The sequence below is a fragment of the Carboxydocella sp. ULO1 genome (assembly GCF_002049255.1).
Classification (GTDB): Bacteria; Bacillota.
In genome coordinates, this window is the sequence record NZ_BDLQ01000022.1 from 59939 (window position 1) to 117609 (window position 57671).

At 51.1% G+C, this 57671-nt stretch carries 54 protein-coding genes, 3 tRNA genes and 1 other RNA gene (1 of these 58 cut by a window edge); 1 reads left to right on the plus strand and 57 read right to left on the minus strand.

From position 1 onward, the window contains the following. From ULO1_RS05045 to ULO1_RS05085, 10 genes are all read right to left on the minus strand, one after another. Window positions 1-1116: histidine kinase dimerization/phospho-acceptor domain-containing protein (locus ULO1_RS05045; protein ID WP_200806935.1), on the minus strand; the 1116-nt coding region annotated here is incomplete at its 3' end. Continuing rightward, window positions 1116-1814 (minus strand): DUF5714 domain-containing protein, encoded by a 699-nt coding sequence (locus tag ULO1_RS05050; RefSeq protein WP_079933093.1) that lies wholly within the window; start codon window positions 1812-1814, stop codon window positions 1116-1118. The genes ULO1_RS05045 and ULO1_RS05050, both read right to left, overlap by 1 nt. Before the next feature lie 158 nt (window positions 1815-1972). Continuing rightward, window positions 1973-2653: a redox-sensing transcriptional repressor Rex gene (locus ULO1_RS05055; RefSeq protein ID WP_078665099.1), complete on the minus strand. Its 681-nt coding sequence runs from the start codon at window positions 2651-2653 to the stop codon at window positions 1973-1975. Window positions 2654-2779: 126 nt separating this feature from the next. Next, the gene (locus tag ULO1_RS05060) at window positions 2780-3067 is read right to left on the minus strand and encodes a hypothetical protein (RefSeq protein WP_079933094.1); all 288 of its coding nucleotides are present in this window, start codon (window positions 3065-3067) and stop codon (window positions 2780-2782) included. 13 nt (window positions 3068-3080) lie between these two features. Continuing rightward, on the minus strand, window positions 3081-3275 hold the full coding sequence (locus ULO1_RS05065) for a 4Fe-4S dicluster domain-containing protein (RefSeq protein ID WP_159071839.1): 195 nt from the start codon (window positions 3273-3275) through the stop codon (window positions 3081-3083). Window positions 3276-3355: 80 nt separating this feature from the next. Further along, window positions 3356-4126 (minus strand): helix-turn-helix domain-containing protein, encoded by a 771-nt coding sequence (locus tag ULO1_RS05070; protein ID WP_078665102.1) that lies wholly within the window; start codon window positions 4124-4126, stop codon window positions 3356-3358. 110 nt (window positions 4127-4236) lie between these two features. Beyond that, complete coding sequence (gene trxB / locus ULO1_RS05075) at window positions 4237-5526, minus strand: thioredoxin-disulfide reductase (RefSeq protein ID WP_079933096.1); 1290 nt, start codon at window positions 5524-5526, stop codon at window positions 4237-4239. Window positions 5527-5635: 109 nt separating this feature from the next. Further along, window positions 5636-5791 carry a hypothetical protein gene (locus tag ULO1_RS14685; protein ID WP_159071838.1) on the minus strand — a complete coding sequence of 52 codons (156 nt, stop codon included), beginning with the start codon at window positions 5789-5791 and terminating at the stop codon, window positions 5636-5638. A 22-nt stretch (window positions 5792-5813) separates the two neighbouring features. Beyond that, on the minus strand, window positions 5814-7166 hold the full coding sequence (locus tag ULO1_RS05080) for a radical SAM/SPASM domain-containing protein (RefSeq protein ID WP_079933097.1): 1353 nt from the start codon (window positions 7164-7166) through the stop codon (window positions 5814-5816). A gap of 185 nt (window positions 7167-7351) precedes the next feature. Beyond that, a complete protein-coding gene (locus tag ULO1_RS05085; RefSeq protein ID WP_078665105.1) occupies window positions 7352-7987 on the minus strand; it encodes a methyltransferase domain-containing protein in 636 nt (211 codons plus the stop codon). Window positions 7988-8107: 120 nt separating this feature from the next. Between ULO1_RS05085 and ULO1_RS05090 the strand changes: the two genes are divergently transcribed. After that, window positions 8108-8614: a hypothetical protein gene (locus tag ULO1_RS05090; RefSeq protein ID WP_079933098.1), complete on the plus strand. Its 507-nt coding sequence runs from the start codon at window positions 8108-8110 to the stop codon at window positions 8612-8614. A gap of 2 nt (window positions 8615-8616) precedes the next feature. On the opposite strand, the gene ULO1_RS05095 is transcribed toward ULO1_RS05090, so the two are convergent. The 47 genes from ULO1_RS05095 to xseA all read right to left on the minus strand — a co-directional run. Further along, complete coding sequence (locus tag ULO1_RS05095; RefSeq protein ID WP_079933099.1) at window positions 8617-9135, minus strand: YhcN/YlaJ family sporulation lipoprotein; 519 nt, start codon at window positions 9133-9135, stop codon at window positions 8617-8619. Window positions 9136-9690: 555 nt separating this feature from the next. After that, window positions 9691-10704, minus strand: a complete 1014-nt coding sequence (locus ULO1_RS05100) for an alpha-hydroxy-acid oxidizing protein (protein WP_079933100.1) — start codon at window positions 10702-10704, stop codon at window positions 9691-9693. A gap of 24 nt (window positions 10705-10728) precedes the next feature. After that, window positions 10729-11439 (minus strand): FadR/GntR family transcriptional regulator, encoded by a 711-nt coding sequence (locus ULO1_RS05105; protein ID WP_078665109.1) that lies wholly within the window; start codon window positions 11437-11439, stop codon window positions 10729-10731. An 80-nt stretch (window positions 11440-11519) separates the two neighbouring features. Continuing rightward, the gene (gene ldhH / locus ULO1_RS05110; protein ID WP_079933101.1) at window positions 11520-13655 is read right to left on the minus strand and encodes an L-lactate dehydrogenase (quinone) large subunit LdhH; all 2136 of its coding nucleotides are present in this window, start codon (window positions 13653-13655) and stop codon (window positions 11520-11522) included. Further along, the gene (locus ULO1_RS05115; RefSeq protein WP_078665111.1) at window positions 13655-14206 is read right to left on the minus strand and encodes a lactate utilization protein; all 552 of its coding nucleotides are present in this window, start codon (window positions 14204-14206) and stop codon (window positions 13655-13657) included. Before ULO1_RS05115 ends, ldhH begins: the two co-directional genes overlap by 1 nt. 2 nt (window positions 14207-14208) lie before the next feature. After that, window positions 14209-15507, minus strand: a complete 1299-nt coding sequence (locus ULO1_RS05120; RefSeq protein WP_079933102.1) for a (Fe-S)-binding protein — start codon at window positions 15505-15507, stop codon at window positions 14209-14211. Window positions 15508-15512: 5 nt separating this feature from the next. After that, window positions 15513-16907, minus strand: coding sequence for an FAD-binding oxidoreductase (locus ULO1_RS05125; RefSeq protein ID WP_079933103.1), 1395 nt, complete (start codon window positions 16905-16907; stop codon window positions 15513-15515). A gap of 90 nt (window positions 16908-16997) precedes the next feature. Beyond that, window positions 16998-18752 (minus strand): L-lactate permease, encoded by a 1755-nt coding sequence (locus tag ULO1_RS05130; RefSeq protein ID WP_078665114.1) that lies wholly within the window; start codon window positions 18750-18752, stop codon window positions 16998-17000. 273 nt (window positions 18753-19025) lie between these two features. Beyond that, window positions 19026-19430, minus strand: coding sequence for a hemerythrin domain-containing protein (locus ULO1_RS05135; protein WP_078665115.1), 405 nt, complete (start codon window positions 19428-19430; stop codon window positions 19026-19028). Between the two features lie 146 nt (window positions 19431-19576). Next, on the minus strand, window positions 19577-21301 hold the full coding sequence (acsA, locus tag ULO1_RS05140) for an acetate--CoA ligase (protein WP_079933104.1): 1725 nt from the start codon (window positions 21299-21301) through the stop codon (window positions 19577-19579). A 346-nt stretch (window positions 21302-21647) separates the two neighbouring features. Beyond that, window positions 21648-25208, minus strand: coding sequence for a chromosome segregation protein SMC (gene smc / locus ULO1_RS05150; RefSeq protein ID WP_159446830.1), 3561 nt, complete (start codon window positions 25206-25208; stop codon window positions 21648-21650). Further along, window positions 25177-26223 carry an elongator complex protein 3 gene (locus ULO1_RS05155; protein ID WP_079933106.1) on the minus strand — a complete coding sequence of 349 codons (1047 nt, stop codon included), beginning with the start codon at window positions 26221-26223 and terminating at the stop codon, window positions 25177-25179. The genes smc and ULO1_RS05155 overlap by 32 nt, the downstream gene beginning before the upstream one ends. Beyond that, a complete protein-coding gene (gene rnc, locus ULO1_RS05160; RefSeq protein ID WP_078665120.1) occupies window positions 26224-26952 on the minus strand; it encodes a ribonuclease III in 729 nt (242 codons plus the stop codon). A 5-nt stretch (window positions 26953-26957) separates the two neighbouring features. After that, on the minus strand, window positions 26958-28199 hold the full coding sequence (gene fabF, locus ULO1_RS05165) for a beta-ketoacyl-ACP synthase II (RefSeq protein WP_078665121.1): 1242 nt from the start codon (window positions 28197-28199) through the stop codon (window positions 26958-26960). Further along, window positions 28196-29161 (minus strand): nitronate monooxygenase family protein, encoded by a 966-nt coding sequence (locus ULO1_RS05170; protein WP_078665122.1) that lies wholly within the window; start codon window positions 29159-29161, stop codon window positions 28196-28198. Before ULO1_RS05170 ends, fabF begins: the two co-directional genes overlap by 4 nt. A 71-nt stretch (window positions 29162-29232) precedes the next feature. Next, the gene (locus ULO1_RS05175) at window positions 29233-29466 is read right to left on the minus strand and encodes an acyl carrier protein (protein WP_107754271.1); all 234 of its coding nucleotides are present in this window, start codon (window positions 29464-29466) and stop codon (window positions 29233-29235) included. Window positions 29467-29491: 25 nt separating this feature from the next. Further along, on the minus strand, window positions 29492-30235 hold the full coding sequence (gene fabG / locus ULO1_RS05180; RefSeq protein ID WP_079933107.1) for a 3-oxoacyl-[acyl-carrier-protein] reductase: 744 nt from the start codon (window positions 30233-30235) through the stop codon (window positions 29492-29494). A 1-nt stretch (window position 30236) separates the two neighbouring features. Further along, window positions 30237-31175 (minus strand): ACP S-malonyltransferase, encoded by a 939-nt coding sequence (gene fabD / locus ULO1_RS05185; RefSeq protein WP_079933108.1) that lies wholly within the window; start codon window positions 31173-31175, stop codon window positions 30237-30239. Continuing rightward, window positions 31172-32119 carry an enoyl-[acyl-carrier-protein] reductase FabK gene (gene fabK / locus ULO1_RS05190; protein WP_078665126.1) on the minus strand — a complete coding sequence of 316 codons (948 nt, stop codon included), beginning with the start codon at window positions 32117-32119 and terminating at the stop codon, window positions 31172-31174. Before fabK ends, fabD begins: the two co-directional genes overlap by 4 nt. A gap of 21 nt (window positions 32120-32140) precedes the next feature. Beyond that, the gene (locus ULO1_RS05195) at window positions 32141-33136 is read right to left on the minus strand and encodes a beta-ketoacyl-ACP synthase III (protein WP_078665127.1); all 996 of its coding nucleotides are present in this window, start codon (window positions 33134-33136) and stop codon (window positions 32141-32143) included. Further along, the gene (plsX, locus tag ULO1_RS05200) at window positions 33123-34127 is read right to left on the minus strand and encodes a phosphate acyltransferase PlsX (RefSeq protein WP_079906440.1); all 1005 of its coding nucleotides are present in this window, start codon (window positions 34125-34127) and stop codon (window positions 33123-33125) included. Before plsX ends, ULO1_RS05195 begins: the two co-directional genes overlap by 14 nt. Continuing rightward, window positions 34111-34692 carry a transcription factor FapR gene (fapR, locus tag ULO1_RS05205; protein ID WP_079906439.1) on the minus strand — a complete coding sequence of 194 codons (582 nt, stop codon included), beginning with the start codon at window positions 34690-34692 and terminating at the stop codon, window positions 34111-34113. The genes plsX and fapR overlap by 17 nt, the downstream gene beginning before the upstream one ends. A gap of 126 nt (window positions 34693-34818) precedes the next feature. Beyond that, an RNA gene (gene rnpB, locus ULO1_RS05210) (RNase P RNA component class A) lies at window positions 34819-35205 on the minus strand. Between the two features lie 52 nt (window positions 35206-35257). After that, on the minus strand, window positions 35258-36904 hold the full coding sequence (locus ULO1_RS05215) for a nucleoside kinase (protein WP_079933109.1): 1647 nt from the start codon (window positions 36902-36904) through the stop codon (window positions 35258-35260). A gap of 30 nt (window positions 36905-36934) precedes the next feature. Next, a complete protein-coding gene (locus tag ULO1_RS05220; protein WP_078665131.1) occupies window positions 36935-37348 on the minus strand; it encodes a ribonuclease HI family protein in 414 nt (137 codons plus the stop codon). An 11-nt stretch (window positions 37349-37359) separates the two neighbouring features. Next, window positions 37360-38475, minus strand: coding sequence for a Nif3-like dinuclear metal center hexameric protein (locus tag ULO1_RS05225; RefSeq protein WP_079933110.1), 1116 nt, complete (start codon window positions 38473-38475; stop codon window positions 37360-37362). Beyond that, a complete protein-coding gene (locus ULO1_RS05230) occupies window positions 38442-39167 on the minus strand; it encodes a class I SAM-dependent methyltransferase (protein ID WP_079906435.1) in 726 nt (241 codons plus the stop codon). Before ULO1_RS05230 ends, ULO1_RS05225 begins: the two co-directional genes overlap by 34 nt. Before the next feature lie 4 nt (window positions 39168-39171). Further along, window positions 39172-39777 (minus strand): DedA family protein, encoded by a 606-nt coding sequence (locus ULO1_RS05235; protein ID WP_242946601.1) that lies wholly within the window; start codon window positions 39775-39777, stop codon window positions 39172-39174. A gap of 56 nt (window positions 39778-39833) precedes the next feature. Beyond that, on the minus strand, window positions 39834-40472 hold the full coding sequence (locus tag ULO1_RS05240; protein WP_159446831.1) for an HAD family hydrolase: 639 nt from the start codon (window positions 40470-40472) through the stop codon (window positions 39834-39836). A gap of 61 nt (window positions 40473-40533) precedes the next feature. After that, window positions 40534-40610 (minus strand) — tRNA-Val (locus tag ULO1_RS05245). A gap of 16 nt (window positions 40611-40626) precedes the next feature. Continuing rightward, window positions 40627-40702, minus strand: a tRNA-Ile gene (locus ULO1_RS05250). A gap of 5 nt (window positions 40703-40707) precedes the next feature. Next, window positions 40708-40782 (minus strand) — tRNA-Asn (locus ULO1_RS05255). A 65-nt stretch (window positions 40783-40847) separates the two neighbouring features. Then, entirely contained in the window at window positions 40848-41957 is a 1110-nt protein-coding gene (rpoD, locus tag ULO1_RS05260) for an RNA polymerase sigma factor RpoD (protein WP_375804187.1), read from the minus strand. 35 nt (window positions 41958-41992) lie between these two features. Continuing rightward, a complete protein-coding gene (gene dnaG / locus ULO1_RS05265) occupies window positions 41993-43768 on the minus strand; it encodes a DNA primase (RefSeq protein ID WP_159071835.1) in 1776 nt (591 codons plus the stop codon). A gap of 150 nt (window positions 43769-43918) precedes the next feature. After that, on the minus strand, window positions 43919-44953 hold the full coding sequence (locus ULO1_RS05270) for a deoxyguanosinetriphosphate triphosphohydrolase (RefSeq protein WP_078665137.1): 1035 nt from the start codon (window positions 44951-44953) through the stop codon (window positions 43919-43921). Between the two features lie 17 nt (window positions 44954-44970). Next, on the minus strand, window positions 44971-45570 hold the full coding sequence (locus ULO1_RS05275) for a flavodoxin family protein (RefSeq protein WP_079933112.1): 600 nt from the start codon (window positions 45568-45570) through the stop codon (window positions 44971-44973). Between the two features lie 45 nt (window positions 45571-45615). After that, window positions 45616-46173 (minus strand): RNA 2',3'-cyclic phosphodiesterase, encoded by a 558-nt coding sequence (gene thpR / locus ULO1_RS05280; RefSeq protein ID WP_159446541.1) that lies wholly within the window; start codon window positions 46171-46173, stop codon window positions 45616-45618. A gap of 74 nt (window positions 46174-46247) precedes the next feature. Further along, complete coding sequence (gene corA, locus ULO1_RS05285; RefSeq protein ID WP_078665140.1) at window positions 46248-47219, minus strand: magnesium/cobalt transporter CorA; 972 nt, start codon at window positions 47217-47219, stop codon at window positions 46248-46250. Window positions 47220-47450: 231 nt separating this feature from the next. Next, the gene (gene ppdK / locus ULO1_RS05290) at window positions 47451-50105 is read right to left on the minus strand and encodes a pyruvate, phosphate dikinase (protein WP_079933113.1); all 2655 of its coding nucleotides are present in this window, start codon (window positions 50103-50105) and stop codon (window positions 47451-47453) included. Continuing rightward, window positions 50098-50937, minus strand: coding sequence for a pyruvate, water dikinase regulatory protein (locus ULO1_RS05295; protein ID WP_078665142.1), 840 nt, complete (start codon window positions 50935-50937; stop codon window positions 50098-50100). The genes ppdK and ULO1_RS05295 overlap by 8 nt, the downstream gene beginning before the upstream one ends. Beyond that, window positions 50912-51577, minus strand: coding sequence for a helix-turn-helix transcriptional regulator (locus tag ULO1_RS05300; protein ID WP_078665165.1), 666 nt, complete (start codon window positions 51575-51577; stop codon window positions 50912-50914). Before ULO1_RS05300 ends, ULO1_RS05295 begins: the two co-directional genes overlap by 26 nt. 110 nt (window positions 51578-51687) lie before the next feature. Next, window positions 51688-52497, minus strand: a complete 810-nt coding sequence (locus ULO1_RS05305) for a TlyA family RNA methyltransferase (RefSeq protein WP_078665143.1) — start codon at window positions 52495-52497, stop codon at window positions 51688-51690. A gap of 14 nt (window positions 52498-52511) precedes the next feature. After that, on the minus strand, window positions 52512-54422 hold the full coding sequence (gene dxs, locus ULO1_RS05310) for a 1-deoxy-D-xylulose-5-phosphate synthase (protein WP_078665144.1): 1911 nt from the start codon (window positions 54420-54422) through the stop codon (window positions 52512-52514). Then, a complete protein-coding gene (locus tag ULO1_RS05315; RefSeq protein ID WP_078665145.1) occupies window positions 54403-55026 on the minus strand; it encodes a hypothetical protein in 624 nt (207 codons plus the stop codon). Before ULO1_RS05315 ends, dxs begins: the two co-directional genes overlap by 20 nt. 808 nt (window positions 55027-55834) lie before the next feature. Then, window positions 55835-56734 carry a polyprenyl synthetase family protein gene (locus tag ULO1_RS05320; RefSeq protein WP_078665146.1) on the minus strand — a complete coding sequence of 300 codons (900 nt, stop codon included), beginning with the start codon at window positions 56732-56734 and terminating at the stop codon, window positions 55835-55837. Between the two features lie 9 nt (window positions 56735-56743). After that, a complete protein-coding gene (gene xseB, locus ULO1_RS05325) occupies window positions 56744-56971 on the minus strand; it encodes an exodeoxyribonuclease VII small subunit (RefSeq protein ID WP_078665147.1) in 228 nt (75 codons plus the stop codon). Next, a protein-coding gene (gene xseA / locus ULO1_RS05330; protein ID WP_079906427.1) for an exodeoxyribonuclease VII large subunit crosses the window boundary here: on the minus strand, window positions 56964-57671 show its 3' portion. It continues 510 nt past the right edge of the window; 708 of the gene's 1218 nt are visible here — the last part of the coding sequence; the start codon falls outside the window, past its right edge; its stop codon occupies window positions 56964-56966. Before xseA ends, xseB begins: the two co-directional genes overlap by 8 nt.

A 57671-nucleotide genomic window follows, 5' to 3' on the forward strand; every position in this document is an offset into this window, starting at 1 on the left:
TTTACGGGATAAAGCAAGGCCCAGCCCGTAACCGCCGGGTTTGTCCGATTCCATTAGTCCTTCCATTTGCAGTACTTTTTCGCCGAAACCCGGTCCGCGGTCAAAAATGTCTACCCACAACCAGTCTTTTTCTTCTCTAAATTTTACCACCAGCGCTTCCTCTTTTCTTCCCATGACCTGCCAGGCGTTCTGCAGCAGATTTAACAGGACATGACGCAAGGCTTCGCCGTTTGCTAATACCCTGGCCTCTTGCTTGTCCATTTCCACAATCAGGCGTTCCGGCCCGTACTTCCATGCCAGTTCCTCGAATATTTCCTTTATATAAATAGGCTCAACCGGCAAAATTCCGCTCCTGGTATAGGTCAGTAAAATAGCGGCAAACTCCTCAAGACGCCCGCTTTCTTCAACAATGCTCTGTAAATATTCCCTTTTTTCCGGATCAGACTCATCCATTAACAGCAGTTGTCCCAATCCTTTGACCGCAGCCACGGGATTTCGCACTTCATGGGCAATACCCGCCATGAGCAAACCAATTTCAGCCAGTTTTTCTTTTTTTATATCCTCTTTTTCTTTTTGCAACAAATTCCAGGACATCAACACAAACCCCAGACTAATCCCCAGGCTGGCAATTAGCTGCCAGTAGGACACCCTGCGCAGGCTTTGGGCTGTAATAGGTTCAAACACAATCTGCAACCCTTTTACCCGCGGTCTGTGTTCGCCACTGTTTCCTTCCCCCTCGCCGTCAATCCCGGGCAAGTGAACAGGAACCCAGACCACAAGCCCCTGTTCACCTGGTTCCACATGGGGCAATTTCTCTAACTTTAATGGCCTGGGGTCAATACTGCCTGCTCGTGCCAGCGCCTTTAACTCCCGGTTATATACGACCAATCCGGCTATTTCCCGCTGGCCAACAATACTTAACAACACCTCATCGAGTTTAACTGGGCCGGATTGACGCAAGCGGTTTTCCACTTGCCAGGCCACTCCGGCTCCCCGTTCCAAATAAATAGACCGAATATGTTCCTCAGTTTGTGCAAATTGGCGCAAACCGAAGAAAAATAAAGTGGCAGCCATAATGGCGACCACCAGCAATAAATAACGTTGAACTTTCGTCATCATTTATCCCCCCAAAAGGGACACTGCCGTCCCAGACACTGGCGATTGCGGGAAAAATAACGACATTTCCAGTCAGCAGCCGCGGGCAGTTCCACCTGCAAAAAGCGGGCAATGGCTTCCCTCCCGGCTGCCAGGGCCAGCATGGTACAGCGTTTGCAACAACGGGGGCCGCCGGTATCCGCCATTTTCTCTAAAGCCATAGCAGTTGCCCGGTTCGCCCAGGACCACTCTTCCCTTTTCAACGGTGTCGCTCCTGTCAGCACGGAGACAGCAATGCCCACACCGACCCCGGCTCCACAAGCGCCAAAGTAGCCGCAATGTCCACCTGGTACCCTGCTACCCCGTTTGATAGCCTCTTTCACCAGGGCCTCCTTTTCCTCCAGGCCCAGTAAATTAGCCGTTACCGCTACCAGTACCGCTGGCACCAGGGCATGATGTTCCGGTCCATGCATAGCAACCGTGGGGTGTTGCATTAAAAATTCCGCCAGGATTTCAGGCACTGTTTCTGAGGATTTCAGAGTTGTTTCCCGGATCACCCCCAGGGCATCCAGGCCATGGCAACGGTTACAGAGATAGTGCCCGTTAGGACAAGTTATAGCATTCATTTCCTTTTCCCCACAGAAAACACAGGTCTGTTCAACTGTCTGGTCATTATATATCAAGGGCTGACCACAGACAAAACAGGCATCTCTTTGCACAGGTTATTTCCTCCTCTTTTTTTCATCCTGTTCCCTGGACCAGGGAACCTCACAGGCGCCCCCCGCTCAACCGCCGCCAGTACCGCTCTTGGGGAGCATCCATAAAATAAAGAGAACCAGCAAGATGCCCGGAATCAGTTCCAAAAATTTTTCCAAATCTACCCCTCCTTACGCCGACGACTGATGACAAAGCCGGCCGGGCTAGTGCTATTAGCTTCTTTTTCAAGAAAATAGGCCAGGTTTTGCAGTTCCAGGGTCAAATCGGCATAGGCAACCCTCACTGTAGGCGGCAATTGCAGGGCAATAGGAGCAAAGTTCAAAATCCCCCTCACCCCGGCCAGTACCAGTTTTTCAGCCGCCCGCTGGGCCTGATCCTTGGGAACCGCCAGTACCGCCAGCTCCACTCCCATGCCAGCAACTATCTCCTCCATCTTTTCCATGGGATAGATCGGAATTCCCTCTACCGATTGACCGATTTTCTCCGGATCAGTATCAAAATATGCCACCACCCGGTGATTATCCAGAAAATGCTGGTGATATTTGCCAATTCCTAGCCCCAGGTTGCCAGCGCCAACGATTACTAATGCTCGGGGTTTGTCCGCCCCCATCATTTTGCGGATGGAATGGCGCAACTGGCTGACATAGTAACCTACCCCTCGATGACCGAATTCCCCCAGATAGGACAAATCTTTCCGCACCAGCGTATCAGCAATGCCCAGGCGATCCCCTAGTTCCTTAGATGAAACAGTTAATACCCCCATTTCCTCCAGATAGCCCAGACAGCGGGCATAGAGATTGAGTCGTCGGACTACTAGTTCCGGAATCTCTTTATTTTTCATACCGCTCACCCTCCATTGTGAATAAAGGCGGGTGCAAGCACCCTACTACCCCCTTAGGGTATATTATAGCAGATTGTACCGCTTCAATACAAGAGCCGGATCGCAGAAACAGCGTTGCCAGACGGTTTACATTGCCGCCCAGGCTTTCTGTTTTTTCCGCCAGAATCCGCCCCTTTCAGGGCAAATTTGATCATACCAGGCATCATGCCCATCATCCGGCTTAAAGGCATTTCCATACTGAATAGATGCAATTGTGACAAAAAGTGCGATCCAGAGCATAATTAATACCGCCACAGTTTGGGCAATAATTTCTTTCACATTCGCGGCCTGCAGGTTTTCCTTTTCCAGAACCATAAAAAATTTGGGCCGCAGGTAATCGCCCAGGATGGCGGCACAATCACTGCATTCCAGCACAGTGCTTCCCCCTTTACACCAACCGGATAGCCTGATAAGGGCAATTGGTAATACATTTGCCACAGCCTACACACATGGGATCGACAAAACGAAAATCGTCTTCATCTTCCCTTACAATAGCATAGGCAGGGCATTGTTCCGCGGGAGGGCAGCTCTGACAGTTTTTACAAATAGCAGGATCAAGAAAGGCCCTTTTTGTCGAAGACATCTTCTCCCTCCACCCTACCCTGATAGGGTATATTCTAATCAAATTATATTGTACAAGTTTTTCGCTGTCAATAAGAAAATTCATTCATCCAACCGTGATTTCCGATAGAGCTGAATGAAATTAAGAATAAAACGGATTTCTTTTTCTGTCATATGACAGATCTGGCGCAGGATAGCCTGCACATTTTCTTCCTGTAACAGTTCTCGCAATTGCGGGCTGAAGGTTGTGATAATTTCCTCCGGTTTCTCATTATCCATGACAAAATAACAGGGCGATACCCCCAGTACCTGGGCAATTCGCTCAATGGTGCGGAAAGAGGGCTGGACTTTTCCCTGTTCAATCTGGGCGATCATCCCAGCAGAAATCCCTGCCGCACCAGCCAGAGCCGCCTGGGTCAAGCCCTGTTCTTCCCGCAGCATGCGCACTTTCAGACCTAAAGCGGCATTTTCATTGAGAAGTGTAGGTACACTCACTTCCAGCACCTGGGCCAGACGCCGCATGGTACTCACTGCCGGTATTACTTTATCCTTTTCAACCTCGCTGATATAGGCCGGAGATAACCCCACCTTTAGCGCCAGTTCTGTTACCGTCCAGCCCTTATTCTTACGGGCCAGCCTTACCCGGTCCCCAAAAGTCAGGCCTTCATCATCCTGGGAAATGTCTACTATCTCCTCACGGGGTACATTCAAGGCACTGGCAATACGCCCCAGGGTTTTCAGTGAAGGCTTTTTCGCTCCCCGTTCTATTTCGCTCAAATAGGAAGGGGATAACCCGGCTTTTGCAGCAAAATCCACCAGGTTATAGCCGCGGGCTTCCCGTAATTCCCGAATTTTGTTGCCATTAATCTGCATCCTCTCTCCCACCCTTTTCGCCAACTTTATATATATTACGTAACTAGTTTACTACTGTTGCTGGTTGGCGTCAATAAAAAAGCTGCAGTTAAGCACTGCAGCTATCTTTCTTAACCTCTGGCTTTTTCCATCAGGTATTTCTCCGCCATGATACCGGCAATAGCTCCATCAGCAGCAGCTGTAATCACCTGGCGGAATTTTTTCACCCGTACATCCCCGGCAGCAAAAACTCCAGGCAGATTGGCCTCCATATCTTCATTGGCTTGAATATAACCCCATTCATTCATTTCTACCTGGCCTTTAAACCAGTGGGTCCGGGGCTGGGTGCCAATATAGACGAATACCCCATTGGCAGGAATATCAGTAAGCTCTCCAGTTTTTACATTTTCCACTGTAACTGAAGTGAGATGTCCTTCTCCGTTAACTTTCCGTACTTCTGAATCCCACACCACTTTAATCTGCGGGTGGTTAAGGGCCTCCTCCTGAGCAATTTTGGAAGCCTGGAAGTGATCAAACTGGTGCACAATAGTAACCTGTTTGGCAAAGCGGGTCAGAAATACCGCTTCTTCTACTGCTGAGTTTCCACCTCCGACAACAATTACATTATCCGCATCCTGATACATAGCCCCATCACAGGTAGCACAGTAGTGAACACCCCGGCCTCTGAATTCTTCTTCCCCTTCAGCCGGCAGTTTTCGCGGTTCCGCCCCGGTAGCGATAATCACTGTCTTGGCGTAATACTCGGTATCTTCTGTACGCACATATTTTCTTTCTCCAGTCAGATCCACCTGGAAAATCTCCTTGAGGTCATGAATTTCCACTCCAAAGGATTTGGCCTGGTTGACCATGTTTTGCATCAATTCGCTACCCCGCACCGTGCCAGGAGTACCGGGATAGTTGGCAATGTGGAAAGTGGTAGCCGCCTGGCCACCTGGCAATCCTTCGTCAACCAGCACAGTGTGCAGTTTGGCCCGGCCGGCATATATGGACGCTGAAAGTCCAGCAGGACCACCGCCCAGGATCAGAACATCACACTCTACCTTGGCCAAACCACCTTCCCTGACACGGGGCCCGGTGATTTCTTCCACAGCCAGGCGCAATTGAGGTTTTGAGATATATCCCGTCAATCGCTTGCCTGCTTCTTCCCCGTTCTTGAAAAACAATACAGTCGGGCTGCCTTTCACTCCCAGCTGATTGGCCAGTTCCCGGTTGCCCTGGCGATAGATTTTCACAAATTTCATCATAGAACCATATTGTTCAGCGATCCGTTCATAACTGGGAGCCAGATATGCACAGGGCGGACAATCTGTGGAATAAAAATCAACTGCTACCGGCAGTTCACTGTGCAATACCTCAGACTCAAATTCAGCTGCACTGATCTCTTTTACAAATTCACTCATTTTTCTTCCTCCTTATACCCCGTATAGGTATTTCCCTGACCTTATTCTACCATTCCGCTCAGCTTACTGTCAACAAAATTTTTGCTTCAAAAAAATTAAAGCCACCTGATCAGGTGGCCTGTTCCAGTTTTCCTAATGCCCGCTCTAATAAACTGCAATCTTCACAACCTGCAGCTGGCCCACCACCCCGGCATTTTTGCAAACAATAGCGGGCCGCCTGCACCAGAATACCCCGTTCCGCTTCCGTCAGCACTACCTGTGGCACAGGTCTCACCTCCGGACTTAGTTTACCCCAGTTTATCCCGGTAATATTCTAAACCAAGGGTATAAAGTTCTTTAATCGGTCTGCAGTCCGGTGCCTGAACCTTGCCAGTTCGACTCCAGGCTACCGCCCCGCATCCCCCGCCGCAAACATGGGCTACGGCACAATCCCGACACTCTGGGATTGTCAGCACATTCCGGGTTTGCCAGGGTCTGACGGCTTCCTGGTCATATATCACTTCCGGCCAGAAAGTGCCCAGCCGATGCTCCGCGCGACCGGCAGTGGCGGTACAACCATAAATATAGCCGTGCAGATCAAAAACCCATTCTTTTTTGGCTGCAGGACAGGTATCAAAAGCCGGTACCAGCATTTCTCCGTTTTCTATCAGGTAACGGATGCCTTTGAAATCCGGCTGATGGAATTTTTGCAAGAGGGGTTCTTTTTTAGCCAGAGCGGCATAAGCAGCCCACATTTCCAGGCGGTTGAACAAATGCTGGGGCCTGGCGTAGCAATCATAAAGTTCATAATTTCTTCCCAGCTGAGTTTTAAACTGGCCAGGAGACAAATCCAACCAGCCCTGTTCCTCCAGATAACGCACCAGGGGCAAGAGGGAAGGTAAATTTTCTTTGTCTACTACTACCCGGAAATTGATGGGGAAACCAGCCGCTACCGCTGCCCTAATTCCTCTCATTATTTCAGCAAAAGTACCCCGACCATCAGCTGTACCCCGACGGGCATCGTGAACTTCCTGGGGCCCATCGATAGTCACCTGGATTTCTTTGATCCTTACCCCACTGGCCTGGAATAATGGAACAAACTGCTCCAGGTCGTACCCATTGGTTACGGCAGCCAGTTCGAAATCATTAGTCTTTGCCTGACGAGCAATATAATCAATAATTTCCAGTTGTCGGGGGCTGGCAATCAGCGGCTCACCGCCAAAGAGAGTAATAAAAGGCCTTGATTGTTCCTGGCCAAATTTACTGCTGATATGTTGAAAAAAAGCATCCACAACTTCTTTAGTGACTAATTCTCCCTCTTTCATGCCCTGCTGAAAACAGTAGGTACAGGCCAGGTTACAGGCATAGGTAGGCACAAACAAAATATGGGTGGGAGAAGTGGCTAATTCCTGCTGAAATTCCCCATATTTATCAGCCAGCAACAGGCTTTCACTGGTGGCATCAGGTAGGATATAACCTCTGTCCTGCAGATAACTCAATAATTCCGGTCCTACCTCTTCCCAGCGACCAGCTGCCGCGGCTTCCAGCTGCGCTCCTTCCTCCGCTGTAGCAAAATCCACCAGCCCCATGAGCGCATTGACCAGGGCATATTCCTTGCCCTCGAACAAAGGCAAAATCAGGTTATATTTACTCCAGTACATGCTTGCCCTCCTTGACGGCAAGCAGCCGACAGGACAGCTTAGCTGTCACTGCCGGCTCCTGCCTTAAACTGGATTAGTCGTGGCAACCAGCCACCACTTTGGATTGTTTGGAACAGCACTGAGCCAGGTTCAGGGCTCCGCTGCAGCACTTTTTCTCCTGTTTTTTGGTTACAGGACGCATAATGTCACCTCCCTTCCCTGCCTTTACTGGCACGCAGGGTCAAACTAGCAAAAGGATACCCGTTCTTCAGGTATTCTCGCCGTTTGAGGATAACTATTTGCTGGAAACCAGCCGCCTCAATGGCTGCCAGATATTCCTCTTCCGTAATGGCTCCTCCCCAGCAATCGGCCCAGGCCTGTGGATCCTGTTTTACTTCCTCCGGCAGTGGTACCAGCGAGACAGCATCACTGATTACCATTCTGCCTCCCGGCTTCAGAACCCGGGCGATTTCCCGGTAGGCCCGAAATTTATCGTGGACATGGTTAATCACACAGTTGCTGAGCACACAGTCAAAAGTTGCCTCCGGAAAAGGCAGCCGGGTCAGGTCACCTTGAATAAATTCACATTCCTCTGCTTTCTCCTCCTGGCGGGCAGCTGCTCGCGCCTGTTCCAGCATGGCTGGAGTCAAATCCAGACCAACCGCTTTGCCTCCTGGCCTGACCAGGTCTACAGCCCGCAGCACATCAGCACCACGACCGCAACCAAGGTCCAGTACCCACTCCCCTGGTTGTAAATCAGCCAGCTCCAGATTGGAACCACAGCTCAGATTGGAGCAAGCTGTTGCTTCTCTGGTATAACGCTGAATGATTTCTTTCTCCATACCGTTACCCCCTCCGGGTATCAACAGCTATATTATAACATTTTTTCGCTGAAAATGTCAAAAGCGATTTTAATTTTTGGACATACTAATAGTGTAAATCCGGACAAGGAGGTTAGTCCTATGCGCCAAATTCGTTTTATTATCTTAATTGTATTGCTGATGCCTGTACTTTTTGCCTGTACCCCCCAGCGCAAGCCCAAACCAGCCGAACCACCACCTCTGGCCCAGCTGCCCACGCCAGTAGAAGACTTGCCCCTGGATATTATGGGTACTGCTGATGCCTACGCACGGGCGATCGCCAAAAACCAGCTGGATAAAGCCAAAAAAATGAGCAGTCCCGCCAACCGCCGCTGGCTGGAGGTTAATTATCCGGCTGCCCTGCAAAAAATAGCGCGCCAGTATAAAATAGGAACAATCCGCTTCAATCGCGCTGATTTTGAAGCGGCTTTACTGGAAGGAGATTCCTATGAGCGGCTGGTGGTAACCCACAGTCTCTTTTTCCCCATTGGACCAGCAGGCACAGGTCAAGTCTACCTTAAGTTTCGTATAACTAAAGTGGGTAAAAAATATCTAGTCCAGTCCACTGAGTTACTGAGCAAACTCCCCACCCCACCACCAGGTCAATAAGTTCAGGATTTGATCTGATTTAATTCACTGGCAAAGTCTGCTGCCATCCGTCCCTGACGAATGGCAGCAGCTATTTTTTGCAATCTGGCCCGGTTTTCCGGGCTACTGGTTATGATCACCTCTTGCCAGCCGGGTTCCTGTTCCTTAACTATCTTCCTGATTTCCTGCTCGCTTTCCGGCGTCAGTTCAGGAACAGCGATATAGATCCGGTTATGCCAGATAACTACCACCGGTTGTTCTATCCCCGGTTTTTTTGCCAGGAATTGTTCCCAGGCGGCAGCAGCCTGAGCCCCATCAGCCGGAGTGGCCGGAGCCTTCCCCGCAGTACCTGCTCTCCCCAGGGGATGAGGCGGCAGGGGCAGCTGAGGTGCCGGATTTTCCGGTCTCAATCCCACTTTTCGCTGAGGTTGCTGCAGCAGGTTTTCTGCCCCTCGCGGTAATCCCGCATCACGGTAAAGATAAAAAAAGGCAAGGCCAGTAAATAGAATTAGCGCTAAAAAGAGGGGTAAACCCTTTTTCATTGTCAGTCCTCCTTGTTCCTTTTGTGTTTTATTTTAACCGCAACTACCCACTGTCAACTCATACGAGTCTTTTCAGCATGCCCTAATAAATACAAAAAAACGTGGGCTGGGATTCGCATAATGGGTATTCTGGTAGGATGAGGCATCACGCCGAAATCCTTCAGCCTTTTGGTTACGACAATGGCAGCAACTATTTCGCCTTACTCATCGTCGTAATATTAATAATTTGAGATGAGTTAAAACACAGGTATAGGAACACTTTCTCCAGAACTGCCGCATTACGGATGTTAAATAGCGACGGAATGTCTCGCTTTAATACCTTATCCACTACATCTTCCCGTAGCATCCTCTGGGCATAATAATCGTCTTTCGACAAGGCAAGTTCAGGGAAACCGCCTACCGTCAGATAACTGAAAATGCTTCTGTATAATTTATCTTTTATCCATCATAATGATAATTATACTTTATATTTTTATGCAAATTATATAACTTGTATTTACTTTTTTGTCTAAAAAACAAAACCGGAAACGCCCTCTGCGCTTCCGGTCTTGTTTTTTAGAACAGGATTTCCCGCTTTACATTTTTAACCGAGGCAGTTCCGGTCAAAAGCATAGTCTGAACCAGTTCGCCTTTCATTTTGTTGAGCAGGAAGGCAACTCCTTCCTGACCGCCCCCAAAAGCTCCCACTACCAGAGGACGGCCTACCAGAACGGCATCTGCCCCCAGGGCCAGCAGTTTCAGGACATCGGCCCCGCTGCGTACTCCCCCATCTGCAAAAATCAGCACTTTGCCCTTGACCCGGCTGGCGATTTCCGGCAATACTTCGGCAGCTCCCGGTGTGAAATCCAGTACCCTTCCACCATGATTGGAAACTACTATGGCTTTAGCTCCTGCCTCCACAGCCATTTCTGCCTCTTCCGGAGTCATGATGCCCTTGAGAATGAAGGGCAATGTTGTAGCCTGTACCAGCTCTTTGATTTCCACCAGGGTTTTGGGGCCTACCGGTTGCCCTTTGAGGGCCATGGTGATCAGGCCAGCGCCATCTATATCCACACCAACAGCCAGCGCCCCGGCTGCCTCTGCCTGGCGGATGCGCTTGATGATTTCCTCCTGGGCCCGCGGTTTGATAATGGCAATGCCTTTCCCCTGGTGTCTGGCAATGGCTTTCAGGCCGCTGTCATACATGGTCGGGTCAGCTCCATCCCCGCTCATGCCCAGCGTACCGGCTTGCAACGACCCGGCAATAATATACTCGATAAATTCTTCCTCGGTTAACTGGCCACCCATATTATAAGGAGTGCCGGTCATGGGTGCTGCCAGTACTGGTAGGGCCAGTTTTTCTCCCCATAGCTCCATGGTAGTATCTGGCTCTTTAACTTCATGAATAGTCCGCATGTTGAAGCGATAGGCTGCCAGGGCCTCCAGATTGGCTCGAAAAGCACTACCAGTGCCCAGACCTCCCATCCCTGGCACTTCACCGGCACAGGCCCGCCCATCACAAACCGGACAAACCCGGCAATAGCCCTGTAATTTTTCCCTGGCGTTTTTTCTGATAGCTGCCAAGTCCATTTTTCTTCCCCTCCAGTCTAGCAATTATTCTTTGATCTTTTTGGCCAGTTCCGCCTCAGCAAAAAGGAGATGATCCAGCATGGCCCGCTCCGCCGCCTGGGGCTGTTTGTTCCGGATGGCATCATAAATGCGGCGGTGCTGTTCCATTAGCTTTTCCCCGTTTCCCGGAGTCAGGAACAACTGCTTGCGGGCCGCTACTATTGCACTGTGAAAGGAGTCGGAAATAGTGCGCATCAATCGCACCAGCCAACCGTTATGGGTGGCTTCGGCAATGGCATAATGAAAGGCGGTATCACTAACTTCCCCTTTCTCGAAATCTGCCACATTATCTTCCATCTGTTTCAGCGCTTCTTCTATCTTCTGGATTTCCTCCGGTGTAGCCCGTTCCGCAGCCAAACGCGCTGCCGCCGTTTCGAATATTTTCCGCACTTCATAAATTTCAAAGAAATTGCCCCGCTCGATGGAGAGAAACATGGCCAGGGGCTGGATGATGGCGTCACTACAGGCTTCCCGCACAAAGGTGCCCTCACCGGTGCGTATTTCCACAAAACCCATCATTTCCAGGGCTCTGAGGGCTTCCCTCACCGAAGCCCGGCTGACTTGCAGTTTTTCCGCTAATTCCCGTTCGGACAGGAGTTTATCTCCCGGTTTCAAATCGCCTTCCGCCATCAAATCCCTGATCTGTTCGACAATTTCCTCATATATTTTTTTGGGCTTGATAGGCCGAAATTCCATAACTTTACCCCCTGCAAGAACAGAATATTAAAATATTTTCTACACAAGCGGGGCAAGTTCCTTCAGACGCAGGGGATTTTTTATTTTAATTTTTCCGCAAGAAGTTCAGCTGTATGCTTGACCCGAATCCCTTCCCCTTGTTTATCGAAACCGCCGGCAATCTGCATCACACAGCCAGGACAATCCATGGCCACGGTGGTAGCGCCGGTGTTCTTGATATTCTGCAATTTCCTTTGCAGAATGGGGGCAGAGATTTCCGGGAATTTAAGGGAATAAGACCCCCCCATACCGCAGCACATATCGGCTTCGAACATTTCCGCCAGCTGGTATCCAGCTTTTTGCAACAGTTCCCGTGGTTGCTGCCATACCTTCAGGGTTCGTTTTAAATGGCAGGAGTCGTGGTATGTCACCTTTTCCAGTGTCTCGCCTTCCAGCAGAGTCAGCCGTCCTTCATCCACCAATTTTTTCACCAGACTTGAGAAATCCACCGTTTTAGCTGCCAGTTCTCTGGCCCGGGACAACCATTCCTGCCGCCCCTGGGTTTCCAGGGTGCTGATGAATTCATGTTTTAAGGCCGCGGTACAGGTAGGACAGGCGGAAACCACATAACTTGCCTCGGTTGACAGCAGGGCTTTCAGGTTATCCACTGCATTCTGGGCCGCTACTTCGAAAGCCCCGTTGTAGCGGGCCGGCGCTCCGCAGCAGGTCTGCCCTTCCGGAAAAACTACTTCTATTCCTGCTTTGTTCAATACCTTGATGACCGCTTCTCCCATCTGCGGATAGGCGAAATCAATCAGGCAGCCAGCATAAAAAACTGCTTTTTCCCTGGCAGGGGTTTGTTTAATCTGCTTCACCCGGTCTCGCAACGGCGTTTCAGCAATGGTGGGTAAACTGCGAAACTCAGCCAGCCCGGAGAAAAACAGAGGTAAATGCCGGATAAAACCTCCCCTGGCAAAGGGTTTTTGCGCCAGGGATGCTGCCCGCAACAGGGAATGAAAGAGGCGGCGATTGCTTAATACCCCGGAAAAGATGGCCTTCTGAGTCAGGGATTGCCCCTCTTCCTTGACCAGCCGCCGCCGGATTTCCACAATCAATTCCGGGATATCGATTTTGCCCGGACAGACTTCCCGGCAGCGTCCACACATGATACAAAGGCCCTGAATTTCTTCCGATTTCTTCAGCTCATCAAACCAGGCTGTCAAGATGGTGCCAATGCCACCAGCATAAACATGCCCGAAAACGTGGCCCCCTACCAGCCGGTAAACAGGACAAACATTGAGACAGGAAGCGCAGCGGATACACTGCAGAGCTTCCTTGAATTTGGGATCCCGGGCCATTTCCGAGCGGCGATTATCCATGAGGATGATGTGCAGTTCTTTTCCCGACCCGTCGGGATTGGGGGTGGACCCGGTGATCATGGAAACATAGCTGGTCAGCAATTGCCCGGTAGCACTGCGGGGCAGCGCCTGCAGAATCGGAGCTATATCGGTAAAAGAGGGAACCAGTTTTTCCAGCCCTACTATGGCCACATGGATGCGGGGCAAAGTAGTGACCAGCCGGGCATTCCCTTCATTGGTCACCAGCACCAGGGTGCCCGTTTCCGCTACTGCTATATTGGCCCCGGAAATGCCCATATCCGCTGCCAGAAAATACTGGCGCAGTTCCTGGCGGGCCACCTTGACCAGGCGCGGAATATCACTGGTAAGGCGTTCCTGAACTTCTTTGCTGAACAAATCCGCCACTTCTTCTTTGGTCATGTGAATTGCTGGCATCACCATATGAGAGGGCTTTTGGCCAGCTAGCTGGATGATCCATTCCCCCAGGTCAGTCTCCTTCACTGTCAGTCCGGCCTGTTCCAGATAGGGATTGAGGTGAATCTCCTCAGAGGCCATGGACTTGGATTTGACCACCAGTTTGACTCCCTTTTCCCGGGCCAGGTTTAATATATATTCCTTTACCGCCTGGGGACTGCTGGTCCGAAAGACTTTTGCTCCCCTGGCTTCCGCCTCTCGCTGAAACTGCTGGGCCAGCTCTTCCAGCCGTTCAGCCGCTCCTCCCTTGATTTCGGCTATACGACTGCGCAAAGCTTCAAAATCAATTCCTTCATAGGCTTTGGCCCGGCTGATGACATAGGCCTCGGAAAACCGACCCAGCGCTCCGGTCAGATTGGGATTGTGCAGGGCCTGTTCAATCGACTGTTTAAATTGCTCGGTCATTAGTTGCCACCTCCCAGATCGTCCACCAGCACAATCACCAGTCGTCCAGGTCCATGCACCCCGATGGTCAGTACCCGCTCGATATCAGCGGTACGACTGGGACCGGTAATAAACGCCAGGTAGCTGGCTTCAGTGGGCTTAACCCGGGGCAGGAGAGTGCCCATGTCCGGTAGAATCTGCCGGGTCCCCAGAATAGCCAGGTGAATTTCCGGCAGAGTGGAAACCAGTCTTTGCTCCACCTGAGTAGCAACCTGTACCAGAGTACCAGTGTCCGCCAGACCCCAGTCCATTTGACTGATACCAATCCGCGCCTGGGCGGCCAGTTCCTTAGTGCAGGCGAATTTCAGGCCAGGAATTTTTTCCTCAAGAGCACTTAAGTCCATTCCCTGAATCAGGGGCGAATCTGCCCAGAACGCATAAGCTCCAGGTCTGTTTGCCACCCCCTCCTGTACCAGGAAAGTTAAAATGAAATCCAGAGCTTCTGTCTGACTGGCAAAACGATAAACTTCTGCCCCCACAGCTTCAGCCCGGGTCTTAAAAGCTTCCCACACAGCTATTTTCCTCCTTTTTCCTTCCGGTAGGACTCAGCCAGGAGCGAAATATAGTGGACTACCTCCTGACCCTTGCCAAACTGATTGATACCATCGGCAAGATGCATCATACAGGCCGGGCAGCCGGTAATCACTTCTTCTGCCCCGGTCTGACTGGCATCCGCAATTTTGCGCTGGTTAATTTCCATAGAAGTTTCATAATGGGTTAAGCTAAAAGAACCGCCACTACCACAACAGGCATCGGGCTTGTTCATCTCCTTCAGTTCCACCCCAGGAATCGCCCGCAGGATTTCCCTCGGTTCCTGATAAACCTTCATGGTCTTTTTCAAATGACAGGGGTCGTGATAGGTTACTGTTACATTTATTTCTCCCTGAGGTTTGCGGTAGTTGATAACTCTGGTTAAAAAGGTAGAAATATCATAAGTGCGGCTGCTCCAGTATTCGGCTTTAGGTCCATATATGGGGTCATCCCCCAGCAATTCCTTGAATTCATGCTGCCAGGAACCCCCGCAGGAGCCACAGGCAGTAATAATATAATCAGCACCACAATCGGAAAAAGCTTCCAGATTCTTGCGGGCCAGTTCCCTGGCTGTTGCCACATCCCCGTGCACAAAGGTTGCAATGCCGCAACAGCACTGGTCCCTGGGAATTACTACTTCCACCCCGTTTTCTTTCAGTACTTCTATAACATCATGACCGATCTGGGGGTAAATATAATTTATCGAACACCCCGTAAAGAAAGCAACCCGTACTGGCCTTTCTCCTTTTGGTTCCCCGGTTATGCGAGAAGGAACCTGGCTGCGGAAAGGAACTGGAGCCAGGGCAGGCAAGATTCGCTTCATACTTAAACCCATGCGAAAACGGGGATAGTAGGCTTTCTTTTCCGGATGGCGGCGGAAAACCAGGCCCTGAAAACTGCCGCCCAGACGCATACCCAGATCAAATAAACCCTGTTTTTTCAAGGCTGCAAAAATGGCTTTTTTCAGCGGGTGTAACCCCTTCTGCCGGGCGATCTCTGCCCGCAAGGCCAGGATAATGCGGTCAAACTTTACACCACAGGGACAATTCTGCATACAGGATTTACAAACGAGACAGTTAAACAGTTTGTGGATTAAATCTTCATCCTGCAGGTCCAAATCTCCTGCCAGCAAAGCCTCCGCCAGGGTGATTTTCCCCCGGGCTACCCCGGCTTCCGTTTTCTCGGTGATATATATAGGACAGACTGCCATACAATTACCGCATTTCATGCATTTGGCCAGTTCCGGTTTAACCTGTTGCAAATCATCGTAAAGTGTAGCCATGGCAGTTACTCCCCTTTCAATGGGACCATTTTGCCGGGGTTGAGCAGATAATCAGGATCAAGGGCCTCTTTTACCCGACGCATTAAGGCCAACCCTGGCTGACCCAGTTCATCCTTCAGGTACTTCATTTTGGCTATACCGATCCCGTGCTCTCCCGATAAAGTTCCGCCCATGCTGAGGGCAGCAGCAAAAATCTCGTCCACCGCCTGATGGACTCTGATCATCTCCTCTTGATTGCTGGCATCCGCCAGAATGGTGGGATGCAAATTGCCATCACCGGCATGTCCAAAAGTACCGATATTCAGCCGGTACTTTTCGGCAATTTTTTGAATTGCCAGCAGCATGTCGGTAATTCGCGTCCGGGGAACAGTTGCATCTTCCAGCACTGTAGTCGGACTGAGCTGGGCTAGAGCTGGCAATGCTGCCCGCCGGGCTGCCCACAGTTGTTCCCGTTCCTGGTCAGTGGCAGCCATCCGCACATTACCATTATTCTCCTGGATTACCCGCAGAACCACCTGAGCTTCTGCTTCTACCAATTCCGGTACCATCCCATCTACTTCTATCAGTAATAACGCCTCTACATCGGTTGGCAAACCGACTTTAGCGTAATTTTCTACAGTTTCAATCGTCTTTTTATCCATAATTTCCAGGGTTGCCGGAATCACATGATTTCTAATAATCCCGGAAACGGTGTTACCGGCGTCCTCCAGACGATCAAAAAGGGCTAACAGGGAACGACGATATTTGGGCGCCGGAATCAATTTTACCGTAATTTCAGTTATAATGCCCAGAGTACCCTCTGAACCTACAAACAGAGAGGCAAAATCATAGGCAGTCACATTTTTCACTGTTTTCCCACCAAATCGTACCACTTCACCACTGGCCAGTACTACTTCCATACCCATGACATAGTGTTTGGTCACCCCGTACTTTAAGCCACGTAATCCGCCGGAACACTCGGAAACCGAGCCGCCCATGGTGGCAGTAGCCACTGTCCCGGGATCAGGGGGATAAATCAGACCAAATTTAGCCACCGCATTGTTCAGATCCTGGATAATGACCCCCGGCTGAACGGTGGCCGTTAAGTTATCGGCATCCACTTCCAGAATAGCATTCATCCGCTGGAAGGAAAGAACTATCCCCCTTTTCAAGGGAATGGTGCCACCACTCAGGTTTGTCCCGGCTCCCCGGGGATAGATAGCCAGCTGGTTCGACCGGGCCAGTTCTACTATCCGCTTTACTTCCTCCGTAGTTGCCGGCAAGACCACCACATCAGGTAACTGGCGGGGCATATCAGCAGTAGCATCATAACTGTAAGTGATCAGGTCAGTTTTTTTGGTCAGGACATTCTGGGTACCGACTATTTCCTGCAATTGCTCCAGTATCTTATGCTCCAGCATGTTTTCTCCTCCTTGTTATTAAGGTCTGATGGTCTGACCACACTAAAGGGAAGAGACAGGGAGCTTTTCCTCCCTGTCCGCCATCACAACTTACGCTGTCTTTTTCCGGTTCATGACCAGAACCAGGATAAAAACGAGAGCAACCAGTGCCACTGTATACCCCAGGTAAGTCGCACCCAGAGTCGGGAATACTTTTTGAGCAGCTGCAGCAGCCGCTGCTTCTACCATTTTATACTTGGGAATCATCCAGGTCAGTACATATGCCTGCAAGGTTACAAAAACACCGATAATGGTGGCAAAAATCAAGGAATGTTTAACCGTAAAGCGGAAGAGATCGGCTTCATGTCCAACCAGACCAACGGCAGCAGTAGCAACTGCGATGGACTGGGGAGAAATCATCTTACCGGTAACCCCACCCGAAGTATTGGCGGCCACTGTGACCACCGGGTCAACGCCGATTTTATCGGCCGTAACTGCTTGCAGTTTGCCAAACAGAGCATTGGCCGAGGTATCGGAACCGGTAATGAATACACCCAGCCAGCCCAGGAAAGGTGCAAAGAAGGGGAAGAATTTACCGGTTGCTGCTAAAGCTGTACCCATGGTAATGGACATACCAGAGAAGTTGGCAATATAGGCAAAGCCCAGAACGGAAGCTATGGTCAAAATAGGATAACGCAGAGTCTTCAGGGTTTCAAAGAAGGTTTTGATCCCTTCGGAAATAGGCATGCCCAGCATAATGATGGAAACAAAAGCCGAAATCAGGATAGCCGTACCTGCTGCACTCAGATAATTGAGCTTAAAGATCGCTTCCATAGGTTTTTCGCCTTTGATGATCATATTATGCAGGCCAGGAATTTCAAACTTGACCAGACCGAAATAATCCAGAGCATCTTTAACCGGCTTCAAGCCCCAGGCTGTGATGAAGATGGTCAGAATGATAAAGGGAGCCCAGGCTTTCAAAACCTGCCCGGCACTATACTGCAATTTTTCTTTCCCCAGGCTGGGGGCTTCATCAGCAAAGCGCCAGGTTGTGGGCGGCTTCCAGACTTTGAGAAAAGCAGCCAGAGCGACAATGGATACCAGAGATGCAATAATATCCGGCAACATCGGGCTCAGGTAGTTAGCAGAATACCACTGGGCTATGGCAAAGGAAGCTCCGCTGACCAGCACCGCCGGCCAGACTTCCACCATCTTCTTCCATCCAGCCATCAGTATAATCAGGTAAAAAGGTACCATCACAGACAGGAACGGCAAAGTCCTGCCTACCATCTGGCTAATCGCCATCGCATCAATCCCGGTTACCTGTCCAGCTACGATTATAGGAATACCCACACCGCCAAAGGCTACTGGTGCAGTATTGGCGATCAAACAAATCCCGGCAGCATAGAGGGGGTTAAAGCCCAGACCGACCAGCATCGCACCGGAGATAGCCACCGGTGTACCGAAACCAGCTGCCCCTTCCAGGAAGGCACCAAAGGAAAAAGCAATCAATAAGGCCTGTAAACGCCGGTCATCGGTAATGGAGGCGATGGAGTTTTTAATGATTTCAAATTGACCGGTTTTAACAGTAATGTTGTAGAGATAAACAGCAGTAACAACTATCCAGGCAATGGGGAACAGACCATAAAGCATACCATAGCCAGTTGAGAGAAGGGCCAGTTTAGCAGGCATGCCGTAACCGAAAATCGCTACCAGTACCGCCAGAATAACTGTTGTGACCCCGGCGATATGCCCCTTCATCCGCTTGACAGCCAGAGCCCAGAACATATAGAGAATGGGCACAGCTGCCATCAATGCAGAGAGGCCGATGTTGTTTAAAGGATCAATCACCATTTTCCAGGTCATAATTTTTTACCTCTCCTTTCCAATTTTGTGCCAGCGTTTTCATTATAACTAGTTTGTCTTTTTCCCCCTTCATTTCACCCCCGGCTTAAAAATCGCTTATTATCAGGCTTTCAGACCTGTCATCTTGTTTGATGGACTATTGGCCTGACCACTTTGCCATTAACATATTCGACAACTTTATCACAATTCCTGCTGAAAGAAGCAAATTTTTTGATAATTTCAAAAGTTATTTTTAGTACAAATTCAGTAAAAAATAAGAGGGCACTTGCCCCCTTATTTTTTCTCTAATTGCTGAAAGCGAACATAGATTATGTTTTCTTCCCGCCTGATTCTTTCTCCCAAAGTCGCATATAAACGGCCAAAATCCCGCGCAAATTCGATCCCGGCCCCACCCTGGGCGTATTTCTGAAAAAACTCCATAGCCAGCCGCGAAATCTCATCCATGTCTTTGGCGAATAACTCCAGAGTCTGGCGCAAAGAGATATCAACCTCTGCTGCTCGCCGTAGATGGGGATAAAGTTCCCTGTCTTCTCTCTGTAGATGGTGCAGTAGCAGGTTTTTGACTTCCAGAAGCTTATCCCGTCCTTCTTTACTGGATATGCCCACTTCCTTAATTTTGTTCAGGGTCGCCAGAATCACAGCATGATCACTTTTCAAAGCATCTACCAACCCGGCCATTTCAACCACCTCACAGCACTTTTTTATATTTTAACTAAAACTTCCCATCTTTTCTGTGAACCCGGTCACACCAGAAAAATAACCCCCTTGCCCCAAGATAGTCTCCGGGGAGGGAGACAAAAAGGGGCAAGAGGGTTATCAGCCTTTTAATCCTCCATTGTAGAAAGGTCACCGGTGGGCAGGCCCAGTTCCCAGGCTTTCAGTACCCGCCGCATGATTTTACCGGAACGGGTCTTGGGCAGTTTATCCCGCACTTCGATTTCTCTGGGCGCAGCATGAGCTGCCAGACCTTTTTTAACAAATTGCTTAATATCTTCTTCCAATTCCGGTGTCCAGGTATAGCCTTCCCGTAAGGAGATGAAGGCCTTGATGATTTCACCCCGCAGCGGATCGGGTTTACCGATAACCCCTGCTTCTGCCACAGCCGGATGTTCTACCAGTTTGCTCTCAACCTCAAAGGGACCAACCCGTTCACCGGAGGTGTTGATGACATCATCAACCCGGCCCTGGAACCAGAAATAGCCATCTTCATCTTTGTAGGCGGAGTCGCCGGAAATATACCAGGGCTCCAGGCGGAAATACTCCTTGTATTTCTCTTCATTCTTCCAGATGGCCCGCATCATGGAAGGCCAGCCTTTACGAATGGCCAGGTTACCCATTCGATAGGGAGGCAATTCATTCCCCTGATCATCTACAATTGCCGCATAGACTCCCGGGAAAGGTCTGCCCATAGAACCGGGCTTGATGGGCATGCAAGGATAGTTACAGATCAATTGACCGCCAGTTTCAGTCATCCACCAGGTATCATGGATGCGGATACCGAAGACCTTCATCCCCCAGCGAACTACTTCGGGGTTAAGAGGTTCTCCGACGGAAAGAATGTGACGCAGACTGGACAGGTCATATTTCTTGACCAGTTCATCACCCGCTGCCATCAACATCCGGAAAGCAGTAGGAGCACTGTACCAGACAGTTACCCCATATTTTTCGATAGTCGCATACCAGTCATCGGGACTGAACCGGCCACCCCGAATCACACTGGAAGCGCCATTGAGCCAGGGACCAAAAATCCCGTAGGAAGTACCGGTTACCCAGCCAGGGTCAGCGGTACACCAGTAGATATCCTCTTCCTGCAGGTCCAGTACCCACTTGGCTGTTTGATAATGCTGAATCATGGCATTATGGACATGCAATACCCCTTTGGGCTTGCCGGTAGAACCTGAGGTATAGTGGATCATCATCGGGTCTTCCCGGTCTACCCAGACAATATCGAATTCCCGGGAAGCCTCTTCCATCAGCTTTTCGAAACTATGGAAACGGGGATCGGTTAAGTCCTCATCTTTGGCACCAACCAGGATTACATGCTTTAATGCTGGCAAATTGGGCAAGTCCACCCGTTCCAGCAGTTTAGGAGTAGTGAAGAGGGCAACCGCATCGCAATCCTGCATCCGGTCCCGTACTGCATCCATCATAAAGGCTTCAAACAGCGGACCGCAAATGGCGCCGATCTTAAGAATGCCCAGTACAGCAAAATATAGTTCCGGACTGCGCGGCATAAAGATAAAGACCCGATCTCCTTTTTCAATGCCCAGCTTCTTCAGAACATTGGCAACCTTATTGGACATGAATTTCATGTCCTGGAAGGTGTATTTTTCATCCCGTACCCCATCACTGTAATAAAGAGCCACTTTATTTTTGCGCCAGGTCTCGCAGTGGCGGTCAACACACTCATAGGCCATGTTTACTTTGCCGGTAGTATACCAGGAAAATTCCTTTTCAACATCTTCCCAGCGAAAATTTTTATAGGCTTCTTCATAATTTTCCAGGTTGTGCTTCCCCGGACTGGGAGCCAGAATTTCATGTTTCTCCATCGATCCATCCCCCTGTTCTTTTTTATTTTGGTCCCTGCTTACCTCTCATCACTCACCGGAAAAGTTTGTACAACCCTCCTTCCCCTTCTCCCCTGCTGGTTCGATATTTCTTATAGGTATTGTAGCATCAATTTTAGAAAATCGAATGGGTTTGGCGGTGAATAACCAAAAATTGGCCTTTGCCCGCCAATTGTTCTTCTGACCGTTCAACTTCGCTTTTTGTCCCCACTGAGAAACCATTCAAACCAAAAAAGCAGCCATTCACCTGTGGAAATGACTGCTTTTTAAAAATCTTTGATTTTTCTTATTCATTGCAGTTCAACCATTCAGCTTAATGAATGGTTGCTCAACGGGTCATTTCCAGGGCCAGAACTTTACTGCTGCCGGAATCATCCATAGTGACCCCATACAGAATGTCTGCCGCTTCCATTGTCCCTTTGCGGTGGCTAACCGCCAGAAACTGTACCCGGTCACTAAAGTTTTTGACATATTCAGCAAAACGGGCAACATTGGCCTCATCCAGGGCTGCCTCGATTTCATCCAGGACCACAAAGGGACTAGGCCGTACTTCCAGGATAGCAAAGAGCAAGCTGATGGCAGTCAGAGCCTTCTCTCCCCCGGAAAGCAGAGAAAGCTGCTGGGTTTTTTTGCCCGGTGGTTGAGCGATTATATCCACCCCGGTAGTCAGTAAATTCTCAGGATCAGTCAACTGCAAACGGGCTTGACCTCCCCCGAATAATTCCGTAAATACCCGGCTAAAATGTTCAGCTACCTGAGCAAACGTTTCGGCAAAACGCTGAGCCATTATAGCTTCCATTTCGGCAATCACATCATACAGGGCAGCCTTGGCTTCTTTCAAGTCCTGGGCCTGGTTTTGCAGGAAAGTATAACGTTCTTGAATGCGCTGGTATTCCTCGATCGCACCGATATTGACTTGTCCCAGTTCTGCCATCAGGGCCTTCAATTCTTTGATTCGGCGCATTGCTTGCTTCAAATCAAGACCTTGATAGGCGATAACCTGTTCCTGGTTAAACACCATGCCAAAGTCATCCCAGAGGCGCTGGGTAATATTTTCCCATTCGGCCTCCTGGCGGGTACGTTTCAGTTCCAGCTGGTGGGCAGTCCGTTCCAGTTCTTGCAACCGCTCCTGGCTGGACTGCCACAGTCCCAGCAATTTTCTTTCCTCTATTTGCAGGGTTTGCCGCTTTTGACGCAGTTCCTGCAGTTTTTCTCTTACCCTTTCCGTCTCCTGCTGCAGTTTTGCCCATCGTTCCGCCAGCTCGTTCTTTCTTTGTTCTAATGCTTCGCCTTCCTGTTCCAGTACGGCTAGATCCCGCTGGATTTGCTCCAGCTGCTGAAGGCGCCGTCTCCGTTCCAGACGCTGACGTACATCTATAGTTTTAAGACCGGTTAATTGTTGCTCTACCTGGGCCAGTTCCACCTTCAGCTCAGTCTGATGCGCTATCAGATTCTGCAATGCTTTTTCCTGCTCTGCCAGCCGGTTGTTTTCGGCTTGGATAGCATTACCCGTCTCCTGTCGGACTGTTTCCAGTTCGGCTGCCTTTCTGGCTAGAGACTCCAGTTCACGCTCGACCTGAGTATATTCCCGCTGACAGCTCTCCAGATTCTGAAGCAGCTGCTCTCGCTGTTCTTCCAGCTCCTGGCATCTACTTCTCGCCTCCTGCCAGTCACGCTGGGCTTCAACCAGTTTGAGCCTTAGCTCTGCCGTCCTGGTTTCCAGTTCCTCCTTTTGCTTCTGATTTTCCCTGAGGCTGGAGCGGATTTTCTCAATCTGTTTTCTCAGTTCTTCCCGCTCTCCGTTGACCTGTTTAGCTGCCTGGTTTATTTCCTCCAGTTCCCGGGCCCGCCCCAGCAAATTGGCATTGCGACGCTGATAGGAACCACCAGTCAAAGAACCCCCGGGGTTTAACATATCCCCGGCTAGTGTCACAATCCGATAGCGAAAACCGGTGGCCCGGGCCAGCCCCAGAGCAGCATCCAGGTCCTGGCAGACAATAATACGGCCCAATAAATTATTGATCACCGGCCGGTATTTTTCCGCATAACTCACCAGGTCAGCCGCAACCCCAATTACCCCTGGCCGTTTGAGCAGGGTTGCCTTTTCCTCCTCTCGTAAAGGGGAAGCGGTAACAGTGTTTAAGGGCAGGAAAGTGGCTCTACCCAGGTTATGGCCCTTCAGATATTCAATGGCTTGCTTGGCTCCCTGATCCGTTTCTGTTACCAGATACTGCAAAGCACCGCCCAGTGCCACTTCAACAGCAATTTCGTATTCCTGGGGCACCTGTAACAGCTCAGCCACTACTCCGCAGATTTCCTGGCAGGCGGGTTCGCCTCTCTGGCGACGCAATAACAATTCTCTTACTGCCCGCTGGTAGCCTTCATAATCCTGTTGCATATCAGCTAAGACCCTAGCTTTAGAGGCGAGGAGTTGCCATTGTTGCTGTTTCTGGTTAAAAATCTCTTCCAGCTGGGCCAATTCTGCCTCCATCTCTTTCCTGCTCTGCGCAAGGCCAACCTGTCGACTTTCATGTTCTTGCCTTCCTTGTTCTAACTCTTGCTGCCATTTTTGACTCTGTTTTTCCCGGGCCTGCCAGGTCGTTATAGCTCTATCAATTTCCTGTATCTGATTCCGCAAGTGCTCAATCTTCTCTCTGAGACCAGCCAGGCGAATTGCCCCGGCAGTTTGCTGTTGCTCCAGTCTGGTCAGCTCATTTAAAGCTTGAGCCGAGCTGTCCTTCTGGCTAACCAGGGCTTGCCTGATGGTATCCAATTCTTTTTGCAAACTCTCTGCCCGCTCATTTACGGCGGCCAGCTCAGATTGCAATTGCTGACGTTTTCCTTCCAGCTGCTGCACCAGCAGGGCATCAGCCGCTGCCGTTTCACCACTGTCTGCCAGCTCTGTCTCGATTTCTTCCAGCTGACGTCGTAACAGGGTAGCTTGTTCCTGCCGTCCCTGCTTCTGAGTAGAAAGGACCTGGAGCTGCCCCTGGGTGTGTTCTCCTTCCGAAAGCAAGTTGGTATATTTATCCTGAATAGCCTGTAATTCCGCCTCCAGGGGTTCTAATTCCCGCTGAAACTTTTGCCGGGACGCTTCCACCCGGGCCAGGGCAGCAGCGGCTTCCTCCCGGGCTGTTTCCAATTCCTGAACCTGGCATTGCAACTCAGCCAGTTTCTCTCTCACCTGCTGGCCCTGCCTTACCAGACAACCGATTTCCAGCTCCTGTTCTTCCCGCTGGTAGGCCAGATATTTTTCCGCCACTTCAGCCTGTCGGGCCAGCGGTTCCAGCTGTCCTTCCAGTTCGCTGATAATATCTTCCACCCTGACCAGGTCAGCCTCAGTTTCCTGCAGCTTTTTTTCCGCTTCCAGTTTGCGCATGCGATAACGTACAATCCCGGCAGCTTCCTCGATGATTGACCTCCGGTCTTCCGGCCGGGCATTCAGTATTTCTTCCACCCGGCCTTGACCGATGATGGAATAGGCATCCCGTCCCAGCCCGGTATCCAGAAACAGCTCATGGATGTCTTTCAGGCGGCAGGGAGTCTTATTGATCAAAAACTCCGACTCGCCATTGCGATAGACCCGCCGGGTTACTGTAATTTCATTAAACTCCAGGGGAAAGCGGCCATTGCTGTTATCCAGAGTGAGGGAAACTTCCGCCATACCCACCGGTTTGCGCTTCACGGAACCGGAAAAAATCACATCTTCCAGGCGAGAGCCGCGCAGGTTTTTTACGCTTTGCTCTCCCAGCACCCAGCGGATGGCATCAGCTATATTGCTCTTACCACTGCCATTGGGACCAACAATCACTGTTAAACCACTGTTAAAAGCTAGTTCCACTCGATCAGCAAAGGACTTAAACCCCTGAATCTCCAAGCGCTTTAGCAACAAGGGCTTCATCACTCCAGTCTATCAACTTATCTCCCCACCGAATTGTTCCCCGCGGCAAAGAGCCATCTCCTAAAATTCGTGGTTTTATGTTAAATTTCCTGCTTAAGTAACAAAGATTAACACCATGCTGACCCCGCAGGTTAGAAAAATCACGAGGATTGACAAATAGGGGCTGGTTAGGATCTACTCCCTGCTGAAGCAAGCTTTCCAGCAACCAGAGGAAAATCCGGCTATCGACAATTTGTCCTAATGCCGGATGATAACAGCCAGCCAGCACGCTACTACCAGGCACCAAATCCTGACCAGGCTGTAACCCTATCCGGATCACCGGAATGCCCCGGGATTGAAAAATAATTTTCAACCTGGCCGCTGTATCCATCGCCAGGGCAAAATCCCAGGGCTGAAAGGTGCCGGCCTCCAGCTCCCGGGCCAGCGGCGTCCCGGCCAGCACTACCAGAGGATAAATTCTGACCAGGTCAGGAGCTACCGCTGCCAGTCGTCTGGCTCCTGCCACTGCAGTTTGGGGTGTCTCTCCCGGCAGCCCCGGCAAAAGCTGGATACCGATTTTTAAACCAGCAACATGCCCGGCGAGAATAGCTGTAATAACATCGGCTGCCCTGTAACTCCTGCCTGCCCGGGCCAGCACCTGGTCATCCAGAGACTGCACTCCCAGCTCCACCGTGGTGACCCCGTAGCTCTTCAGCCATAGCATTTGCTCAAGGTTAATGGCATCCGGCCGGGTGGAGAGGCGGATAGTGCTGATTTTGCCCCGCTGCCGCCAGGGCTGAAGGCTCTCCAACCAGGCCACCTGCACTTTTAAAGGCAGGGCAGTGAAACTGCCACCATATAGAGCCAGTTCCACCGGTTCCGGTCCAGCGGGTAAAAGGCCGGGCAAATCCTCTGGTAAAAGAGGTTTGACCCGGCCAGTTATAGTGTGCTGGTTACAAAAACTGCAAGCCTGTCCACAGCCCAGCTGCGGAATAAAAAGGGGCAAAATATGTTGTTTCGCCATTTATTTCTTCAATCCTTTCCAGGCACCCTGATCCCGCAGCTTAATCAGGGCTTCATGGGCTGCTTCCTGCTCTGCTTCCTTCTTGGTCTTACCCTGGCCCACGCCCCAAACTTGCCCGCCGATACTCACACCTGCGGTAAAAACTTTATTATGGTCCGGTCCTTCTTCCTTTAGCAGAGTATAATGCAGTTCCTGCTGGGTGTATTGCTGAATCCATTCCTGCAACTCGGACTTAAAGTCCCCGTGCTGTCCACCCTGGGCTGCATAATGATCTATTGTATCCTTCAGCTGCTGCAATACGAAGGCCCGGGCCCGTGTAAAGCCTTGATCAAGATAGATCGCACCGGTCAAAGCTTCAAAGGCGTCGGCCAGAGCGGCAGGCCTTTCCCTGCCTCCACTCTTTTCTTCTCCCTTACCCATTGCCAGGCACTGTCCCAGATTCAAGCGCCGGGCCACAGCGGCCAGAGAAGGCTCACAGACCGAAGCAGCCCGGATTTTGGTCAGTACCCCTTCCGGGTAATCAGGATAGGTATTATACAGGTAATCACTGACCACCAGTTCCAGCACCGCATCTCCCAGAAACTCCAGCCGCTGGTTGTGTTCCTGTCTCTGCTTGCGTTCATTGGCATAGGAAGTATGGGTTAAGGCAATGGTCAGCAATTCAGGTTTATTCCAGGTAAAGCCCAGTTGTTCTACCAGAGCCGCAAGAGCGCGTGGATCTCCCTGCATTGTTTCTACCCCCGGAACTTCTTTAGAATAATAGTCGCATTGTGCCCACCAAACCCGAGGGAATTGGAGAGAGCCGCTTCCACCGGCATTTGCCGTCCCTGATTGGGTACATAGTCCAGGTCACATTCCGGATCAGGCTTTTCCAGATTAATGGTGGGTGGTACAAAATCTTCGGCAATAGCCAGAGCGCAGATAGCTGCCTCGATTCCCCCGGCTGCACCCAGCAAATGGCCAGTCATGGATTTAGTGGAACTGACCGCCAACCGATAGGCATGTTCGGCAAAAACTTGCTTAATCGCTATGGTCTCGCATTTATCATTTAGAGGCGTGGAAGTGCCATGGGCATTGATATAATTGATCTCCTCCGGTCGTAAGCCCGCATCCTGCAGCGCCTGGGCCATAGCCGCTGCTGCTCCAGCCCCTTCCGGGTCTGGAGCGGTAATATGACTGGCATCACAGGTACAACCATACCCGACCACTTCAGCATAAATCCGGGCTCCACGGGCCAGAGCATGTTCTAGAGTCTCCAGTACCAGAATCCCAGCTCCTTCGCCCATGACAAAGCCATCGCGCTCTATATCAAAGGGACGACTGGCTTTGCTCGGCTCTTCATTGCGGGTGGACATGGCCTTCATAGCACAAAAACCGGCAAAAGCCAGCGGAGTAATGGGAGCTTCTGTACCCCCGGTAATCACCACATCAGCATCGCCCCGTTGCACAAGCTTGAAAGCATCGCCAACGGAGTTGGTAGAAGAGGCACAGGCAGTCACAGTAGTGATATTGGGCCCCTGAAAACCAAACTGGATAGCAATTTGACCGGCTGCCATATTGGCAATCATCATCGGCACGAAGAAAGGACTAACCCGATTGGGTCCCTTTTCCAGCAAGACCCGGGTCTGTTCTTCAAATGTTTCCATGCCGCCAATCCCGGAGCCCAGAATTACACCTACCCTTTTTTTATCCACCTGTTCTAAGTCCAGACCAGCATCCTGTATAGCCATAGCTGTGGCTGCAACAGCAAACTGGCTGAAGCGATCCATGCGCCGTGCCTCTTTTTTATCAATCCACTGCTGGGGATCAAAATTATCTACCTGTCCAGCAATGCGGGTAGGCAAAGCGGATGCGTCAAAACGGGTAACCGCCTTGATGCCGGAGACGCCATTTTTGATATTGGTCCAGAATTCTTCCTTACCGAGGCCATTGGGGGCAATTATCCCCAGTCCTGTTATAACTACCCTTTTTTTCATGTCTTCACCTCTTCCTTTATTTCCGCCACTTCAGCCAGCAGCCGGCGGAAAATCTCCTTTACCGGCAAAATTTCTTTGATTTTTTCCACCATTTCTCCGGAGAAAACCAGGGCTTTACTAAAATCTCCACCTCTGGTAGCCTCGGTCAGAGCCGCCATAATGCAAAAACGGCGAGAACATTTTTTCAAGCAATTAACGCATTTTTCGATGGGAGCTCCGCCTTCGGCAGCCAGTTTCTGCGTAAAAGTGCTTTTCAGACCACGTCCCGGCAGGCCCACAGGGCTGTCGACCAGAATAACATCCTCATGCTGGGATTTTAAATATAATTGCTTGAACTCATCGGAAGCATTGGATTCCACACTGGCCGCAAACCTGGTTCCCATTTGCACCCCATCTGCGCCCAGGCGGAAAGCCTCCACTATATCTTTTCCATCCACAATCCCCCCAGCGGCAATCACCGGAATGTGGACGGCTTTTTTCACCTCCGGTAAGATTTCCCGAATGGAACGCTCGGTTCCCAGATGTCCCCCTGCTTCTTTTCCTTCGACAATCACAGCAGCGGCACCCATTTTTTCTGCCATCACAGCCAGCCGAGCAGAGGAGACAATGGGTACAATCGGTATTCCACTGCTTTTACCCCAGGCAAACATATCCCGGGAAAAGCCTGCACCAGAAACTATCAGGTCAATTCCTTCCTCTATGGCTGCCTTGACCAGACTGGCAAATTCTCTGGCTGCAAATAACACATTAACACCGATAATGCCCCGGGTCAAGTCCCGGGCCTTACGTATTTCAGCTTTCAGCTCTTCTATGCTCATACCTGTCCCGGCTATCAGGCCAATTCCGCCTTCATTAGCTACTGCAGCAGCTAAAGGAGCGGTGGATATGCGCACCGCCATGCCGCCCTGGACAATGGGCACAGGGGCGATTAGATGTCCAATTTTCAGCTCCGGCAGTTTCACGGTTGTCTGCGCCTCCAATCTTTTTTAAAAAAGTCCCGCAGCAGGCTACGGGACTTTTCCGCCTTGCACCACTACTGGCGCTCATTGATGTAGTTTACAGCATCACCAACAGTGCGGATTTTTTCCGCATCTTCATCAGGAATTTCCAGTCCGAATTCCTCTTCAAAGGCCATGACCAGCTCTACGATGTCCAGAGAGTCAGCTCCCAGGTCATCGATAAAAGCTGCTTCCATGGTTACTTCCTCTTCTTCGACACCCAGCTGTTCCACGATAATTTTCTTTACTCTGTCAAATACGCTTGCCATCGCTTCCATTCACCTCCTTCCCCAACTACATGACCATGCCGCCATCTACATTTATAACCTGACCGGTGATGTAACTGGCCGCCGGTCCAGCCAGGAATAAGGCTACAGCGGCTACATCTTCCGGTTGACCCAGCCGTTCCAGGGGTATCTGAGCCAGCAGCTCTTCCCTGACCTTTTCCCCCAGCACCCCGGTCATATCCGTCTGGATAAACCCAGGAGCAATAGCATTACAGGTAATTCCCCTGCTGCCCACTTCCTTGGCCACCGATTTGGTAAAGCCGATAATCCCTGCCTTGGCAGCTGCGTAATTGGCCTGGCCTGCATTACCTGTCAGGCCGATCACTGAAGTAATATTGATGATACGGCCAGAACGCTGTTTCATCATCGGCTTTAGAACCGCCTTGGTGCAGAGGAAGACCCCGGTCAGGTTGATATCAATTACCCGCTGCCAGTCTTCTCGTTTCATCCGCAAAAGCAGACCATCTCTGGTTATCCCGGCATTATTGACCAGGATATCGATGCGTCCAAAATCTGAAAGCACCTGGTTCACCATGTTTTCTACCTGTTCAGGCTGGGAGACATCGGCCTGTACCGCCCGGGCCCGACGGCCCATGGCCTTGATTTCATCCACTACTGCTTGCGCAGCATCTGCACTGCCGGAATAATTCACCACCACATCAGCTCCGGCCTGGGCAAAAGCCAGAGCGATGGCGCGCCCAATGCCCCGGGAGGCACCGGTTACCAGGGCAACTTTGTTTTCCAGCACCATTTTATCCAACCTCCCGCAACTCTGCAAGGGTGCGCTGGAAAGATTCTGCATCTTCCACGGCGAACACCCTGACCCCTTTATTTATTTGCTTAATCAACCCGCTTAAAACTTTTCCAGCTCCTACCTCAATGAATGTATCCACTCCAGCTGCCACCATGGTCTGGATGCAATCTTCCCAGAGTACGGATTTTTGCACCTGTAACAAGAGGGATTGTTTCAGCATTTTGGGATCTGTCAAAATCCTCCCGGAAACGTTGACCACTACCGGCACCTGCGGTGGATAAAACTCCACCTCATCCAGAGCAGGAGCCAGGCCCCTGGCAGCCGGTAACATCAGGCTGGAGTGAAAAGGTCCGCTGACATTTAAAGTCACCACCCGTTTGGCTCCTCTGGCTTTGGCCAGCTCCATAGCCTTTTCTAGAGCCGCCTTTTCCCCGGCAATGACAATCTGCCCGGGGCAATTGAAGTTAGCAGGTTCAACTACTCCCAGGGTTTCAGCTTCCCGGCAGACAGCAACTACCTGTTCCCTCTCCAGGCCCAGGATCGCTGCCATTCCGGCGGTTCCCGGAGGTGCTGCTTCCTGCATCAGTTCCCCGCGCCGCCGCACCAGCCGTAGAGCATCAGCAAAGGACAGTACTTCTGCTGCTACTAGAGCTGAATATTCTCCCAGACTGTGTCCAGCTACCATTGCTGGTTGAATCCCTGCCTTGGCCAGTACCCTTAATGCTGCGACACTGACTGTGAGCAAAGCCGGCTGGGTGTTGGCTGTTCTTACCAGTTCCGTTTCCGGACCGTTAAAGCAGAGTTCGGAAAGCTTAAAGCCCAGGACTGCATCAGCTTCCTGAAAGACAGCTGCTGCTTCCGGATAAGTCTCAGCCAGGTTTTTGCCCATTCCTACATACTGGGAACCCTGGCCCGGGAAGACAAAAGCTAGTTTCATCCTCCCAACCCCCTCAGCCGGCTGTGGACAGCTTCAGCTTCCTGCACAATCTCCCGGATGATTTCAGCAGCAGGTTGAATTTTCTTGACCATCGCTGCTACTTGCCCGGCCATCAGGGAGCCATATTCCACATCTCCGTCAATCATGGCCGCCCGCATTTTGCCTACTCCCAGTTTTTCAATCTCTTCCGGCGGGGCGCAGCGCTTTTCCATTTCCTCAAACTGACGAGCCAGCTTATTCTTGATTACCCGGACCGGATGCCCGGTGCTACGCCCGGTAACTACTGTATCCCGGTCTTTAGCCTTAAGGATTTGTTCTTTAACTGCGGGATGGATGGTACATTCACTGGCACACATAAATCTGGTTCCCATTTGTACCCCGACAGCTCCTAAGGCCAGAGCCGCCAGAAATTGCCGTCCATCAGCAATACCGCCAGCAGCTATTACCGGTACCCTGACTGCATCTACCACCTGGGGTACCAGAGCCATGGTCGTCAATTCTCCCACATGTCCGCCGGACTCCGTACCTTCGGCGATGATGGCATCCACCCCCTGGCGTTCCAGGCGCTGGGCCAGGGCCACTGAGGCCACCACCGGAATTACTCTGATCCCGGCTTCTCTCAGAGCTGGCATGTAAACCCCGGGATTTCCCGCTCCGGTAGTCACCACTGCCACTTTTTCCCGGACAATAACCTCCATCACCTCTTTGACATGAGGGGACATGAGCATCACATTGACACCAAAAGGTTTACTGGTTCTTTCTTTAACCTGGCGAATCTGGTCCTGAACCCACTCCGCCGGAGCATGGCCGGAGCCGATAATTCCCAGTCCACCGGCTTCGGAAACAGCGGCTGCCAGTTCGGCAGTAGCCACCCAGGCCATACCTCCCTGGAAAATGGGATATTCAATTCCCAGTAAATCACATAAGGGAGTTTTGAACAACATTCTTTTCCCTCCTCTCCCGTTTTAACCCCAGCGCAGGGTGATCGCTCCCCAGGTCAGTCCAGCGCCAAAACCGACCAGAACCACATAGTCGCCTGAAGAAATTTTCCCTGCTGCTACCGCCTCTTGCAGTGCCAGGCCAATGGAAGCTGCTGATGTGTTACCATAACGATCAACATTAACATGAACTTTTTCCATAGGTAATTCCAGGCGTTTAGCAGCAGCTTCAATAATGCGGATATTGGCCTGATGGGGTATAAAATAATCTATATCGGCATAAGTTAGGCCTGCTTTGCGAATAGCCGCATCTGCTGCATCTCCCATAATGCGCACTGCAAATTTAAAAACTTCCCGGCCATTCATATAAATCTTGTTGAGTCGCTGAGCCAGTACCTCCGGAGTAATGGGCTGGCGGCTTCCGCCTGCCGGCATATACAGCAATTCAGCCCCGCCGCCATCAGCCCCCAGTTCGAAGGATAAGAACCCATAACCGGGCTGTGCAGGGGTCAGCACTGCCGCTCCGGCCCCATCACCAAACAACACACAGGTATTGCGGTCAGTCCAGTCTATGATCCGGGACAGTACTTCTGCACCAATCACCAGCACATTCCGGTAAAGACCGGTCTCAATAAACTGGGCTCCTACCGTTAAAGCGTAGATAAAGCCGGTACATCCCGCCGATAAGTCCATGGCTGCTGCACGGCTGGCCCCCAGGGCAGCTTGCACCAAACAAGCTGTAGCTGGAAAGGGATAGTCAGGGGTCACAGTGGCCACCAGAATAAGGTCCAGTTCATCCGGGGAAAGCCGGGCCTGGGCCAGGGCCTCCCGGGCTGCCTCGATGGCCAGATGGGAAGTGGCCATCTGCTCAGGGGCAATCCGCCGTTCCTTTATCCCGGTTCGGGTCTGAATCCATTCATCATTAGTATCCACCATTTTCTCCAGATCGAAATTGGTCAAGATCTGTTCCGGCACAGCAGCACCGATGCCGGCAATGGTAGCTCTCAGTTTATTTTCCCTCATCGTACTCATCTCCTAAACGGCTAATAATTTCTGTTACTTGTTGCTCAACACAACGCGCTGCTACTTTGATAGCATTTTTAATCGCCCGGGCATCAGAACTGCCGTGACTGATGATAGTTATTCCCTGTAATCCCAGTAATGGGGCACCACCATATTCCCGGTAATCCATTTTTTCCTTCAGGGCAGTAAAAGCTGGCTTCATCAGTAATCCACCCACCTGGGCCAGGATGGACTGCGCAGCTGCTTCTTTAATCATACCCAGCAAAGCTCTGGCTAATCCCTCTGCTAGTTTCAATACTACGTTACCGGTAAAACCATCACAGACAACGACATCAGCCACTCCCATGGGCAGGTCGCGCCCTTCCACATTGCCTATAAAATTTAGTCCTGACTGCTGTTTCAGTAACTGGTAGGCTTCCTGCACTACCGGAGTCCCTTTGCTCTCTTCCTCCCCGATATTCAACAAACCCACTCTAGGATTTGGGATAGCCAGGATTTTTTCTGCATATATACTGCCCATCCAGGCAAACTGCAACAGATTACTGGCATCTACTTCGGCATTAGCCCCTACATCCAGCACCAGACAGCGGCCCGTCAGGGTCGGCATGACTGTGGCAATAGCCGGCCGGTTAATCCCCTTAATACGACCATAGCCCAGCAAACTAGCAGCCATGGCGGCACCGGTATTACCGGCAGATACAAAGGCTGCCCCCTTTCCTTCTTTCACCAGTTTGACGCCAACAACCAGTGAGGAATTGCGTTTTTTCCGGACTGCCTGGCCGGGATGTTCATCCATCCCGATTACCTCCGGTGCATCCACAATTTCAATCATCAGTCCATCCCCACCGGCAGCCGTTACTTCCTCCCGCAGCTGTTCAGCCGGACCTACCAGAATTATACCCAGATTGAGCTCCCGGCACGCAGCCACTGCCCCTTTTACTATTTCCCGGGGAGCATGATCCCCGCCCATTGCATCAACTACGATTTTCATTGGCATCCTCCTCCAGGGCAAATACCACAAACAGGCCTTTTAAAACATCCTGGCCTTTAACCGAAGATGTTACCTGAATATAATAGCGGTTTTGCTTGATTTTTACTACTTCGGCCCGGGCGATAACCCGCTCGCCCAGCCGGACAGGGCGCAGGAAAGAAACCCGGACAGTCCCGGTTAGAGCCAGCGGCGCATCCACCAGCGCTACGGCCAGGGAGTTAGCCTGGGCGAAGAGCAGATGGCCCCGGGCAATCCCGGTACGGCTGAAAACCATGTTGCTCTCAATAGTCAGGAGGGATAGTCCCTTTTTACCCAGTTCCAGCTCGATTAGCTCCCCGACTAGATCCGTGTCTGCCAGCGCCTTGAGTTTGCTCCATTGTCCTTCTGCCAGTTGTTTCATGCGTTCCCTTACTTCCGGGATACCCAGTTCCAGCCGATCCAGGCGGATGGTCTGAACCGACACCCCAAAGAGCTGGGCCAGTTCCTCATCAGTGCTGAAGGGTGAATGCCGAATATGTTCTGCCAGTAACTGCTGACGTTCATCTTTTTTCAAAGGTCTTTCCATCAATAAGCACCTTCTCTTATTACCTGGTACTAATAGTAGTATATATAATCTTCTCAAAATATGCAAGTCATTATAAAAAACAAGAGACCGATCCACTCCGGATTGGTCTCTAAGTTTCATTTATAGATTGCGAGTAAACCTGTAAGCCGAGTTCTGTCGAGGATGGTCATCTATCTGGGACGACTGTTGCCAGCCGCCTCTAGCAACCTACCCGGGAGCAGGCCGGGCCAGCCTTCACGCTCCCCTATTCGGTCTTGCTCCGAGTGGGGTTTACCGAGCCGGTTAGTCACCTAACCGCTGGTGAGCTCTTACCTCACCTTTCCACCCTTACCTGGCTCATGGGCTCCGGCCTCGAGGACTCCGGCCTCTCGTAAGCCAGGCGGTTTGTTTCTGTGGCACTATCCTTGGAGTCGCCTCCACCGGACGTTATCCGGCACTCTGCCCTATGGAGCTCGGACTTTCCTCAGGAATCCGCCTTTCGGCCTTGATTCCCGCGACCATCCGGTTTACTCGCATAAGAATAATACCATGAACGATGTTCTTTAACAAGAAAAACTTTTAACCATTAATGGTAAAAACAGCATCCACCGATAAATTCCCGCAAAACACTATTGTTTGGGACCACATCTGTCGGTGCTGCCAGGAAATAACGTAACAGTTCCAGCAAACGTACTGCCTCACTGTATTCAGCCTGATCAGGAGTGATTTGCTGCAAAAGAGGTTCAGCCAGATTTTTCAGCACTGCCAGCTCATACACCAGACCGGAATTGAAAACGAAATCTGCTTCTTCCTGAAAAGGGAAAATATTGCGCTCTTCCCCCCGCCGTACCGCTGGCCACATGGCAATGGTGCTGGCAGCCGAATTACCCCGGAACTGGGCATCGCGGCAAATGCGGCGCAGCAAGCGGATATCCGAGGAATGGATTTGATTGGTTTTGTCAATATTGACATGGGTTAAAGCACTCACATAGATCTTAATTTTCTGAGAGAATGGCACCTGAGCCGTCAGCCGCTCATTCAAACCATGAATACCTTCGATGATTAGAACCTGACGGGGTTTTAGCTGCAGTTTGTTCCCGGTCCACTCTCTGCGGCCTGTAACAAAATTGAATCTGGGAATTTCCACTTCCTCACCAGCCAGCAGCTGGACCAGATGCTGATTAAAGAGGGGCAAATCCAGGGCATCTATGCTCTCGAAATCATAATTTCCATTTTCGTCCTTCGGTGTATCTTCTCTATTGACAAAATAATCATCCAGGGAGATGGCCAGGGGTTTGATGCCACTGGCCAGCAACTGAATACGCAGGCGCTGGGTAAAGGTGGTCTTGCCTGAAGAAGAGGGCCCGGCCACCAGTACCAGCTGGGCCTGTTCACAGCAGGCACTAATAGCCTCCGCAATTTCGCTGATTTTCTTTTCATGTCTGGCTTCTGCCACCAGAACGAGGTCGGCAAACTGCCCGGAACCAATGATTTTATTGATATCTTCCACATTATGTAAGTCCAGGTTGCGAATCCAGTCTTTGCTTTCATCATAAACCAGAGCCAGTTTTTTCTGTTCGTAAAAGGGCACCACCTGGAAGGGGTTTTGTTTATCAGGTAACTGTAAGACAAACCCCTCCAGATAGGGTCTGAGGCCAAAAACGGTTAAATAGCCGGTGCTGGGCACCAGAAAACCGGTAAAATAATCATAGATCTCTCCAAACCTGGCTAATTCCACCTCACCTCTAACACGATTCCGTAAAATCCGGGCTTTATCAGTGTGCCCCTGCTGTAATAAAATCTGATAAGCGTCTTTTTTACTGCCTTTCCAGGTGGTAAAAGGCAAGTCGGCAGCGACCAGTTCCCGCATTCTTTTTTCCAGAGCCAGCGCTGCATCTTCGAGGTCAAGGGGGCAGGCGGGCCGGAATTCACAATAGACCCCGGCACCCAGGGAATGTTCGATGCTGATCTGGCACTCGGGAAATAACTGTTTGGCAGCAATGGTTAACAAAAAATAAAGACTGCGGCGGTAAATGCGCAAACCTTCATCAGAAGTTAAATCTACGAATTCGATTTTATCCTGCTCCGGGTCAATTTCCGCTGTCAGGGGTTTTAGTAAATTATTGACTTTGGCTGCTACAATAGGGGAACGAGGGATAATATGCTGTTGTTTTAGATAATCAGCAACTGTGATAGTTGTTGCCAGCCCCTGTTTTAATTCCGCTTGTGCCATTGGTTTTCCTCCCCCGGTTTCTCTGGTTTCTCAAGCTTCAAAACTCGCCTGCCTGTCCATGGCCTGGTTGGCCAGAGCATCGGCCCGCTGGTTCTGTTCTCTCGGTATGTGCTGGTAAGTGACCTGGCGAAAATTTCGGGCCAGCTCCTTAACCCGGGCAAAGAGAGGTTTTAAACCCTCATTTTTAACCTTATAGATTCCTTTCAACTGACGAATCATCAGTTCACTATCAGCCTTCACCACCAGCTCAGTCACCCCCAGGGCCTGAGCTGCTGCCAGTCCCTTGATCAAAGCCGTATATTCAGCTACATTATTGGTTGCCAGCCCGAGAAAATGACAGCCTTCGGTCAGCACCTCTCCCTCCGGGTTTAGCAGTACCCAGCCGCAACCCGCTGGACCGGGATTGCCCCGGGAGCCACCATCGGTAAACAGAATTGCCTTCATGACCAAGCCTCCTATATTTCCTGCCAGGGTTCCTTTTCCCTGGTGGACTGAATGATTTCTACAATCGCCCCGGCGCCGGCGGCCTTCTGCTGTAATTCCCGTACCCAGTAGGGTAGATAGAAGGCTTCAGTGGCAAAATGCCCGGCATCGATAAAACTCAACCCCATCTGCAGCATGTCCTGAGCCTCATGGTACTTGACATCTCCAGTGAGTAAAACATCAGCTCCCTGCATTTTTGCCCGGGCTGCCAGGGAAGCCCCTGAGCCGCTGCAGAGGGCGACTTTTTTCACGGTTTGCTCTGGACTACCACCTAACCGCAGGCGGGCAACCGACACAATTTCCTTGATTCTGGCTGCCAGCTGAGCCAGGGTCAGGGGCTGGGATAAAAGTCCAATTCGCCCCAGTCCCAGAGCCGGGCCCTCATTGAGGAGAGGATAAAGATCATAGGCCACTTCCTCATAGGGATGAACCTTCAGCATGGCCTGCAAAACCCGTTTCAGTTTGCTTTTGGGACAAATGGTTTCCAGCCGGTATTCCTCTGCCCGTTCCAGTTGCCCTACCTGTCCCAGATAAGGATTTGTGCCAGTTAATGGTAAAAAAGTTCCGGTACCCTGGGTTTGAAAAGTGCAATGGGAATAGTTGCCGATATGACCAGCTCCGGCTTCTGCCATCGCCAGCCGCACTGCTTCCTCATGGCCAGCCGGTACAAACACCACAATTTTAATATACTCTTCCCTCCAGCCGGGTTCCAGCACCTGAATATCCTGCAAGTTCAGGGCCCGGGCCAAAGTGGCATTTATCCCCTTTTCAGCACTATCCAGGTTGGTATGGGCACTATAAACAGCAATGTTATTTTGAATCAAACGAGCCAGCAACCGGCCAGCCGCCGTATCAAAGCGAAGATTTTTCAAAGGTCTGAAAATCAAGGGATGATGGGTTACCAGTAACCCGGCTCCTTGCTCAATAGCCTCTTCTGCTACGGCCGGTGTGCAATCAAGGGCTACCAGCACTTTATCTGTTTCAGCCCCTGGATCCCCTAACATTAAGCCCACATTATCCCATTCCGCCGCCAATTTGCGGGGAGCCAGTTCTTCTATCCAGCTGATGATTTGCCCGATTTTAGCCATGCTTCCACCTCCCCCAATTGTTCGAGGAATTTTTCCATTTCCCTGCTTCTGGCCAGCACCTTTGGATTGTGAGTTTGTCCCAGGGCAGTCAGTACCTTGCGGGTCTCATTTTTCAGCTTCTCCAGATAAGGGAGTAAAAGGGGATGTTTGCGGGCCAAGAGCGCCGGCCCAAAGACTCTGGTAATCTGGGATGAAAAGGGCTGCGGCCAGTGTTTCTCCTGGTGACCATATTTAATAATTTGATAAAACTTGCCCTCTTCCTGCAACAACTCTTCATCCAGAACAAACCAGCCCCAGGCTGCCAGTTGTTCCCGTACCAGGGGTATATCCGTCATCGGCTGCAAAATCAGGTAACTACAGGCTTCCCGCACCATCGCACCGGCAGTCAAAATCTGAATCATCGTCTGGCCGCCCATGCCAGCGATAATAATCCCATCTGCTTCACCCGGACGGAGAATGGTTAAACCATCGCCCAAACGCACAGAGATACGGTCCTGTAAGCCAGCCTTAATCACTCTCTCCATTGCCAGTTGATATGGTCCCCGGTGTACATCACCGGCTATTGCCCGGGGGCAATGATCCGCTGCCACCAGCGCGATGGGTAAATAGGCATGATCGGTACCGATGTCGGCCGGAACCGACCCAGCCGGTACCATTCTGGCAATGGCCGTAAGCCGTCGGGAAAGCTCCATTTTGCTACCTCCGCCGTTGTTTTTTCTGCCATAAATACAAGAGCGCTATTACCAGCAGGGCTGTACCTAAAAGGAAATAATTGGCGGTATGAAGATAAGCTGTCAGCTTATCCCAGTTTTCTCCCAGCAGATAGCCCAGATAAGCTAAAAAATAGGACCAGGGCAAAACTCCTAGCAGAGAATAAAGAGTAAAGCGCAGAAAATCCATCCTGGCTATCCCTGCCGGCAATGAAATAAAAGTCCGAATACCAGGCAATAAACGGGTAACAAACACCGTTATTTCTCCTTTTTCCTCAAACCAGCGATCAGCCAGTTGCAAATGATGGCGGGAAATCAGCAGATATTTGCCGTATTTCTCGATAAACGCACGGCCCCCAAAACGTCCTGCCAGATAGGCCAGCCAGGAGCCAACCACATTGGCCAGTGCCCCCAGTAGCCCTACCCACCAGAAGTTGAGTTGTCCCCGGGCCGCCAGTAAGCCCCCAAAGGGCATGATAATCTCACTGGGTATGGGTATACAGGCACTCTCCAGCACCATTCCAATGAATACTGCCAGATAGCCATAACGGGCCACTTCCTCCATAACCCAGTTAGTAAACGTTTGCCACACTTCCTCTCACACCCTTTCTCATACCAAGTATATCACACTCTCCGGCGAGAGGCCAATCACAGCAGCAACTGGCGTAACTCCGTCACCGAAGCAGCCAGAAAGTCAGGCCTAGCCGCTGTCAGCTCTGCCACACTACCATAACCGTATGTAACTGCAATGACTTTAATACCATTTTCCCGGGCCCCAATCACATCATGCTCCCGATCCCCCACCATCAACACCTGGTCCCGTTCAACTGCAAACAGTCCCAGCGCGTCACGAATCACTTCACCCTTATTGACCCGGCTGCCATCCAGATGACTGCCTACAATCGCAGCAAAATACTGGTCTAGCTGAAAATGAGCCAGTATTTTTTCTGCAAAAAGGGTAGGCTTGGAAGTGGCTACTGCCAGGCGACGGCCACTCCTGGTTAACCCGGCCAGTAATTCCGGCACACCGGCATAAACCCGGTTTTCATACATACCCCGTTCCCGGAAATATTCCCTGTAAAACGTCACCGCCTGGTCTGCTTCCGCTTCACTTAAGCCGTAGAATTTCTGAAAAGATTGTCGCAAAGGCGGCCCTACAAAGGCTACCAGCCGCTCCGGCTCTTTTTCTTCTATCCCCAGTTTGCCTAAAGCGTATTGAACTGAGTTAATTATCCCTGGGTGGGATTCCGTCAAAGTCCCATCCAGGTCGAACAAAATTAACTTCACCTCGATCTCCTCCCTGATAATAGCAAAAGAGCCAGGCCTTAGCCTGGCTTGTAATCTATGCTGGTGGGCGATACAGGACTCGAACCTGTGACCTCTTGCATGTGAGGCAAGCGCTCTAACCAACTGAGCTAATCGCCCTCTCCTGACTGGATAGTGGTGGGCCCAGCTGGACTCGAACCAGCGACCGACCGGTTATGAGCCGGTTGCTCTACCAACTGAGCTATAGGCCCAGCAATGGCTCCCCGAGCAGGACTCGAACCTGCAACCTACCGGTTAACAGCCGGGCGCTCTACCATTGAGCTATCGGGGAATGCCGCGACATTAGATATTATAAGGCAAATGCCGTTTCTGGTCAAGGCCTTTTTTGCCGAGATTTTATTCCAAAAAGTCTTTCAACTTTTTACTGCGGCTGGGATGGCGCAGTTTGCGCAAAGCCTTGGCCTCAATCTGGCGAATCCGTTCCCTGGTCACCCCGAATTCCTGACCCACTTCCTCTAAAGTCCTGGCCCGACCGTCTTCCAGGCCAAAACGCAAGCGCAGGACCTTTTCTTCCCGGGGGGTAAGAGTGCTCAGTACTTCCTCCAGCTGTTCCTTCAGCAGATGATAACTGGCTGCTTCCGCCGGTGCCGGAGCATCTTCATCTTCGATGAAATCTCCCAGATGGCTGTCTTCTTCTTCCCCGATGGGGGTTTCCAGGGACACCGGTTCCTGGGCGATTTTCATAATTTCCCGCACTTTTTCTACCGGTACATCCATAGCCTCGGCAATCTCTTCAGGTGAAGGCTCTCGCCCCAGTTCCTGCAAGAGCTGGCGGGAAACGCGAATCAGCTTGTTGATAGTTTCCACCATATGCACCGGAATCCGGATGGTACGAGCCTGATCTGCAATGGCCCGGGTGATAGCCTGACGAATCCACCAGGTGGCATAGGTACTGAATTTGTAGCCTTTGCGGTAGTCAAATTTTTCTACCGCCTTGATCAAACCCAGATTCCCCTCCTGGATCAGATCCAGGAACAGCATGCCTCGCCCCACATAGCGTTTGGCAATACTGACCACCAGGCGCAAGTTGGCTTCCGCCAGCCGGCGTTTAGCCTCTTCATCTCCCTGTTCCATGCGTTTAGCCAGCTCAATTTCCTCTTCCGGGGTCAACAAGGGCACCCGCCCGATTTCCTTCAAGTACATGCGAACCGGATCATCAATCCCGATACCTTCCGGTATATCCAGGTTCAGTTCATCTTCCAGGTTTTCGGTGAGAGGAAATTCATCATCTACAGGGGGCAAATCATCAGCCGGCAGCATGTCCACTTCCCCGGTTTCCGGCACCACTTCAATGCCCATCCCTGCCAGTGTTTCATAGACTTCATCGATCTGTTCCGGGGTTAATTCCACACCCTGGAGGGTGTCCATGATTTCGCCATAGGTCAAGAGGCCCCGTTTTTTGCCTTTGTCGATCAGTTTCTTGAGTTCTTCCTTGAGGGCGTTCATGTCTTTGCTATTTTGTTGTTCTTCGTTTTTTGCCATCAAGCTCCCCCCCTTTCCAGGGTGCTAGAATTATTCTGCAACCGGGTCAAACGGCTGGCCAGCTCCTTTACAGTCTGAAAATCCCGCCGTTCTTCCGCAGCCTTAATCTGTTTCAAAATCTCTTCCCGCTCTCTTTGTAGCCTTCCCTTCACCAGGGTTTGTATGCAATCCTGCAAGGTGGCTTCAGCCTGTTCCAGGGGCACTGGCAGAGTCAACAGTCGAGCAGTTACCGGGCCCAGTTCCACATCACTTTGCGGCAGGGCTCCTGTCTCCTGCCAGACCTGCATTGCCCTGGTCAGCTGTTCATCCCGCCAGGGTTTCTCCCCCAGACTGGCTTGCACTCGCGGCCACCAGTGGGGATATTCCACCACCAGGCGGGCCAGCCACCATTCCGCTTTGGTTAACCCATCCAGAATCGGATGGTTTGGCGAATTCTGGCTTACATTATCAATAGTATGCCTATTTTTTACAATTTTATCCCTCTGGCGCAAGAAAAGTCGCAATTCGCTTTCAATGGTCTCCCAGGACAGGTTGAGTTCCTGGCCCAGGCGTCGGATATATTCTTCCCGGCGCAAATGGTCACGAGTTGCGGCCAGACTGGGTATAATCAGCTGCAAGGTCTGCCTTTTGCCCGTAAGTGTGCTAAGGTCATAGCTCTCAGCACAGAGTTTGAGCTTAAAGTCCAGCAAATCCAGAGTTGTAGCCAGTAATTCCCTGAATTCTTCCACTGTATGTTTTTGCAAATATTCATCCGGGTCTTTCCCATCCGGCAAAACCAGTACCCGCACTTCCAGCCCCAGGCCCAGCAACAGGTCCAGGGAACGCAGAGCTGCCTTCTGTCCGGCCGGGTCAGCATCAAAGGCGATCACCACCCGGTCGGTATAGCGGCGCAACAGCTTGCCATGGGCTTCTGTCAAAGCTGTCCCCAGGGGAGCAACCACATTGGTAATACCTCGCTGATGGAGAGAAAGCACATCCAGATAACCTTCCACCACAATAGCCAGATTCTGGTCCCGGATTGCTTGCTGGGCTTGAAAGAGCCCATAGAGATTACTGCTCTTATCAAAAACAGGAGTTTCCGGAGTATTGAGGTATTTCGGCTGCCCCTCACCCAGGATGCGGCCACCAAAGGCAATAATTCTACCCCGGGTGTCGAAAATGGGAAATATAAGGCGGTGGCGAAAAAGGTCCAGATACTGGCCGGTATAACTGCCAGTGCGGCTCAACCCCCATTTCACCAGCACCCTGGGATCATAACCTCTTTTGCGGAAGGCTCTGGTCAGGTGGTCCCACTCCGGGCCGGCATAGCCCAGGGCAAATTTCTGTACAGTTTCCTGGTTTAAACCGCGCCGGACAATGTACTGTCTGGCCTCCTGACCTTCCGGCCTTTCCAGGCGCCAGCTAAAATATCTTGCTGCCAGCTGGTTGAGCTCATACCCTTCTGTCTTCTGACCCAGTTCCCTGGTCTCTCCCTCCATCACGGGCAGAGGCAATCCCGCCCGTTCTGCCAGCCGTTCCACCGCTTCCGGGAAAGTCAGGCGCTGGCTATCCATCAAAAAACGGATTACATCTCCTCCAGCCTGACAGCCAAAACAATAAAACATCTGCTTTTCCGGTGAAACGAAGAAAGAAGGAGTCTTTTCCTGATGAAAAGGGCAAAGTCCCACATATTCCCGCCCCTGGCGTTTCAGCAGGACATGTTCACTGATGACCTCTACTATATCATTGGCTGAGCGCACTTGCTCTATGAATTGGGGTGAAAGGAATCCTCCCACCAGCCTCACCTGCTTTAAAATTAGGATAAAAATAGAGTTCGCCATTAATAACAGATTTCCTGCTGCTTGTCAAGAGGCAATTTTAAGAGGTCAGACAATTTACTGTATATTCGCCTTAACAAGACAAATTCCTGCTTTATTCGAAAAAATTTATTGAAAAAGGGGAAACCCCCTGGGAACAAACAAGTCGGTATATTTTTTGATGGCATAACGATCGGTCATACCGGCCACATAATCTACCACAGCCCGGGCCCGGTTCTCCTCCTCACTGCGACCCTGACTTTCCCCTTCCTGCCGGGCGATGGTCAAAAATTCAGCCGGAACCTGTTCCGGATGCTCGACATAATAACTGTAAAGCTCCTGCACTATGTTTTTGGCCTTCTCCTCTTCGGCTTTAGCCTGAGAACCCACATAAACCCGTTCAAAAAGAAAAGACCGCAAAGCCATGGTCGCTTCCCAGATTTCCGGACTCATCCTGATGCGCGGCTGCTGCCGGCTGGCTTCAATCATGTCCCTGACCATGATGTTTATCCGCTCGGAGTGTTTTCGACCCAGCACTGTCAGCAAATCCCGGGGCAAATCATCCAGTTCCAGAACCCCGCCCCGGATGGCATCATCAATATCATGGTTGATATAGGCAATTCTGTCTGCAATTTTAACAATTTGCCCCTCGAGGGTAGCAGGATCCTGGTCACCGGTATGGTGGAGAATACCATCCCGCACTTCCCAGGTCAAATTCAGACCCGCTCCTCCGCCTTCTATTTTGTCCACGATCCGCAAACTTTGTTCATTATGGGCAAACCCGGGCAGGTAGACTTCCTGCAAAGCCTCTTCCCCGGCATGACCAAAAGCAGTATGGCCCAGGTCATGGCCCAGGGCAATAGCTTCCGTCAGATCTTCGTTCAAGCGCAGGGCCCGGGCAATAGTGCGGGCGATTTGCGCTACTTCCAGGGTATGGGTCAACCGGGTACGGTAATGATCTCCTTCAGGAGCAATAAACACCTGGGTTTTATGTTTTAAACGGCGAAAAGCCTTGGAATGCAAGATCCTGTCCCGGTCCCGCTGAAAGGCGGTGCGGACATCACACTCTTTTTCCTCCCGCTGCCGGCCACGGCTAAGACTGCTGCGAGCAGCAAACGGGGAAAGGTGTTCTTCCTCCCATAGTTCTGTTTCTCTTCTGATCATATTCTCACCTCAAAAAGTTAGCGACGACGAATAGCTGCCGTGGCCAGAGCAACCTGGGCCACCCGTTTCCCCAGCATTTCCGCCCGGCGGACCGCATCCTGATCCTGCTCAGCGGGTTTTTGCGCCCCTACCCCCTGGTGACCGCAATCGAGTTCGGCAAAACCGTCACCGACAATGATCATCCCATGAACTAGCATCATATCATGCATGGCAGCTACTGCCGTCTCCTGGCCCCCAAACCGGGATGCTCCACAGGCTATAGCCGCTCCTACCACATTCAGTAAATGTTTGTCCCGCCGCAGATATCGGGTTTTATCCCAGAATGCTTTCAATTGTCCACTGACAGTGCCAAAATAGACAGGACTGGCCATGATAATCCCATCGGCCTTTTTCAGCAGTTCATAGGTCTCGCCCAGTTTATTGTTATGGGCACAGACCCCGGCACAGGGATTGGTACAGACCGTACAAAAGGGTACCTTTACATCTGCCAGAATTTCTGCGGCCTGGATAATTTCCGTCTGCGCTCCTAAGGTTGCTGCCCCCTTTAAGGCCTGTTCCAGCAAAAAACCGCTATTGCCATCCTGGCGGGGACTGCCATTGATACCTATTATCAGCATCTATTTCTTCACCTCTTACTCTTAATTTCCTAATAATATATTCGCTCAGCCCTTTTTTTCTTCCTGCCCCGACAAAGAAAATTCACAAAGGTTTCGATAAATTGGCCCCTGAGCGGTTAAGGTACTGGCAATCAGGGCAAATCCGGTTACCGGCCAGGGTGCCAGTAGGATATTTTGCTGCGGCGGCCAGTAAACCCTGGCTCCTTCTTTTACCCGGGCCAGGGTAATATGGGGTCGCCAGCCCCTGGCTTCCGGTGCCATTCCCCAGCGGCTCAAGGCTTCATCCACCTCTGTCTTTAACTGAAATAGCCGCTGACTATCCCTCTCCGTCCTGCCTCTTACCCCCCACCAGAGCACCCGGGGAGCCGACCGATCGGGGAAAGCCCCTGGCCCGGAAGACTGCAGAGTAAAAGGCGATAGTGAAATCGAAGCCAGATGTTTTTGCAGGCTGGGAAGGCTTTTTTCATCTACTTCTCCCAGAAAGCGCAGGGTCAGATGCAAGTTCTCCTTTTCTACCCATTTGACCCCGGGACAGGGCACCTCCAGGCCTGCTAAGCGCTCCCGCCACTGCCCAGGCAACCATAAACCAAGAAACAGACGCACGTCAATTCCTCCTTCGCATAGGAAAAAGGCTGTTAAAAACCAGCGGTAGCGGTCTTTAACAGCCCTCATCCCCATCAGACCCAGTCCTTATTCCGGAAGTACCAGAGCATGATCACGGTTAACCCCAGCATCCCCAGCAATATAATATACAGGGTATAGGGGCTGTGGGCCCCCGGCAAGGGTACATTCATCCCGAACAAACCGGTGATAAAAGTCAACGGCATCATAATGGTAGAGATAATGGTGAGATAGCGCATTACCTCGTTGGTGCGGTTGGAAACAATGGAATAATAGGTGTCCATAGCGCCATTGACCAGATCCCGGTAGGTATCGGTAGTGTCAATAATGCGTTCAATATTGTCCACCAGGTCCATATAATAAGGTTTATTCTCTTCCTGAATTTGAAAGGAATAACGCCCATTGACATTGGCAAAAATCCGCCGCTGAGGCATGATTACTTTTCGCAATAACAGGATGGTCCGCTTTAAGGCCAGGAACTCATCGGTTACTTCCTGAATGGGATTGACATATAGCTCATCTTCCAGTTCGTCAATCCGGACGCCAATCCGCTCCAGAATGGGGAAATATTCATCGATAATACCGTCCACCAGGTTATATAGCAAATAATCTGGCCCCCGCTGCATCAAGCGGCTGGTGTACCAGCACTGTTTCACTACCCGGGCCACACTGGACAGGGCATCCTTGTGAATGGTTACCAGGTAATTACTGCCCAGGAAAACATCCAGTTCCACAGTGGTAATCTCTTCATCGCTTTCCTCATCATAACGCAGGGAGTGGAAAACGAAGAAATAGTAATCATCATAGCGGTCAACCTTGGCCCGGGGACTTTCCTGCAAAACATCCTCTAAAGCCATTGGGTGAAACTGGAAGGCATTGGCCAGTAATTCCAGGTCCTTGGCGGTACAATCATAAATATCAATCCAGAGTAAATTGCGGGGGTCCTTGAGGTACTCATCCTTGCGGGATAGGTCGGCATCAAAGTAGATTTTGTTGGTGGCATGATCATAGAAATAAATGCAGAGCATGGCTACCCCCCTTTTCAGGCAGGGCCAACCACCTTTCCGGAGCGGGAAAAGGCAGTTGCCCACCGTTTATTCATTTGTTGCCAGTAACCCTCTCGACTGGGGCCTCCGTCCATTTTCCCCTCACCTCCGGTCTCTGCGGATTTCCTAACATTTAAACTATACTCCTGTATTATATGATTGTCAACAAAAAAGAGCTCTGCCACAAGGCAGAGCTCTAGATTTTTTTGTTTATTATTTATCCCGCGTTACATCCCCTAGAGCTGCCTGGGCCGCAGCCAACCTGGCGATAGGAACCCGGTAAGGTGAACAGGAGACATAATCCAGACCGGCTTCCTGGCAGAAGAAGATGGATTTGGGCTCACCGCCGTGCTCACCGCAGATACCCACCTTCAGTGCAGGGTTAGCCTGCCGTCCCAGCTGGGTAGCCATTTTCATCAATTTGCCAACTCCCCTGGTGTCCAGAACTATGAAGGGATTTTCAGCAAAGATCTTTTGATCCAGGTAGTCCTGCATGAACTTGCCTTCAGCATCATCACGGCTAAAGCCCAGGGTAGTCTGGGTCAGGTCATTGGTACCGAAGGAGAAGTAATCGGCATGGGGAGCGATTTCATCAGCGGTGACACAGGCCCGCGGCAGCTCGATCATGGTACCGACACTGATCGGCACCTCTACGCCATACTCAGCCATCACCTCTTTGGCAACCTGAACGCTCAGCTCCCGCAGTTTGCGCAATTCTTCCGCCTCAATTACCAGCGGAATCATCACTTCCGGTCGAGCGTCAACCCCCTCTTTGATCAGCTGGGCGGTTGCCTGATAGATAGCCCGTACTTGCATAGCATAGATTTCCGGCCAGGTGATGGCCAGGCGGCAACCGCGATGACCCAGCATGGGGTTAAACTCATGCAAGGCCCGGACTTTCTTGAGCAACTGTTCTTTAGCCTTAATCACCGCCGGGTCTCCACCGGTCAATTTCAGCGTAGTTATTTCCACTACCAGTTCTTCCTGATTGGGGAGGAACTCATGCAAAGGCGGATCCAGCAGACGGATATAGACTGGATAGCCAGCCATAGCTTTCAGGATGCCATAGAAGTCTTCCCTCTGCATAGGCAGCAGTTTGGCCAGGGCAGCTTCCCGCTCTTCTTTGTTCTCGGCCAGAATCATTTCCTGCACGATTGGCAACCGATCCTGGGCCATAAACATATGCTCAGTGCGGCAAAGGCCAATCCCTTCTGCCCCAAACTGGCGGGCCTTGGCAGCATCTTCCGGAGTATCCGCATTGGCTCGCACTTTCATGGTCCGGATTTCATCAGCCCAGCTCAGCAGCAGCTCAAATTCCGCGGAAATTTCCGGATCGATCATGGGTACCTGACCAGCGATAACCTGACCGGTAGCACCATCAATGGAAATGATATCTCCCTTGCGGAATACCCGTTCTCCAACCTGGAATTGCTCATTTTCATAATCGATCTTAATGGCCTCACAGCCACAAACACAGGGTTTGCCCATGCCGCGGGCCACCACAGCCGCATGACTGGTCATACCACCGCGGGAAGTCAAAATCCCTTGAGCCTGGATTATACCATGGATGTCATCAGGAGTGGTTTCCATTCTGACCAGGATAACCTTTTCCCCATTCAGTCCCAGCTTCTCAGCTTCATCAGCATCAAATACCACCTGGCCGGATGCAGCGCCCGGAGATGCCGGCAAGCCTTTGGCCACAACATCCAGTTTGGCATTGGGGTCAATACGGCGATGCAGCAACTGGTTCAGGGATGCGGGTTCAATCCGCTGGATAGCAGTTTTCCTGTCAATCAGCCCTTCATTGACCATATCAACAGCAATTTTCAGAGCTGCTGCTGCAGTCCGCTTACCAGTCCGGGTTTGCAGAATATAGAGTTTGCCCCGTTCAATGGTGAACTCGATATCCTGCATATCTTTATAATGGTTTTCCAGGATTTTGCATACTGCCACAAATTGCTGATAAACTTCCGGCATTTCTGCCTGCAAGGTAGAAATGGGTTGAGGTGTTCTGATTCCGGCTACCACATCCTCACCCTGGGCATTAATCAGATACTCACCATAGAGAACAGGTTCCCCGGTGCTGGGGTTACGGGTAAAAGCAACCCCGGTACCGCAGTCATTGCCCATATTACCAAAGACCATGGTCTGAACATTCACTGCTGTACCCAGATGGTCAGGAATGCCATTGATCTTGCGGTAAACAATGGCCCGCTGGTTATTCCAGGAGCGGAATACTGCCTTAACAGCCAGCAGCAACTGTTCCATTGGATCCTGGGGGAAATCCACCCCGGCTTCCCGCCGGGTAATGGCCTTGTACTCCTTTACCACTTCCCGCAAGGTAGCGGCATCCAGTTCGTGGTCATAGTGGACGCCCAGCCGCTCTTTGTGTCTTTCCAGAACGGTTTCAAACTGGTAATGAGGTACTTCCAGCACCACATCACTGAACATTTGAATGAACCGGCGATAGCAGTCCAGGGCAAACCGTTCGTTACTGGTGGCCCGGGCCAGCCCTTCCACCGTCTGGTCATTCAGACCCAGGTTAAGGATAGTATCCATCATCCCGGGCATGGAAAACTTGGCACCGGAGCGCACGGATACCAGCAAGGGGTTGTTTTCATCCCCAAACTTCTTACCGATTTGCTTTTCCACCTGGGCCAGAGCTTCCTTGATCTGGTCAACCAGGCCGGCGGGGAACTGCTGACCATTGGCATAGTACTCATTACAGGCCTCAGTGGTAATGGTCAAACCAGGAGGTACCGGTAGACCAATATTGGTCATTTCCGCCAGGTTGGCTCCTTTCCCTCCCAACAAGTCCCGCATGTCCGCTTTTCCTTCCTGGAAAAGGTATACCCACTTCTTAGACATACTTGTTTCTCTCCCCCTTGTAGAAAATTTCCAAAACGCGGCTGGCTGTTTCCTCCACCGCCTTATTGGTCACATCAATAATCGGACAGCCGATTTTTTTCATAATACTCTCAGCATAGTCCAGTTCCAGTAAAATCCGCTCCATGGAAGCATATTCGGCACTGGATGTCAGGCCCAGGGTTTTAAGGCGCTCCTGCCGGATGATATTGAGCTGTTCCGGCTTGATGGTCAAACCGATCACCTTGCGCGGTGGCAATTTGAACAGCTCTTCCGGGGGAGGCACTTCCGGTACCAGTGGCACATTGGCCGCCTTGATGCGCTTATGAGCCAGATACATACAGAGCGGAGTTTTGGAAGTACGACTAACCCCGATTATAACAATATCGGCGTGAGTAATACCCCTGGGATCCTTGCCATCATCATACTTGACAGCGAATTCGATAGCCTCCACCTTGCGGAAGTATTCTTCATCTATGCGGTGAACCAGACCGGGTTTGAGCTTGGGCTCTGTTGCCATCACCAGACTGAGGGCATCCATCATCGGCCCCATAATATCCACCTGGGGCAGATCTCTGGCTTCCTCCTGTAAAATCCGGCGTAATTCCGGCAATACCAGGGTATAGGCCAAAGCCGCTCCATCAGCCCGGGCCTGATCGATGACCTCCCGCAAATATTCAGCATCATGCACATAGGGAACCCGCTTGATGATCAGACTTTCCCCTTCTGAGTTAAACTGGCTCAGGGCTGCCTTCACTACAAACTCAGCGGTTTCCCCGATGGAGTCTGAAAGTACATAAACTACCGGCTTAGAGTTTTCCCGGGATATGGAAATCCCCTCCTCCTTGCACCAGCTCTACAAATAGCCTGGTGATATTGGTTTTGGTTAGTCTACCTACTACTTGCCAGCTTTCAGTCCCATCTTCTTCATTCATGGGTTTGACTACTGGCAATGCATCCACCTCATGAGCGATCAGCTTCTGGGCAGCCTTGAAAACACTTTCCTCCGGTGTAGTGGTAATGATATTGGGCATCCTGGTCATAACAATCCCAATCGGCAGTTTATGCAAATCACTGCCACCGATAGCTACCTTGAGCAAATCCTTGCGGGAAACAACTCCTTCCAGCCGTCCCTCACTGGTAACCACAAACAGGGTGCCCACGTCTTCCGTAAACATGGTGACTACCGCATCATAAGCCGTGGCGGTATCCACCACTACCTTGGGCAGGGAATGAACATCCCCTACCTTGATGGACATCAGCTTTTCAGTAAAAGGATTTGGCACTGAACGTCCGGAATAGAAATAGCCTACCCGGGGTCTGGCTTCCAAAAGACCCGCCATAGTCAATATGGCCAGATCAGGCCTTAAGGTGGCCCTGGTCAAATTCAGCCGTTCGGCTATCTGCTCCCCTGTAATTGGCCCTTCTTCCTTAACAATCCGGATGATCTCAGCCTGGCGTTTGGTCAGTTCTATAGTCCTCACCGCCTTCGCTAATAAGGAAATGTGTCATACTATTTCCTGTTGCTCTGATAAATATTATATACTATATTTCTTTTTGTTTTCCTGCTATTTGTTAAAAAAAATTATTGAGCTCCGGCAAATGCCTCCTGTATCACCTGTTCTATCCGGTGACTTACTTCTGCTTCACTCCATCCAGTTTCTATTTTGCCCAGCCAGAGGAGATATTCAATATTTCCTTCCGGACCCTTAATAGGCGAATAGTCCAGCCCCAGGATACTAAACCCCTGCTCCCGGGCCATGGCCGTTACCTTCTCCAGCACTTCCTTATGTACACCGGGGTCCCGTACTACCCCTTTTTTACCCACTTTCTCCCGGCCTGCCTCAAACTGGGGCTTGACCAGGGCGATTACCTGGGCATCAGCGCTGCTGAGCTCCCAGGCCCTGGGCAATACCAGCCCCAGGGAGATAAAACTGGTATCAATCACAACCCTTTCCGGCACCAGGGGTAGTTCCTCTTTGGTCAAGTAGCGGATATTGGTGCGCTCCAGATTCAGCACCCGCGGGTTCTGACGCAGTTTCCAGGCCAGCTGCCCATAGCCGACATCGACGGCAATCACCTGGCGAGCTCCATAGTGCAGGCAGACATCGGTAAATCCACCGGTACTGGCCCCGATATCCAGCACCACCCGGTCTTTTACAGAAAAGGCAAAGACCCGCAGGGCCTTTTCCAGTTTCAGTCCCCCCCGGCTGACCCAGGGAAAGTCCTCCCCTTTAATTTTGATTTCCACTTCCTCAGCCACCATTTCCCCGGCTTTATCCACTTTTCTGCCTTGCACAAAAACGAGACCGGCCATAATGGCCGCCTTAGCCCTTTCCCTGCTGGAAAAAAAGCCCTTCTCAACCAGAAGGGCATCCAATCGCTTTTTGCTCATTATTCTGTTCACCTCTATTTCCCTGCAACCAGAATGGTTTTTTGCTGGCGCTTTGCCAGCATTTCCAGACAACTGGCCTTGATGCCGTCCTGATTCAGGCAATAGATAGCTTTCAGCTCTTCCACCCGGCCGTGTTCAATGAATTGGTCGGGCAAACCCAGCATGGTCACTTCCTGTCGTTGATAACCATTTTGATGGAGGAACTCCAGAATGGCTGAACCAAAACCGCCGGCCAGGACATGGTTTTCCACCGTTAACCAGGGCGTATTGGTAGCTACCAATCGATGCAGCAGATCCTCATCCAGGGGTTTTACAAACCGCATATTAACAACCCCGATATCCAGCCCCTCTCCTGCCAGCTCTTCTGCCGCTGCCAGCGCATCATAAACCAGAGAGCCCAGAGCCAGAATCCAGCCCTGACTGCCTTCCCGCAGCACTTCCGCCTTACCCAGGGGCAGCTGGCGTAGCTGCTGTTCCAGCGGCACTCCGATGCCGTTCCCCCGGGGATAGCGCAGGGCAATAGGGCCATCATGCTGGATAGCAGTATAAAGCATATGGCGTAATTCATTTTCATCTTTAGGTTCCATCAAAACCAGATTGGGGATGGAACGCAGATAGGCAATATCAAAAACACCGTGATGGGTGGGACCATCTTCCCCCACCAGGCCAGCCCTGTCCATGGCCAGCACCACCGGCAGCTTTTGTAAACAGACATCATGTAGCACCTGGTCATAGGCTCTTTGCAAAAAAGTACTATAAATAGCCACCACCGGCTTTAATCCCTGGGTAGCCATTCCGGCCGCCAGGGTAACGGCATGTTGTTCTGCAATCCCTACATCAAAAAAACGATGGGGAATTTCCCTGGCAAAATGGTACAGTCCAGTCCCGGTAGGCATCGCTGCCGTAATAGCCACAATCCGGGCATCCTGCTGTCCCAGTGCCACCAGCTCCCGGCCAAAGGCTTCGGTGTAAGAGATGGGCCCCGTGCCGCCAGCACTCTGTCCGGTAGCTATATCAAAAGGACCGGTGCCATGAAACTTGTCAGGATTCTCCTCTGCCGGCAAATAGCCTTTGCCTTTTTTGGTAATCACATGCACCAGCACCGGCCCTGTCAAAGCTTTGGCATCATGCAGCACCTTTTTCAGTGCCGCTAGATCATGACCGGGGATGGGACCAAGATAGGTAAAGCCCAGCTCCTCGAAGAGCATACCAGGCACTACCAGGTGTTTGACACTATCCTTGAGACGGTTAGCCAGTTGCAACATCTTGGGACCGATATTGGGGATACGCTTTAATATGTATTCAATTTCCTCTTTTCCCTTATAATACTTGGGGTCAGTGCGCATGCGGGTCAGGTAGGAAGAAAGGGCCCCTACATTTTCAGCAATGGACATTTCATTATCATTCAAGATCACAATCAAATCGGTTTTGGTGTGTCCGGCATGGTTTAACGCCTCAAAAGCCATACCTCCGGTAAGAGCCCCATCACCGATTACAGCCACCACTTTAAAATCCTCTTTTTTCATATCCCGGGCCAGGGCAATGCCCAGAGCAGCGGAAATAGAAGTGGAACTGTGCCCGGTAGCGAAAATGTCATGGGGGCTTTCCTCCCGCTTGGGAAAGCCGGAAATTCCCCCCAGCTGACGCAAAGTAGCAAACCGATCCCGCCGGCCCGTTAGCAGTTTATGAACATAAGCCTGGTGGCCCACATCCCAGATAATTTTATCTGCAGGGGAATTGAACACACGGTGCAAGGCGATGGTCAGCTCCACAACCCCCAGATTGGGCGCCAGATGTCCTCCCGTTCTGGAGGTAACTTCAATCAGTTCCCGGCGAATTTCTTCCGCCAGCTGTTTTAGCTGGTTCAAGGTTAATCCCTGCAAATCTTCCGGTCCATTGATCTGACTAAGAATTGAAGTGGTCATTCCTCTTTCTCCCGCCCTTGCTATTTTTCTTGTCCGGCCACAGCGTCCAGCCTGTTTGCCTTTCAATCCAGGCCAGGCACCGGCCGACCAGGAAAATGATTTCTTCTGCATGGTCAATGGCCAGCTTTTTCCCACCAGCCTTGCCTCCGACGGTAACAGCAGCAATTAAACCGGTCATGATGGTGCCCAACCAGGCTTTATTCCAGTCCGGATGACTGCTGACTAATAAAAAAACGATAGTTGCTCCCAGTCCACCACTGACTGTACCGCAAATATCACCAATCACATCATTACAAAAAGAGGCCACTTTATCAGCATGATTGAGGAGAGAAATCGCCTGTTTTGCGCCTGGAATTTTTCGCGCTGCTTTGGCATGAAACGGAGCTACTGCAGCAGCCGTGGCTGCCACTCCGATCATATCAAAAATAATGCCTACAGCGATGATAATTAACAGAAAGGGCAAAGCCGCCAGTGCCGAGGGAAATCGGTTTACAACCGCTTCCGTCCCACTGCTGATAGCCATAGCTGTAAAGAAAGTCAATAAACCTACAACTAAAACCTGGCGCCGCACCTGTGCCCTCAATTTATGATTATTATTACCCAATCCGGTCACCTCTTAAATGATAAAAAAAAATATATGTAACAGCTACTACTGGCAGGTGGTAGTCTGCTGAGTAAACGTTGTGGCTTCAGGTCCAGTAGGTTTTCCCAGACGATGCTCCTCTGCGTCGCCGCATGAGGCGGTTTCCCCTTTCCCATCGTTTTGCCGCGTCACCGCCGGCAAGACTGGATTACCACTTAGTCCACACTTTAATCCCCAGCAAACTCCATCTCTGGTGGGCAGCCTAGGAAATTTCTTCGGCGACCGCCGGCGTCTTCTAGCCTCTTTTGCAGATGCAGTTTCAGGCGACAGGTCCCTTAACCTCGGCGCCATCGGTTAAAAGGCCTGATAGCTCGCCATCCTCTACACCCGCTCAAGGCAGGCTACACTGCACCCACCATCCTGCCGTAACAGGATAATGAATTGCAGGTTCAACCCCAAGCCATAGCTTCCTACTCGCCATAGGTCACCACGCACTTGGGCCTCCGCGGAAGCGGGGTCAACGCCCACATGCCCTTGTGGATCGCCCCATCTTCCTTAACTCCCAGCACCAACCCCCGACGGGGCGTCGAAAGCCGACACCAGGAACTTCATCGATGTGCCCTTTGACGGATTTTTAGGCCCGCCTTCAAAAACGCTGCGGCCGACTAGGATACTGCACCACCTGCCACCGTAGCGGCCAGGCTGATGAATCATTGCTCAATAAATATTATATGCTATTTTGCTGTTCTTAGCAATTCGCCCTGTCAGCTGCTACAGTCTATCATAATCCATCTAAGCATGCAACAGCTAATTAATGCCAGACCAGTAGCTATTGCTCTCGTTTTAATAAAAATAAAGCTGTTTCCTTCAAAAATTCAGCCTTTGCGCCGAAAATCCCTAAAGCCGTAATGGCAGCGGTTACAGCCTTTTCCGCCATGATCCGGGCCTGTTCCAGTCCATATAGTGAAGGATAGGTGGCCTTGCAGTTTTTCAGGTCTGAATTTTTATCCTTGCCCATTTTGGCCGGGTCTCCGGTAATGTCCAGGATATCATCGGTGATTTGAAAAGCCAGGCCCAGTTGTTCAGCATAGTGGGATAAAGCTGCTAGTTGTTCAGGGGTAGCACCACCAATCAGGCCTCCCACCCTGACAGCTGCCCGGAAAAGGGCCCCCGTTTTGCGGCGATGGATTTTTTCCAGCTGTTCCCCATTAACTTGTTGCCCCTGGGCCTCCATATCCGCCATTTGCCCACCAATCATGCCCTGAGTACCTGCAGCCTCGGCAATTTCCCTGATTACCCGTAATGCGATTTCCGGACTTACACCAGCCCCCGGTAAATGCGCGGCCAGCAATTCAAAGGCCAGGGTCAACAGGGCATCTCCTGCCAGAATGGCTGTTGCTTCACCAAAGACCTTATGATTGGTAGGTTTACCCCGGCGGTAATCATCATTATCCATAGCCGGCAAATCATCATGAATCAGGGAATAGGTGTGGATCATTTCCAGTGCTGCTGCTGCCGGCAGAGCAGCCTGAACTTCTCCCCCTACTGCTTCCACAGCCCCCAAAACCAGGGCTGGGCGTAAACGTTTGCCCCCGGCAAAAAGACTATAGAGCATAGCCTCATGCAGGCGCCCTGGCTCCAGTTCTGGTCCGGGTAACACCTCTTCGAGCCAGTCCTCTACCAGTCTGTTTTTTGCCAGTAATTGCTCCTGCCACTTTTGCAAATCCATCTCCACCCTCTATTCCAGTGTCGCTTCCTGTAACTCAATTTTAGCATTAGACTGAGCCTGTAACAATAACAGTTTCCCTTCAGCAGCCTGCAGCTTTTCCTGGCAAAGACGGACCAGTTTTACCCCTTCTTCAAAGGCACGCAAGGCATCTTCCAGGGGCAACTGCCCTCGTTCCAGCTGGCTGACAATGCGTTCGAGCTTTTGCATTGCCTCTTCATAGCTCAGTTGATTATCCATTCATTTTCCTCCTAACCGCCTGAACTTGACAATCTACTTCCCCATCCTTCATATGCAGGGTCAGTCCTTGTCCAGTCTGAACCTGTTCTACTGAAGTCACTACTTCCTGTTCCCTTCGGCAGAAGGCGTAACCTCGCTCCAGCACCTTTAAAGGACTTAAGGCATTTAGAGCTGCTACTGTCTTCTCCAGGCGATGCTGTTTTTGCAGATATACATTTTCGGCAGCAGTCTGCAATTTTCCTGCTATCCTTTCAACCTCCTGCCATTTCCGCTCAAAATAGAGCTGAGGTTGCTGCAATATAGGCCGGGAAGCCAGTTGTTCCAGCCGCTGTCGTTCCCAGCGAAAACGATTGCTGATAGCAGCCCTTAAGCGCTGGGCCATTTCTGCCGTACGGCCCAGCAGTTCCTGTAAGACTGGAACCGCCAGTTCCGCCGCATTGGAAGGGGTGGAGGCGCGGACATCAGCCACCAGATCAGCCAGGGTAACATCACTTTCATGCCCGATAGCAGCAATCACCGGCAGGGGACAGGCAGCAATGGCCCGTACTACTATTTCCGAATTGAAAGCAGCCAGATCTTCAGTGGCTCCTCCGCCTCGACCTACAATCACCAGGTCTGCCCCCGTGTGAGCTGCTGCCAGTTCTAATCCAGCTTTGATGGAGGCAGGCGCCTCTTCACCCTGTACCTGCACATCCACAAT

What these genes read in the sequence shown, in the direction of transcription:
- ULO1_RS05130 (WP_078665114.1), bottom strand. Translation starts at nt 18,752, where the DNA reads ATGACCTGGAAAATGGTGATTGATCCTTTAAACAACATCGGCCTCTCT.
- fabK (WP_078665126.1), bottom strand. Translation starts at nt 32,119, where the DNA reads ATGTTGTTCAAAACTCCCTTATGTGATTTACTGGGAATTGAATATCCC.
- ULO1_RS05135 (WP_078665115.1), bottom strand. Translation starts at nt 19,430, where the DNA reads ATGGCCGGGTTGGTAGATGCTTTGAAAAGTGATCATGCTGTGATTCTG.
- ULO1_RS05320 (WP_078665146.1), bottom strand. Translation starts at nt 56,734, where the DNA reads ATGGATTTGCAAAAGTGGCAGGAGCAATTACTGGCAAAAAACAGACTG.
- ULO1_RS05230 (WP_079906435.1), bottom strand. Translation starts at nt 39,167, where the DNA reads ATGGAGCTTTCCCGACGGCTTACGGCCATTGCCAGAATGGTACCGGCT.
- ULO1_RS05080 (WP_079933097.1), bottom strand. Translation starts at nt 7,166, where the DNA reads ATGTACTGGAGTAAATATAACCTGATTTTGCCTTTGTTCGAGGGCAAG.
- ULO1_RS05275 (WP_079933112.1), bottom strand. Translation starts at nt 45,570, where the DNA reads ATGCTGATAATAGGTATCAATGGCAGTCCCCGCCAGGATGGCAATAGC.
- ULO1_RS05120 (WP_079933102.1), bottom strand. Translation starts at nt 15,507, where the DNA reads ATGGCTACACTTTACGATGATTTGCAACAGGTTAAACCGGAACTGGCC.
- trxB (WP_079933096.1), bottom strand. Translation starts at nt 5,526, where the DNA reads ATGAGTGAATTTGTAAAAGAGATCAGTGCAGCTGAATTTGAGTCTGAG.
- fapR (WP_079906439.1), bottom strand. Translation starts at nt 34,692, where the DNA reads ATGGAAAGACCTTTGAAAAAAGATGAACGTCAGCAGTTACTGGCAGAA.
- ULO1_RS05220 (WP_078665131.1), bottom strand. Translation starts at nt 37,348, where the DNA reads ATGAAGGCAATTCTGTTTACCGATGGTGGCTCCCGGGGCAATCCCGGT.
- dxs (WP_078665144.1), bottom strand. Translation starts at nt 54,422, where the DNA reads ATGACCACTTCAATTCTTAGTCAGATCAATGGACCGGAAGATTTGCAG.
- acsA (WP_079933104.1), bottom strand. Translation starts at nt 21,301, where the DNA reads ATGGAGAAACATGAAATTCTGGCTCCCAGTCCGGGGAAGCACAACCTG.
- ULO1_RS05100 (WP_079933100.1), bottom strand. Translation starts at nt 10,704, where the DNA reads ATGGACTTGGCAGCTATCAGAAAAAACGCCAGGGAAAAATTACAGGGC.
- ULO1_RS05215 (WP_079933109.1), bottom strand. Translation starts at nt 36,904, where the DNA reads ATGGCACAAGCGGAATTAAAACAGGGGCTGGCAACAACTATCACAGTT.
- ULO1_RS05090 (WP_079933098.1), top strand. Translation starts at nt 8,108, where the DNA reads ATGCGCCAAATTCGTTTTATTATCTTAATTGTATTGCTGATGCCTGTA.
- ULO1_RS05105 (WP_078665109.1), bottom strand. Translation starts at nt 11,439, where the DNA reads ATGGAATTTCGGCCTATCAAGCCCAAAAAAATATATGAGGAAATTGTC.
- ppdK (WP_079933113.1), bottom strand. Translation starts at nt 50,105, where the DNA reads ATGTCTAAGAAGTGGGTATACCTTTTCCAGGAAGGAAAAGCGGACATG.
- fabF (WP_078665121.1), bottom strand. Translation starts at nt 28,199, where the DNA reads ATGAAAAAAAGGGTAGTTATAACAGGACTGGGGATAATTGCCCCCAAT.
- rnc (WP_078665120.1), bottom strand. Translation starts at nt 26,952, where the DNA reads ATGCAGGGAGATCCACGCGCTCTTGCGGCTCTGGTAGAACAACTGGGC.
- fabD (WP_079933108.1), bottom strand. Translation starts at nt 31,175, where the DNA reads ATGAAACTAGCTTTTGTCTTCCCGGGCCAGGGTTCCCAGTATGTAGGA.
- ULO1_RS05175 (WP_107754271.1), bottom strand. Translation starts at nt 29,466, where the DNA reads ATGGCAAGCGTATTTGACAGAGTAAAGAAAATTATCGTGGAACAGCTG.
- ULO1_RS05305 (WP_078665143.1), bottom strand. Translation starts at nt 52,497, where the DNA reads ATGAGCAAAAAGCGATTGGATGCCCTTCTGGTTGAGAAGGGCTTTTTT.
- ULO1_RS05095 (WP_079933099.1), bottom strand. Translation starts at nt 9,135, where the DNA reads ATGAAAAAGGGTTTACCCCTCTTTTTAGCGCTAATTCTATTTACTGGC.
- ULO1_RS05085 (WP_078665105.1), bottom strand. Translation starts at nt 7,987, where the DNA reads ATGGAGAAAGAAATCATTCAGCGTTATACCAGAGAAGCAACAGCTTGC.
- ULO1_RS05070 (WP_078665102.1), bottom strand. Translation starts at nt 4,126, where the DNA reads ATGCAGATTAATGGCAACAAAATTCGGGAATTACGGGAAGCCCGCGGC.
- ULO1_RS05065 (WP_159071839.1), bottom strand. Translation starts at nt 3,275, where the DNA reads ATGTCTTCGACAAAAAGGGCCTTTCTTGATCCTGCTATTTGTAAAAAC.
- rpoD (WP_375804187.1), bottom strand. Translation starts at nt 41,957, where the DNA reads ATGAACGCCCTCAAGGAAGAACTCAAGAAACTGATCGACAAAGGCAAA.
- xseB (WP_078665147.1), bottom strand. Translation starts at nt 56,971, where the DNA reads ATGGATAATCAACTGAGCTATGAAGAGGCAATGCAAAAGCTCGAACGC.
- plsX (WP_079906440.1), bottom strand. Translation starts at nt 34,127, where the DNA reads ATGAAAATCGTAGTTGATGCAATGGGCGGGGATCATGCTCCCCGGGAA.
- fabG (WP_079933107.1), bottom strand. Translation starts at nt 30,235, where the DNA reads ATGGTGCTGGAAAACAAAGTTGCCCTGGTAACCGGTGCCTCCCGGGGC.
- ULO1_RS05055 (WP_078665099.1), bottom strand. Translation starts at nt 2,653, where the DNA reads ATGAAAAATAAAGAGATTCCGGAACTAGTAGTCCGACGACTCAATCTC.
- ULO1_RS05155 (WP_079933106.1), bottom strand. Translation starts at nt 26,223, where the DNA reads ATGGCGAAACAACATATTTTGCCCCTTTTTATTCCGCAGCTGGGCTGT.
- corA (WP_078665140.1), bottom strand. Translation starts at nt 47,219, where the DNA reads ATGCTCTGCATTTATTTCTATGATCATGCCACCAACAAAATCTACTTT.
- ULO1_RS05270 (WP_078665137.1), bottom strand. Translation starts at nt 44,953, where the DNA reads ATGATCAGAAGAGAAACAGAACTATGGGAGGAAGAACACCTTTCCCCG.
- ULO1_RS05225 (WP_079933110.1), bottom strand. Translation starts at nt 38,475, where the DNA reads ATGGCTAAAATCGGGCAAATCATCAGCTGGATAGAAGAACTGGCTCCC.
- ULO1_RS05195 (WP_078665127.1), bottom strand. Translation starts at nt 33,136, where the DNA reads ATGAGGGAAAATAAACTGAGAGCTACCATTGCCGGCATCGGTGCTGCT.
- ldhH (WP_079933101.1), bottom strand. Translation starts at nt 13,655, where the DNA reads ATGACCGAGCAATTTAAACAGTCGATTGAACAGGCCCTGCACAATCCC.
- ULO1_RS05125 (WP_079933103.1), bottom strand. Translation starts at nt 16,907, where the DNA reads ATGCTGGAGCATAAGATACTGGAGCAATTGCAGGAAATAGTCGGTACC.